Origin of the sequence: Peribacillus sp. NPDC046944 (assembly GCF_050272735.1) — a bacterium.
Taxonomy (GTDB): domain Bacteria; phylum Bacillota; class Bacilli; order Bacillales; family DSM-1321; genus Peribacillus.
In genome coordinates, this window is sequence record NZ_JBNNML010000002.1 from 57,672 (window position 1) to 115,342 (window position 57,671).

Annotated in this window: 60 protein-coding genes and 1 riboswitch (2 of these 61 cut by a window edge); of the genes, 12 read left to right on the forward strand and 48 right to left on the reverse strand. The window is 43.7% G+C overall.

What is annotated here, in order from left to right; genetic code table 11:
* The 7 genes from icmF to ACQKIC_RS03310 all read right to left on the reverse strand — a co-directional run.
* A protein-coding gene (gene icmF / locus ACQKIC_RS03280) for a fused isobutyryl-CoA mutase/GTPase IcmF (protein ID WP_427591706.1) crosses the window boundary here: on the reverse strand, window positions 1-2,501 show its 5' portion. The gene continues 766 nt to the left of window position 1, outside the view; 2,501 of the gene's 3,267 nt are visible here — the first part of the coding sequence; the start codon lies at window positions 2,499-2,501; the stop codon falls past the left edge of the window.
* A gap of 11 nt (window positions 2,502-2,512) precedes the next feature.
* Window positions 2,513-3,163, reverse strand: a complete 651-nt coding sequence (locus ACQKIC_RS03285) for a TetR/AcrR family transcriptional regulator (protein ID WP_402990503.1) — start codon at window positions 3,161-3,163, stop codon at window positions 2,513-2,515.
* Between the two features lie 112 nt (window positions 3,164-3,275).
* Entirely contained in the window at window positions 3,276-4,415 is a 1,140-nt protein-coding gene (locus tag ACQKIC_RS03290) for an acyl-CoA dehydrogenase (protein ID WP_402954918.1), read from the reverse strand.
* 25 nt (window positions 4,416-4,440) lie between these two features.
* Window positions 4,441-5,571, reverse strand: a complete 1,131-nt coding sequence (locus ACQKIC_RS03295) for an acyl-CoA dehydrogenase (RefSeq protein ID WP_427591723.1) — start codon at window positions 5,569-5,571, stop codon at window positions 4,441-4,443.
* A gap of 40 nt (window positions 5,572-5,611) precedes the next feature.
* Entirely contained in the window at window positions 5,612-6,463 is an 852-nt protein-coding gene (locus tag ACQKIC_RS03300) for a 3-hydroxybutyryl-CoA dehydrogenase (protein ID WP_402870256.1), read from the reverse strand.
* Window positions 6,464-6,492: 29 nt separating this feature from the next.
* Window positions 6,493-7,686 (reverse strand): acetyl-CoA C-acetyltransferase, encoded by a 1,194-nt coding sequence (locus tag ACQKIC_RS03305; RefSeq protein ID WP_427591705.1) that lies wholly within the window; start codon window positions 7,684-7,686, stop codon window positions 6,493-6,495.
* Between the two features lie 186 nt (window positions 7,687-7,872).
* Entirely contained in the window at window positions 7,873-10,002 is a 2,130-nt protein-coding gene (locus ACQKIC_RS03310) for a heterodisulfide reductase-related iron-sulfur binding cluster (RefSeq protein ID WP_402871306.1), read from the reverse strand.
* 307 nt (window positions 10,003-10,309) lie between these two features.
* On the opposite strand from ACQKIC_RS03310, the gene cls reads away from it, so the two are divergent.
* Together cls and uvsE are read left to right on the forward strand one after the other, a co-directional pair.
* Window positions 10,310-11,515, forward strand: a complete 1,206-nt coding sequence (gene cls / locus ACQKIC_RS03315) for a cardiolipin synthase (RefSeq protein WP_402954921.1) — start codon at window positions 10,310-10,312, stop codon at window positions 11,513-11,515.
* 25 nt (window positions 11,516-11,540) lie between these two features.
* A complete protein-coding gene (gene uvsE / locus ACQKIC_RS03320; RefSeq protein WP_427591704.1) occupies window positions 11,541-12,497 on the forward strand; it encodes a UV DNA damage repair endonuclease UvsE in 957 nt (318 codons plus the stop codon).
* 39 nt (window positions 12,498-12,536) lie between these two features.
* Here the strand turns inward: uvsE and argS are convergent, their stop codons facing one another.
* The 4 genes from argS to speE all read right to left on the reverse strand — a co-directional run bounded on the left by argS (window position 12,537) and on the right by speE (window position 16,602).
* Window positions 12,537-14,207, reverse strand: a complete 1,671-nt coding sequence (gene argS / locus ACQKIC_RS03325) for an arginine--tRNA ligase (protein ID WP_427591703.1) — start codon at window positions 14,205-14,207, stop codon at window positions 12,537-12,539.
* A 3-nt stretch (window positions 14,208-14,210) separates the two neighbouring features.
* Window positions 14,211-14,651 (reverse strand): DUF1934 domain-containing protein, encoded by a 441-nt coding sequence (locus ACQKIC_RS03330; protein ID WP_402954930.1) that lies wholly within the window; start codon window positions 14,649-14,651, stop codon window positions 14,211-14,213.
* A 232-nt stretch (window positions 14,652-14,883) separates the two neighbouring features.
* Window positions 14,884-15,762 (reverse strand): agmatinase, encoded by an 879-nt coding sequence (gene speB, locus ACQKIC_RS03335; protein ID WP_402870244.1) that lies wholly within the window; start codon window positions 15,760-15,762, stop codon window positions 14,884-14,886.
* A 12-nt stretch (window positions 15,763-15,774) separates the two neighbouring features.
* Window positions 15,775-16,602 (reverse strand): spermidine synthase, encoded by an 828-nt coding sequence (gene speE, locus ACQKIC_RS03340; RefSeq protein WP_402870241.1) that lies wholly within the window; start codon window positions 16,600-16,602, stop codon window positions 15,775-15,777.
* Window positions 16,603-16,803: 201 nt separating this feature from the next.
* Between speE and ACQKIC_RS03345 the strand changes: the two genes are divergently transcribed.
* A complete protein-coding gene (locus ACQKIC_RS03345) occupies window positions 16,804-18,870 on the forward strand; it encodes a transglycosylase domain-containing protein (RefSeq protein WP_427591702.1) in 2,067 nt (688 codons plus the stop codon).
* 148 nt (window positions 18,871-19,018) lie between these two features.
* Here the strand turns inward: ACQKIC_RS03345 and ACQKIC_RS03350 are convergent, their stop codons facing one another.
* Both ACQKIC_RS03350 and ACQKIC_RS03355 read right to left on the reverse strand, forming a co-directional pair.
* Window positions 19,019-19,528 (reverse strand): YwhD family protein, encoded by a 510-nt coding sequence (locus ACQKIC_RS03350; protein ID WP_407408100.1) that lies wholly within the window; start codon window positions 19,526-19,528, stop codon window positions 19,019-19,021.
* A gap of 35 nt (window positions 19,529-19,563) precedes the next feature.
* Entirely contained in the window at window positions 19,564-20,232 is a 669-nt protein-coding gene (locus ACQKIC_RS03355; RefSeq protein ID WP_427591701.1) for a site-2 protease family protein, read from the reverse strand.
* A gap of 138 nt (window positions 20,233-20,370) precedes the next feature.
* Here ACQKIC_RS03355 and ACQKIC_RS03360 point away from each other — a divergent pair, with 138 nt between their 5' ends.
* Entirely contained in the window at window positions 20,371-20,556 is a 186-nt protein-coding gene (locus ACQKIC_RS03360; RefSeq protein ID WP_402870233.1) for a 2-hydroxymuconate tautomerase, read from the forward strand.
* Between the two features lie 28 nt (window positions 20,557-20,584).
* On the opposite strand, the gene ACQKIC_RS03365 is transcribed toward ACQKIC_RS03360, so the two are convergent.
* From ACQKIC_RS03365 to ACQKIC_RS03375, 3 genes are all read right to left on the reverse strand, one after another.
* On the reverse strand, window positions 20,585-21,094 hold the full coding sequence (locus ACQKIC_RS03365; protein WP_402870231.1) for a YwgA family protein: 510 nt from the start codon (window positions 21,092-21,094) through the stop codon (window positions 20,585-20,587).
* A 32-nt stretch (window positions 21,095-21,126) separates the two neighbouring features.
* Window positions 21,127-22,434 carry an HD domain-containing protein gene (locus ACQKIC_RS03370; protein ID WP_402990521.1) on the reverse strand — a complete coding sequence of 436 codons (1,308 nt, stop codon included), beginning with the start codon at window positions 22,432-22,434 and terminating at the stop codon, window positions 21,127-21,129.
* 228 nt (window positions 22,435-22,662) lie between these two features.
* Window positions 22,663-22,884 (reverse strand): DUF1450 domain-containing protein, encoded by a 222-nt coding sequence (locus ACQKIC_RS03375; protein ID WP_402870227.1) that lies wholly within the window; start codon window positions 22,882-22,884, stop codon window positions 22,663-22,665.
* Window positions 22,885-23,212: 328 nt separating this feature from the next.
* Between ACQKIC_RS03375 and ACQKIC_RS03380 the strand changes: the two genes are divergently transcribed.
* The gene (locus tag ACQKIC_RS03380; RefSeq protein ID WP_402870225.1) at window positions 23,213-23,971 is read left to right on the forward strand and encodes an RsfA family transcriptional regulator; all 759 of its coding nucleotides are present in this window, start codon (window positions 23,213-23,215) and stop codon (window positions 23,969-23,971) included.
* Between the two features lie 211 nt (window positions 23,972-24,182).
* Here ACQKIC_RS03380 and ACQKIC_RS03385 read toward each other — a convergent pair whose 3' ends face one another.
* Window positions 24,183-25,034: a lipoate--protein ligase family protein gene (locus tag ACQKIC_RS03385; protein WP_402990527.1), complete on the reverse strand. Its 852-nt coding sequence runs from the start codon at window positions 25,032-25,034 to the stop codon at window positions 24,183-24,185.
* Window positions 25,035-25,067: 33 nt separating this feature from the next.
* Window positions 25,068-26,054, reverse strand: a complete 987-nt coding sequence (gene pta, locus ACQKIC_RS03390) for a phosphate acetyltransferase (protein ID WP_402870221.1) — start codon at window positions 26,052-26,054, stop codon at window positions 25,068-25,070.
* Between the two features lie 255 nt (window positions 26,055-26,309).
* On the opposite strand from pta, the gene hemQ reads away from it, so the two are divergent.
* A complete protein-coding gene (gene hemQ, locus ACQKIC_RS03395; RefSeq protein ID WP_402990530.1) occupies window positions 26,310-27,059 on the forward strand; it encodes a hydrogen peroxide-dependent heme synthase in 750 nt (249 codons plus the stop codon).
* A gap of 337 nt (window positions 27,060-27,396) precedes the next feature.
* Window positions 27,397-27,903, forward strand: coding sequence for a spore coat protein GerQ (gerQ, locus tag ACQKIC_RS03400; RefSeq protein WP_402870216.1), 507 nt, complete (start codon window positions 27,397-27,399; stop codon window positions 27,901-27,903).
* Window positions 27,904-28,006: 103 nt separating this feature from the next.
* Here the strand turns inward: gerQ and ACQKIC_RS03405 are convergent, their stop codons facing one another.
* From ACQKIC_RS03405 to ACQKIC_RS03415, 3 genes are all read right to left on the reverse strand, one after another.
* Window positions 28,007-28,375, reverse strand: coding sequence for a DUF423 domain-containing protein (locus ACQKIC_RS03405; protein ID WP_427591700.1), 369 nt, complete (start codon window positions 28,373-28,375; stop codon window positions 28,007-28,009).
* Between the two features lie 27 nt (window positions 28,376-28,402).
* Entirely contained in the window at window positions 28,403-28,684 is a 282-nt protein-coding gene (locus tag ACQKIC_RS03410; RefSeq protein WP_427591699.1) for a YwdI family protein, read from the reverse strand.
* A 219-nt stretch (window positions 28,685-28,903) separates the two neighbouring features.
* Window positions 28,904-29,602, reverse strand: a complete 699-nt coding sequence (locus ACQKIC_RS03415) for a uracil-DNA glycosylase (RefSeq protein ID WP_402870208.1) — start codon at window positions 29,600-29,602, stop codon at window positions 28,904-28,906.
* A gap of 129 nt (window positions 29,603-29,731) precedes the next feature.
* Between ACQKIC_RS03415 and ACQKIC_RS03420 the strand changes: the two genes are divergently transcribed.
* Window positions 29,732-31,165 carry a phospholipase D family protein gene (locus ACQKIC_RS03420; protein ID WP_427591698.1) on the forward strand — a complete coding sequence of 478 codons (1,434 nt, stop codon included), beginning with the start codon at window positions 29,732-29,734 and terminating at the stop codon, window positions 31,163-31,165.
* Window positions 31,166-31,300: 135 nt separating this feature from the next.
* Window positions 31,301-31,648, forward strand: a complete 348-nt coding sequence (locus tag ACQKIC_RS03425; RefSeq protein WP_402870203.1) for a general stress protein — start codon at window positions 31,301-31,303, stop codon at window positions 31,646-31,648.
* Window positions 31,649-31,729: 81 nt separating this feature from the next.
* Here ACQKIC_RS03425 and ACQKIC_RS03430 read toward each other — a convergent pair whose 3' ends face one another.
* Genes ACQKIC_RS03430 through mobA form a run of 4 tightly spaced genes read right to left on the reverse strand, consistent with a single transcriptional unit; the run spans window position 31,730 to window position 34,086 of the window.
* Complete coding sequence (locus ACQKIC_RS03430) at window positions 31,730-32,749, reverse strand: MoeB/ThiF family adenylyltransferase (protein WP_427591697.1); 1,020 nt, start codon at window positions 32,747-32,749, stop codon at window positions 31,730-31,732.
* Window positions 32,750-32,769: 20 nt separating this feature from the next.
* Complete coding sequence (gene moaD / locus ACQKIC_RS03435; protein WP_402870199.1) at window positions 32,770-33,003, reverse strand: molybdopterin converting factor subunit 1; 234 nt, start codon at window positions 33,001-33,003, stop codon at window positions 32,770-32,772.
* Window positions 32,996-33,460, reverse strand: a complete 465-nt coding sequence (locus tag ACQKIC_RS03440; RefSeq protein ID WP_402870194.1) for a molybdenum cofactor biosynthesis protein MoaE — start codon at window positions 33,458-33,460, stop codon at window positions 32,996-32,998. The genes moaD and ACQKIC_RS03440 overlap by 8 nt, the downstream gene beginning before the upstream one ends.
* A complete protein-coding gene (gene mobA, locus ACQKIC_RS03445) occupies window positions 33,457-34,086 on the reverse strand; it encodes a molybdenum cofactor guanylyltransferase (RefSeq protein ID WP_402870191.1) in 630 nt (209 codons plus the stop codon). Before mobA ends, ACQKIC_RS03440 begins: the two co-directional genes overlap by 4 nt.
* Before the next feature lie 436 nt (window positions 34,087-34,522).
* On the opposite strand from mobA, the gene pdxK reads away from it, so the two are divergent.
* The 3 genes from pdxK (at window position 34,523) to bshB2 (ending at window position 36,583) form a co-directional block, all read left to right on the forward strand.
* Window positions 34,523-35,341 carry a pyridoxine/pyridoxal/pyridoxamine kinase gene (gene pdxK, locus ACQKIC_RS03450; protein WP_402870188.1) on the forward strand — a complete coding sequence of 273 codons (819 nt, stop codon included), beginning with the start codon at window positions 34,523-34,525 and terminating at the stop codon, window positions 35,339-35,341.
* Between the two features lie 126 nt (window positions 35,342-35,467).
* The gene (locus ACQKIC_RS03455) at window positions 35,468-35,815 is read left to right on the forward strand and encodes a YojF family protein (RefSeq protein ID WP_402870186.1); all 348 of its coding nucleotides are present in this window, start codon (window positions 35,468-35,470) and stop codon (window positions 35,813-35,815) included.
* 102 nt (window positions 35,816-35,917) lie between these two features.
* Window positions 35,918-36,583, forward strand: coding sequence for a bacillithiol biosynthesis deacetylase BshB2 (gene bshB2 / locus ACQKIC_RS03460; protein ID WP_427591696.1), 666 nt, complete (start codon window positions 35,918-35,920; stop codon window positions 36,581-36,583).
* Window positions 36,584-36,727: 144 nt separating this feature from the next.
* Here bshB2 and ACQKIC_RS03465 read toward each other — a convergent pair whose 3' ends face one another.
* From ACQKIC_RS03465 to ACQKIC_RS03575, 23 genes are all read right to left on the reverse strand, one after another.
* The gene (locus tag ACQKIC_RS03465; protein WP_402870180.1) at window positions 36,728-37,936 is read right to left on the reverse strand and encodes an MFS transporter; all 1,209 of its coding nucleotides are present in this window, start codon (window positions 37,934-37,936) and stop codon (window positions 36,728-36,730) included.
* 15 nt (window positions 37,937-37,951) lie between these two features.
* Window positions 37,952-38,377 (reverse strand): MarR family winged helix-turn-helix transcriptional regulator, encoded by a 426-nt coding sequence (locus ACQKIC_RS03470; RefSeq protein WP_402870177.1) that lies wholly within the window; start codon window positions 38,375-38,377, stop codon window positions 37,952-37,954.
* A gap of 160 nt (window positions 38,378-38,537) precedes the next feature.
* On the reverse strand, window positions 38,538-39,614 hold the full coding sequence (locus tag ACQKIC_RS03475) for a PQQ-dependent sugar dehydrogenase (protein WP_427591695.1): 1,077 nt from the start codon (window positions 39,612-39,614) through the stop codon (window positions 38,538-38,540).
* A gap of 27 nt (window positions 39,615-39,641) precedes the next feature.
* Entirely contained in the window at window positions 39,642-40,511 is an 870-nt protein-coding gene (locus ACQKIC_RS03480; protein ID WP_427591694.1) for a Cof-type HAD-IIB family hydrolase, read from the reverse strand.
* A 138-nt stretch (window positions 40,512-40,649) separates the two neighbouring features.
* Window positions 40,650-41,768: a PRK06851 family protein gene (locus ACQKIC_RS03485; RefSeq protein ID WP_427591693.1), complete on the reverse strand. Its 1,119-nt coding sequence runs from the start codon at window positions 41,766-41,768 to the stop codon at window positions 40,650-40,652.
* Between the two features lie 120 nt (window positions 41,769-41,888).
* On the reverse strand, window positions 41,889-42,365 hold the full coding sequence (gene ybaK / locus ACQKIC_RS03490) for a Cys-tRNA(Pro) deacylase (RefSeq protein ID WP_427591692.1): 477 nt from the start codon (window positions 42,363-42,365) through the stop codon (window positions 41,889-41,891).
* Window positions 42,366-42,460: 95 nt separating this feature from the next.
* Window positions 42,461-44,005 (reverse strand): gluconokinase, encoded by a 1,545-nt coding sequence (gene gntK / locus ACQKIC_RS03495; protein WP_427591691.1) that lies wholly within the window; start codon window positions 44,003-44,005, stop codon window positions 42,461-42,463.
* Window positions 44,006-44,488: 483 nt separating this feature from the next.
* Window positions 44,489-45,181: an AIR synthase related protein gene (locus ACQKIC_RS03500; RefSeq protein WP_427591690.1), complete on the reverse strand. Its 693-nt coding sequence runs from the start codon at window positions 45,179-45,181 to the stop codon at window positions 44,489-44,491.
* Entirely contained in the window at window positions 45,178-45,672 is a 495-nt protein-coding gene (locus tag ACQKIC_RS03505) for an ECF transporter S component (protein ID WP_427591689.1), read from the reverse strand. The genes ACQKIC_RS03500 and ACQKIC_RS03505 overlap by 4 nt, the downstream gene beginning before the upstream one ends.
* A gap of 2 nt (window positions 45,673-45,674) precedes the next feature.
* Entirely contained in the window at window positions 45,675-46,259 is a 585-nt protein-coding gene (locus ACQKIC_RS03510) for a cob(I)yrinic acid a,c-diamide adenosyltransferase (protein WP_402954972.1), read from the reverse strand.
* Between the two features lie 13 nt (window positions 46,260-46,272).
* On the reverse strand, window positions 46,273-46,701 hold the full coding sequence (locus ACQKIC_RS03515; protein WP_402954975.1) for a bifunctional adenosylcobinamide kinase/adenosylcobinamide-phosphate guanylyltransferase: 429 nt from the start codon (window positions 46,699-46,701) through the stop codon (window positions 46,273-46,275).
* The gene (locus tag ACQKIC_RS03520; protein WP_402954978.1) at window positions 46,635-47,273 is read right to left on the reverse strand and encodes a histidine phosphatase family protein; all 639 of its coding nucleotides are present in this window, start codon (window positions 47,271-47,273) and stop codon (window positions 46,635-46,637) included. The genes ACQKIC_RS03515 and ACQKIC_RS03520 overlap by 67 nt, the downstream gene beginning before the upstream one ends.
* On the reverse strand, window positions 47,231-48,022 hold the full coding sequence (gene cobS / locus ACQKIC_RS03525) for an adenosylcobinamide-GDP ribazoletransferase (protein ID WP_427591688.1): 792 nt from the start codon (window positions 48,020-48,022) through the stop codon (window positions 47,231-47,233). The genes ACQKIC_RS03520 and cobS overlap by 43 nt, the downstream gene beginning before the upstream one ends.
* Complete coding sequence (locus ACQKIC_RS03530) at window positions 48,019-48,594, reverse strand: bifunctional adenosylcobinamide kinase/adenosylcobinamide-phosphate guanylyltransferase (RefSeq protein ID WP_402954981.1); 576 nt, start codon at window positions 48,592-48,594, stop codon at window positions 48,019-48,021. The genes cobS and ACQKIC_RS03530 overlap by 4 nt, the downstream gene beginning before the upstream one ends.
* Complete coding sequence (cobD, locus tag ACQKIC_RS03535; protein ID WP_427591687.1) at window positions 48,567-49,640, reverse strand: threonine-phosphate decarboxylase CobD; 1,074 nt, start codon at window positions 49,638-49,640, stop codon at window positions 48,567-48,569. Before cobD ends, ACQKIC_RS03530 begins: the two co-directional genes overlap by 28 nt.
* A complete protein-coding gene (gene cbiB / locus ACQKIC_RS03540) occupies window positions 49,615-50,580 on the reverse strand; it encodes an adenosylcobinamide-phosphate synthase CbiB (protein ID WP_427591686.1) in 966 nt (321 codons plus the stop codon). The genes cobD and cbiB overlap by 26 nt, the downstream gene beginning before the upstream one ends.
* The gene (locus ACQKIC_RS03545; protein ID WP_427591685.1) at window positions 50,577-52,049 is read right to left on the reverse strand and encodes a heme ABC transporter ATP-binding protein; all 1,473 of its coding nucleotides are present in this window, start codon (window positions 52,047-52,049) and stop codon (window positions 50,577-50,579) included. The genes cbiB and ACQKIC_RS03545 overlap by 4 nt, the downstream gene beginning before the upstream one ends.
* 6 nt (window positions 52,050-52,055) lie before the next feature.
* A complete protein-coding gene (locus ACQKIC_RS03550) occupies window positions 52,056-53,111 on the reverse strand; it encodes a FecCD family ABC transporter permease (RefSeq protein ID WP_427591684.1) in 1,056 nt (351 codons plus the stop codon).
* A complete protein-coding gene (locus ACQKIC_RS03555) occupies window positions 53,074-54,039 on the reverse strand; it encodes a helical backbone metal receptor (RefSeq protein WP_427591683.1) in 966 nt (321 codons plus the stop codon). The genes ACQKIC_RS03550 and ACQKIC_RS03555 overlap by 38 nt, the downstream gene beginning before the upstream one ends.
* Before the next feature lie 166 nt (window positions 54,040-54,205).
* Window positions 54,206-54,383, reverse strand: a riboswitch (cobalamin riboswitch).
* A gap of 121 nt (window positions 54,384-54,504) precedes the next feature.
* Entirely contained in the window at window positions 54,505-55,353 is an 849-nt protein-coding gene (locus ACQKIC_RS03560) for an ABC transporter ATP-binding protein (protein ID WP_402955000.1), read from the reverse strand.
* Window positions 55,350-56,348 (reverse strand): FecCD family ABC transporter permease, encoded by a 999-nt coding sequence (locus tag ACQKIC_RS03565; protein WP_402990572.1) that lies wholly within the window; start codon window positions 56,346-56,348, stop codon window positions 55,350-55,352. The genes ACQKIC_RS03560 and ACQKIC_RS03565 overlap by 4 nt, the downstream gene beginning before the upstream one ends.
* Before the next feature lie 14 nt (window positions 56,349-56,362).
* Window positions 56,363-57,493 (reverse strand): ABC transporter substrate-binding protein, encoded by a 1,131-nt coding sequence (locus ACQKIC_RS03570; protein ID WP_427591682.1) that lies wholly within the window; start codon window positions 57,491-57,493, stop codon window positions 56,363-56,365.
* A 12-nt stretch (window positions 57,494-57,505) separates the two neighbouring features.
* Window positions 57,506-57,671, reverse strand: the 3' end of a protein-coding gene (locus tag ACQKIC_RS03575) for a hypothetical protein (protein ID WP_402870120.1). 431 nt of this gene lie beyond the right edge of the window; the window shows 166 of its 597 coding nt (coding positions 432-597); its start codon lies off the right edge, out of view — the gene reads right to left on this strand; the stop codon is at window positions 57,506-57,508.

The window sequence follows — 57,671 nt, forward strand, 5'->3', positions numbered from 1 at the left end:
CGTCTCGCGACCCTTCCGATAACGGTGTATTCCGGGTCAAGACCGTTGGAAAAGAAAAACGACAGATTTGGAGCAAAGTCATTGATATCCATGCCGCGGCTTAAGTAATATTCGACATACGTAAAGCCATTCGCCAACGTGAAGGCCAATTGGGAAATAGGATTGGCTCCCGCTTCTGCGATATGATAGCCGGAAATCGAAACCGAGTAATAATTCCGGACCTTTTTATCTATGAAATATGCTTGGATGTCCCCCATCAGCCTTAAGGCAAATTCAGTAGAGAAGATGCAGGTATTTTGCCCTTGATCTTCTTTGAGAATATCAGCCTGAACTGTCCCACGGACCGTTTGAAGCGTATAATCCTGAACTTGTTCATATTCTTCCTTTGTGAGCGAACGGCCTAATTCCCCTTCTTTCAGGCGAACTTGCTGTTCGATTGCCGTATTCATGTACATGGCCAAGATAATGGGCGCAGGGCCATTGATCGTCATGGACACCGAGGTGGATGGGGCGCATAAATCAAAGCCGGCATACAATTTCCTCATATCATCCAACGTGCAGATGTTGACGCCACTCTCTCCTACCTTCCCGTAAATATCCGGCCGGTAATCAGGGTCTTCCCCATATAACGTAACCGAATCAAAGGCGGTACTAAGGCGTTTTGCATCATCATCTTTAGATAAGTAATGAAAACGGCGGTTCGTTCTATCCGGTGACCCTTCGCCGGCAAACTGGCGCTTGGGATCCTCCCCCTCGCGTTTGAATGGGAAAACTCCGGCCGTATACGGGAAATGGCCAGGTACATTTTCTCGATAGACCCACCCTAGTATCTCCCCATAGTCTTCGTATTTAGGAAGGGAAACCCTTGGGATCATTAACCCGGACAAACTTTTTGTCTTTAGGTTTGTGACGATTTCCTTATCCCTGATTTTCGTGACAAGCTGTGTAGCCGAATATTTCTCTTTTAACTCGTTCCAGCCAGTCAGGATGGCTTTCGATTCGGCCGATAACTTGGAAACGGTTTCTTTTTTCGATGCCTCAAGTGACTCCATGACAGCTTCCTCACACCCATTTTCCTTGACCGCCACTATCGCCCCTTCCAGCTGGAACAATCTTCTTGCCAGTTTGACTTGTTCACGGGCCTTCTTATGATAATTCCGGACCGTCTCACTGATTTCACGTAAGTAGTACCGCCGGTCAGTTGGAATGATGACATTCTGCTTGTAGACATCCGCTTCTTTTGAAAAAGTCGTGCTCCAATTCGTCCCGGCCTTTTCATTTAACTTTTCGATAAGAACGGCGAATAAAGCATTCGTGCCTGGGTCATTGAATTGCGAGGCGATGGTGCCATATACAGGCATTTCGGAAGTGTCTCGATCAAATAAAGTGTGGCTTCGCTGATACTGTTTCTGAACCTGATTTTTAGCATCTTCAGACCCTTTACGCTCATATTTATTGATGACGATCAAATCGGCATAATCGATCATGTCAATTTTCTCAAGCTGTGAAGGGGCTCCGAATTCACTTGTCATGACATACATGGACACATCGCAAATCTCGGTTATGCCCGCATCTCCCTGGCCGATTCCACTCGTTTCTACGACGATTAAATCAAAGCCTGCCGCCTTGACCACAGAAATGGCATCTTGAATGGCGAGTGAGAGCTCACTTTTTGAATGGCGAGTCGCCAAGCTTCGCATATAGACTCGATTGGAAAAAATGGCGTTCATTCGGATCCGGTCGCCAAGCAACGCCCCACCAGTTTTTTGTTTTGTCGGATCGACAGAAAGGATCGCCACATTCTTCTCCGGAATTTCATTGAGGAAACGTCGGATCAACTCATCAGTCAGTGAGCTTTTCCCAGCTCCTCCCGTTCCTGTAATGCCGAGCACCGGCACCTGTTTTTCCGATGTCTTGACCTGTTCAAGGAGACTTTCAACTGTTGCGGCTGTTTCCTGGGCGGCGTCGAGCCTATTTTCTGCACAGGTGATATATTGGGCAACCGCACTCGTTTCTCCTGCAATCAGTTCATCAAAACGGTCCTGCAAGGATGGCTTTACTGTCGAGAAGTCACACTCTGCCATCAAAACGTTGATCATTCCCTGTAGCCCGTACTCGCGGCCCTCATCAGGAGAGAAGATACGGGCAATCCCATATTCATGTAGTTCCTGAATCTCCCTTGGTAAGATGACACCGCCGCCACCAGCGAATATTCGAATGTGTTCGGCTCCCTTTTCTTTCAATAAGTCATACATATATTTAAAGTATTCCACGTGCCCACCTTGGTAGGATGACATCGCGATACCCTGGACATCCTCTTGAATCGCTGCATTCACGATTTCCTCGACCGAGCGGTTATGGCCAAGATGAATGACTTCCGCCCCGCTTGCCTGAAGAATCCTTCTCATAATGTTAATGGATGCATCATGGCCATCGAATAAACTCGAAGCCGTCACGAACCGAATATGGTTTTTAGGTTGATACACTTCAATTGTACTCATTTGACTCCTCCTTATTGAAATGAATTGATATCAGCATGTTTCTGAATCGATACACTATGGGTCAATAATTCTGTTTGGATTTCAACATACTCTTGAAGCGTAAATCTTTTGTGTAAAGCCCATCTTCTAAAACTCCACATCTGTCCCTGAACGAAAATGTTATGGGAGACGAGGCTGATCTGTTGCTTCGTCAAGTGAAGCTCCCCGTTCTTGACACAATTGGTGATGACCTTTTCGAACATGCCCACCATTTCGATTTCCTTGTTTAAAACGTATGGTAAGGCATCCTTGGTCAAGGCTTTCACCTCTTGATACATGACCAATACTTCATCCTGCATCTCATCCATTACCTGATAAAAATAGGCGATCGTCAGTTTCAGGCTATCTAGCGTCCCATCACTCTGTTCGATTTCCCTCTGAAGTTTCTCCCGGACCTCATCATAAATAAAGTCACAGACGAGATATAAAATGTCTTCCTTCGTCCGGATATACTCGTATAACGTACCGATACTAAAACCGGATGCTTTAGCAATCTCCCTTGTTGTCGTCCGGTGAAACCCCTTCTCTTTAAATAGGTTAACGGCACCTTTAATCATCTGCTTACGCCTTTTCTCGATCAGCCTCTCATCCTTGACAGATGCTTGAACTTCTCTTTTTTCCATTTCTTAAACCCCTTTTAGAAAGCTCACCCTTCACCTTCAGGGAGCCTTTCAGAAAAATGAAAAGGGTATTCCGGGAGGCGGAAGGGCCTCTCCGGAAAACCTGGTTTCGACTCTATTTAGTTATCATCCTTGAGATGACCAGTTTTTGAATTTCCTGTGTTCCCTCATAAATTTGGGTGATCTTTGCATCACGCATAAAGCGTTCAACCGGGTAATCTTTTGTATATCCATACCCGCCAAACACTTGAACAGCCTCCGTTGTTACTTTCATGGCTGTGTCCCCGGCAAAAAGTTTCGACATGGCGGATTCCTTTCCATAAGGGAGGCCCACTGACTCCAGCCAAGCCGCTTGATACGTTAAGAGTCGCGAAGCCTCGACACCTGTCGCCATATCCGCCAATTTAAAACCGATTCCCTGCTGTGCGGAAATAGGTTTTCCAAACTGGACGCGTTCTTTTGCATAACCAACCGCCGCATCCAAGGCTCCTTGGGCAATACCGACTGCCTGAGCGGCAATTCCGTTACGTCCGCCATCAAGAGTCATCATCGCGATTTTGAACCCTTCGCCTTCTTTTCCCAAAAGATTTTCTTTTGGTACACGGCATTCATCAAAAATGATTTCAGTTGTCGGTGAAGAACGAATTCCGAGTTTTTTCTCTTTTTTACCTACACTGAAGCCTGGAAAATCCTTCTCGACAATAAAGGCACTTGTTCCTTTTTGTTTAGACTCCGGATCTGTCAATGCAAATACTACATACGTATCGGCGATACCACCGTTCGTGATGAAAATCTTCGAACCATTGATGATGTATTCATCTCCTACAAGCTTTGCAGTCGTTCTCATGCCACCGGCATCAGACCCTGAGCTTGGTTCCGTCAAACCATATGCACCGATTTTTTCACCTTGAGCCATCGGGCGAAGGTATTTTTGTTTCTGTTCTTCCGAACCAAATTTATAGATTGGCCAACCGGCAAGGGATGTATGGGCCGAAAGCGTAACACCCGTAGAGGCACATACACGGGATAGTTCTTCGATTGCGATACAATACGCGAGATAATCGCTTCCGATGCCCCCGTATTCTTCTGGCCATGGAATTCCGGTCAGTCCAAGTTCAGCCATTTTATCAAAAATCTCACGGTCAAACCGTTCTTCTTCATCTCTTTCGGCTGCTGTTGGAGCCACTTCATTTTCAGCGAAATCACGCACCATTTTCCTGATCATTTCATGTTCTTCCGTTAATTTAAATTGCATATCCATGTCCCCCATCTTCTTGGTTTTAGAGATGTTTATTAATGACGATCCTTTGTATCTCACTGGTTCCTTCATAAATTTCCGTCACCTTGGCATCCCGGAAGTAACGTTCGACCGGGTATTCCGTTGTATACCCGTACCCTCCGTATACCTGAATGGCCTCAGTTGTCACTTCTACAGCCGTCTTCGATGAAAACAACTTTGCCATCGATGCCTCCTTGCCACAAGGTAACCCAAGCGACTGAAGATAGGTCGCTTGATAGACTAATAGCCTGGAAGCCTCGATGTTCGTGGCCATTTCGGCCAATTTGAACCCGATGCCTTGCTGCATGGCAATCGGTCTGCCGAATTGCACCCTGCTCTTTGCATACTCGACAGCATGTTTCATGGCGCCTTCGGCAATACCGAGGGCTTGAGAAGCAATGCCTATTCTTCCAACGTTCAGGTTGGCCATCGCAATTTTGAACCCTTCGCCCTCGCTACCAAGGAGATTCTCAGCTGGTATTTTCATATCTTCAAAGGTTACCTGTACCGTACTGGAACCATGAAGCCCCATTTTCCGCTCATTTTTCCCGAAAATAAGGCCAGGTGTTCCTCTTTCTACGATAAAAGCAGAAATGCCCTTGCTTTTCTTACTCGGATCACTGGAAGCGAATACAATGTAAACATCTGCCTCCGCTCCATTTGTGATGAATACCTTTGAACCGTTCAGCCGGTAGGTGTCGCCTTCCTTTACGGCTTTTGTTTTCAAACTCGCAGCATCGGATCCTGAACTTTGTTCTGTCAAACAGAAGGCACCTAAGTATTCACCTGCAGCAAGCTTCGGGACAAACCTCTCTTTCTGTTCTTCCGTTCCGAAGTAAACGATTGGATTCGTGCCAACGGAAGTATGGACCGAAAGTATGACACCCAGAGTCGGGCTCACTTTAGAAATTTCATTGATGGCAATGATATAAGACATGAAACCCATCCCTGCTCCACCATATTGCTCTGGGATCGGGATACCCATCAGTCCAAGTTCACCCATTTTACGGAGGATCTTTTTGGGAAACTCCCCTCTTTCCATCGATTCTATATGGGGCTCTATCTCCTTTTCGGCAAAATCACGGACCATCTTGCGCATCATTTCCTGCTCTTCTGTGAATTGGAAATCCATCCCTACATTCCTCCCCTGATGCCCTTGCTCTACCTGAAGACTAACTGTATTCATAAAAACCACGTCCTGACTTTTTACCAAGCCAACCTGCTTTTACATATTTCCTCAATAACGGACATGGACGGTATTTGTCGTCCCCTAACCCATCATGGAGGGTTTCCATTATGTATAAACATGTATCCAGGCCAATGAAGTCCGCGAGTGTAAGTGGTCCCATGGGATGATTCATGCCTAACTTCATGACGTCATCGATCGCCTCTTTGGTTGCTACACCCTCGTATAGGGTATAAACCGCCTCATTGATCATTGGCATCAGTATCCGGTTCGCAACGAATCCAGGAAAATCATTCACTTCGACCGGGACCTTACTTAAGGACTTTGCCATTTCCTCAATTTCTTCATATACGTCGTCTGCTGTAGCAAGACCACGGATGATCTCGACCAGCTTCATGACCGGAACCGGATTCATGAAATGCATGCCGATCACCTTCTCCGGCCTTTTTGTCGCAGCAGCTATTTCCGTAATGGGAAGCGATGACGTATTGGTCGCCAGTATGACATGCTTCGGGGCGATTTCATCCAATTGGGCAAAAAGCTTCGTTTTGATTTCCATATTTTCAATGGCTGCTTCAATGACCAAATCCACATCTTTCGCTTGATTCAAATCCGTTGATGCTGTCAACCGGGATAACGTTGCCTCTTTATCTTCAGCAGGCAGTTTTCCTTTTTCTACTTGTCGGGAAAGGTTCTTGGTAATCGTACCTAATCCCTTTTCTACATATTCTTCTTTCAAGTCATGCAATAGAACATCATAGCCGCTCATTGCGCATACCTGGGCAATACCAGAACCCATTTGCCCTGCACCAATGACCATAACCTTTTGAATGCCCATCCAAAATCCCTCCTTAGTTATCTAGCAATCTATTTTCCCTGCGTTGGCACTTCTATTAAAATGGCATCTCCCTGACCGCCGCCACTGCAAATGGCTGCAATGCCCAATCCGCCGCCGCGACGTTTCAATTCATGCATAAGCGTGATGATGATGCGGGCTCCACTAGCCCCAATCGGATGTCCTAATGCTACGGCACCACCGTTTACATTTACTTTTTCAGGATTGACATTCGCAATCTTCCCACTGGCTAGGGCGACAGCGGCAAAGGCTTCATTGATTTCAAATAAATCTATGTCCTCGATGGATTTACCGGACTTTTTCAAGAGTTCATTGATGACCAAACCAGGTGTTTTGGGAAAGTCTTTGGCTTCCACAGCCACTTCTGCATGGCTCAAAATATAGGCAAAAGGCGTTACCCCTTCTTTTTCTGCACGTTCTTCACTCATTAAGACAAGGGCGCCCGCTCCGTCATTGACCCCTGGGGCATTTCCAGCCGTGATGGTCCCTTCGTTATTAAAGGCCGGACCTAATTTGGCCAGCTTCTCGGCTGATGTATCTTTTCTTGGGCCTTCATCATGCTCAATCGTCATAGGCGTTCCTTTTCTTACCGGAACCTCTACGGCAATGATCTCTTCAGCCAAAATACCGGCATCGATTGCCTTAATGGCCTTTTGGTGACTTTCATAAGCCCAGCTATCCTGCTGCTCACGCGTAAGCTCCAGTTCTGCAGCTGTACTGTTTCCATACGTCCCCATATGTACGCCTGTAAAGCTACAGCTAAGGCCATCCGAGATCATCGTATCCTTCAGCTGACCATCGCCCATCCGTAGTCCCCATCTCGCTTTCGGGAGAATGTATGGTGCGTTGCTCATCGATTCCATTCCACCGGCAACGATGATTTCTTCCTCCCCTAAGCGAATAATCTGATCTGCCAATGTCACGCTTCGAAGACCTGAGGCGCAAACTTTGTTTATCGTTTCCGTTTTCACTTCCCAAGGTAACCCTGCATTACGTGCTGCTTGGCGAGAAGGGATCTGCCCTTGCCCCGCTTGGAGCACATTCCCCATAATGACCTCGCCTACCTTGCTTCCATCAATCCCTGCCCGTTCAACCGCTTCTTTGATTGCTATTCCACCAAGCTGTGAGGCTGTCAAACTGCTGAGGCCCCCGCCGAACTTACCAAAAGGTGTTCTCACACCGCTAATGATCACTGTTTTCGCCATTATTCATTTCCTCCTCAGGTAAATTGATTGAACGCTCGCTCGATGTCCGTATAAAAAATTTTGAAAGCGCTTAATTCCATTTTACATATTTTTTACAAAAATTAAAATATTTAGTTTATATAAAAGAGAAATTGCCTGCTTCTAGTGAATGTATTCATTTAAAAGAAGCAGGCAATTCTATTTAACTTAAGACGCTACGGGCTTACTATCTCCCAGGATTGCCTTTTCGAGTAATTCGGCAACATCATACGTTTTCACATTCTCTTCAACTTCTTTTGCCTTCGTCCCGTCCGACAACATCGTCAAACAGTATGGGCAACCTGAGCTAATAACGGTTGGGTTTACTGCAAGAGCTTGTTCGGTACGGGAAACGTTAATTCGGTTACCCGTTTCCTCTTCCATCCACATCAAGCCGCCCCCAGCTCCACAGCACATTCCTTTTTCACGGTTACGTTCCATCTCGACAAGTTTGACGCCTTCAATGGATTGCAGGATTTCACGTGGTGGGCTGTATACATCGTTATATCTTCCCAAGTAACAGGAGTCATGGAAGGTGATCGTTTCATTGACCGGGAATTGTGGTACCAGTCTTCCTTCCTTAACAAGCTGAGCAAGTAATTCAGTGTGATGGTACACTTCCGCTTCTAGTCCAAAGTCCGGATATTCATTCTTGAAGATATTATATGCATGCGGATCGATGGTCACGATTTTTTGGATATCGTTTTTCTGGAATTCTTCGATATTTTTCATGGCCAGTTCTTGGAAAACAAACTCATTTCCTAGACGGCGAGGAGTATCGCCCGAATTTTTCTCCTTATTTCCTAAGATGGCAAATTTGACGCCAGCTTCATTCATTAATTTAGCAAAAGAAAGGGCGATTTTTTGGCTTCGGTTATCATACGACCCCATCGAGCCTACCCAGAATAAATATTCAAATTCCTCATCCGCTTTTTTCATTTCCTTGACGGTTGGGATGACAACGTCGTCACGTAAACCTATCCAGTCTTCTCTTTCTTTACGGTTCAATCCCCAAGGATTCCCTTGGCGTTCGATGTTTGTCATCGCACGTTGGGCATCGGGATCCAAACGACCTTCCGTCAGCACCAAGTAACGGCGCATATCAATGATTTTATCAACATGTTCATTCATGACCGGACATTGATCTTCACAGTTCCGGCACGTTGTACATGCCCATAGTTCCTCTTCCGTGATGACTTCCCCAATAAGGCTAGCGCTATAGGCCTCGGTTGCTGCTGCAGACTCCTGCGCCCCCTGCCCCGCACTCGCTAAAGCGATTTGGTTGCCCTTTGTATTTCCAAATACGAAAGACGGAACCCAAGGTTGCTTAGTCGTAACGGCTGCCCCTGTATTCGTTAAGTGATCACGCATTTTGATAATGATATCCATCGGCGATAGCATTTTCCCCGTACCTGTGGCCGGACACATATTCGTACAGCGACCACACTCTACGCAGGCATATAGGTCAATCATTTGATATTGCGTTAAGTCTTCGATATATTTGGCACCATAATATTGATTTCCTTCTTTATCCAAAATCTCTTCCTCTAAATCCACCGGCTTCAGCTTACCCGGGTTATCCAAACGATTCAGGAATACATTAACGGGTCCAGCAATTAAATGAGCGTGCTTGGACTGCGGGATATAGACAAGGAACGATAATATGATGATCAAATGCAACCACCAAGCTACGTAAAACACGACAGTCGCTGCGGTCGGTCCCATCCAGTTGAATAAAAACGCAATGCTGGATGCTACGGGTTCTGACCACGTTGCATCATGACCGTGCCAGATCATTCCCATTCCATTACCTGTTAATACGGTAACCATGATTCCGGTAATGAAAATGACGACCAACCCTGCTTTAAAATCTCTTTTCAATCGAACAAGCTTCTCTACATAACGGCGGTATGCTGCCCATAAGATTGCAACAAGAACCGTGAGCGTCACGACTTCCTGAAAGAAAGTGAACGCCGGGTATACCGGACCAAATGGTAAATGCCATCCTGGCTTTAATCCTTTGATAAAAAAGTCAATGGCTCCAAATTGTACTAAGATGAAACCATAAAATAACATGGAGTGTATGATTCCACTCTTCTTGTCTTTAAAGAGCTTCTTTTGTCCGAATACATAAACCCCAATTTTAACCAGCCGTTCTTTGACGCGATTATCGAATTCCACTTTTTTGCCAAGCTTTATATAGGCCATTCGAGTCCTGATTAAATAGACAAATAATCCAGCAGCGTAAGCGGTTACAAGTAAAAATGCAATTAAGTTAATCCACAGCAGGCCATTCATTTCCATTGCATGCGTTCCCCCTTTTATATATTCGTGAATCGTGTAAAAATGCCAGATCACCACTTTAAAATTATAGAAAAAATGGCATTTTCCTGAAATTTGATTATCTCCATTATATAATGAATGAGCATTCAGTCAACTTTTTTCTTTGTAAATATTGTTATTTTTCTACACCCACTAGTAAAGTTCGACAATTCCGTCAATTACCCTTCTTATTTTTAAAAAAAATCCACTTTCTCTTGTACTTAATTAATGGTTACAAATAGGTTGTTTGAGTCAAACTAACTTAAACCATTAAGGGGGGATCGTGTTGAAGGTGTTCGTTACGTTTTTTTCTATATTAATGTTGATCCTCACTTGGTGCTGGGTTGATTTCAAGTTAGGCTATAAGCAGCAGGTAAAGCGGGCAACGAACATCACTTTCCCGCCCCGTAAAAGTGAAATGACCGTCTTTACATCAGGGAAAATCCTATTCGAAGATTTCCTGAAAGAAATTGAACGGGCCCAGGAGTCCATACATATTCTTTTTTATATCGTGAAAGAGGATCAATTTAGCAATGACTTTTTGAAGTTGCTTCAAAAAAAGGCAGAATCAGGTGTGGAGGTAAGGCTGTTGGTAGATAGGGTCGGAGGTAAAAAAATGTCCCGGCAGTCCATTCAAGAATTAAAGAAAAGCAATGTTCACTTTTCATATAGCTTTAAACCGAAGCCCCCTTTCCTTTTCTATTCCACGCAAAGAAGAAATCACCGGAAAATCACCGTAATTGACGGAAGGATTGGGTATCTGGGCGGTTTTAATATTGGGAAGGAATATATTAATCAAGGAGAAAAGCTAAACCCTTGGCGTGATTACCACCTGAAAATCACGGGGGAAGGAGTGAAGGATTTACAGGAAGTTTTCCTTTCTGATTGGTTTTATGATACAAAAGAAGATTTCAGGGGGACTCCCGCCTATTTTCCTGAATTAGTTCCTGGCTCACAAGCTCAACAGTTCATCGTGACTAATGGAAGCGACCTTGAACAAACTCTGATAAACCTGATTCAAAAAGCTGATACGGAAATTATTATTGGGACACCCTACTTCATCCCAAGCCATAAATTGTTTGAAGCATTAAGGGAAGCCCTTTCCAGAAAGGTAGCGGTCACCGTCATCGTTCCAGACGTTTCGGACCATGCCCTAGTTAAAGAGGCATCATTCCGCTACTTTAGAATTTTATTAAGAGAAGGCGCCTCCATCATGCAATTTCAGAGAGGGTTCTACCATTCTAAAGTGATCTTGATCGATGATATTATGTGTGATATCGGTACGGCAAACTTTGATAAACGGAGTTTATTCCTGAATAGCGAAATCAATTGTTTAATATATGACCGCCGCTGCATAGAAGATGTGAAGGATGAATTGGCGATCGACATTGCTGAATCTAACCCAATAGCGGAAAAGACACTCTCCTCCCCTAATATCTTACGTTCAGCAAAAGAATCACTAGCTGCCATCCTTTCCCCTTTTCTTTAAAAATCGGATAATGGGAGAGAAGAAAATGAAAATACGATTCGGATTTGTTTCCAATGCAACCTGTCTTTGGGAGGCCTCCCCTGCAAAGACCCTGACCTTCAAACGATATAACGAGCTTGGTCAGGAAGAAGGAAGGCAAAAGCTATTGGAGGTGACCAAACAAAATATCGAGAACACATTGCGGGTCCTTCAGTATAATACGGCCCATCAGGTCGAGCTTTACCGACTTTCCAGTTCCATCGTGCCCTTGGCGACCCACCCGGACGTAAAATGGGATTTTGTCACCCCTTTTGCAAAAGAATGGGAAAAACTTGGGGATTGGGTATTGACGAACAACATGCGGGTCAGCTTTCATCCGAACCAATTTACGCTTTTCACTAGCCCGAAACCAAGCATTACTGAAAATGCCGTGAAGGATATGGAATTTCACTATAAAATGCTTCAAGCGATGGGCATTGCAGACCAATCCTTCATCAATATCCATATTGGCGGCGCCTACGGTGATAAAGATTCAGCAATCATTCGCTTTCATGACAACCTCAGGTCGCTCCCTGAACATGTAAAAGCAAGGATGACCCTGGAGAATGATGATAAAACCTATACAGCTTCCGAAACGTTACGTGTATGTAAGCGGGAAGGCATTCCTTTCGTCTTTGATTATCATCACCATCTTGCCAATCTATCCGTGGAGCCGCTTAACGAGCTACTCACCGATGTCTACACTACATGGGAAGACAGCAATTCGGTCCCTACAATCCATATTTCTTCCCCAAAGTCAGCCAGTGCGTTTCGTTCACATGCCGATTATATTGATATAGCCTTCATTATGCCCCTCCTAAAAGCACTCACGGAGTTGGGGAAGGATGTTGATTTCATGATTGAAGCAAAAATGAAGGATCAGGCGATGCTGAAATTGATTGAAGAGATGTCAAGAATCCGTGGAGTGAAAAGAGTAAGCGGGGGATCTGTTTTCATTAAATAAAAAAGCGGCCGTTTCACGGGAAACGACCGCTTTTTCTTATTACATTTTTTCCGGTGCAGAAACGCCGATTAGTGCCAGTGCGTTTCTCAACGTAATTTGAACCGATTTCACTAGAGCAAGACGAGCTTTACTTCTATCCATTTTCTCACTATCCAATACTTTATCCGCATTGTAGAAGCTGTGGAATGTAGAAGCCAGGTCGAAAATATAATTCGTCATGCGGTGCGGCATCCGTTTTTCGGCTGCTTCCGCGATTGCCTGTGGGAATTCCCCTAATTTCTTCAATAGCTCGAATTCCTTCTCCGTAGAAAGAGCAGTAAAATCAGTGATGCCTTCATAGCTAATCCCTTGTTCCACACCTTGACGCAAGATGCTTGAAATACGGGCATGAGCATATTGTGAATAATAGACCGGGTTATCATTGGATTGTGATACAGCTAGATCAAGGTCAAAGTCCATATGTGTGTCCGCACTTCTCATGGCAAAGAAATACCGTGTGGCATCCAGGCCGACCATTTCAATCAAGTCGCGCATCGTTACCGCTTTACCGGTACGCTTGCTCATTTTCATTTTCTCGCCATCTTTGAATAGATGAACAAGCTGAATGATTTCCACTTCAAGCTGCTCACGATTATAGCCTAACGCTTCGATTGCCGCTTTCATACGTGGAATATAACCATGGTGATCCGCTCCCCAAATATTGATGAGGGTGTCGAATCCACGCTCCAATTTATTGCGGTGGTACGCAATATCCGGTGTCAGGTATGTGTAGGAGCCATCCTTTTTGATAAGAACGCGGTCCTTATCATCGCCAAGTTCTGTTGAACGGAACCAAGTTGCCCCGTCTTCTTCATAAACATGACCTCTCTCCTTCAGAACGCTTAGTGCTTCGTCGATTTTCCCATTTTGATAAAGGGACGTTTCCGAGAACCACACATCAAAACCGACACGGAAATTTTCCAAGTCTGTTTTCAGCTTAGCCATTTCACATTTCAATCCGTACTCACGGAAAAAGTCATAACGTTCTTTTTCATCGACGTTAACATACTTATCTCCATATTCCTTCGCAAGCGTTTTACCAATCCCGATAATATCTTCGCCGCGGTAACCGTCTTCAGGCATTTCTTTATCAAGGCCAAGTGCTTGGAAGTACCGTGCTTCGATTGAAATTGCCAAGTTATTGATTTGGTTACCTGCATCATTGATATAGTATTCGCGCGAAACGTCATATCCCGCTTTTGATAGAACATTACATAACGTGTCACCAACAGCAGCACCACGCGCATGACCAAGGTGAAGGTCACCAGTCGGGTTTGCGGATACGAACTCCACCTGGATTTTTTCGCCTTTACCATAATCGCTTTCCCCATAGGCTTCATCTGCTTTCAGAATCACTGGAACCAACTCTGTCAGATAAGCATTATCCATGTAAAAGTTTATGAATCCCGGGCCTGCGATTTCAATTTTTTCAATGGATGCCTTGGACTGGTCAAAGTTTTCGATGATCGCTTCAGCAATCATTTTCGGTGCTTTTTTTGCGATTTTCGTTAATTGCATCGCCATATTCGTGGAGTAGTCTCCGTGTGTCTTATCTTTTGGAAGTTCTAACACTACTTTGGGAACCTGTTCTTCCGTTGCCAAACCAGCTTTAATAACCGCATCTTTAATTTCCTGTTTCAGTTTTTCCTGTACCTCATTTACTATATTCATGTTCTAAGCTTCCTCCTTGTAGGAAATCGTCATTTCATATTGCCCGGGTTCGCTTCCCTGCATATGTAGTGCATAGCGAAGGATCAGTTTCCCTTCCTTTTTCTTTTCATCCCATTGATGCTGAATTTTCTTTGTGGTCGTCGATAGCCCCAACCTGCCATATATACTTTCATAATGTCCATTTGTCGCTTCCTGCAAGCGGAAAAGCTGTCTCATTTTAACGGCACCGTTCCTAAGCAGAATCGTTTCGTTCGTTTTATGCTTAATGGTTGTCTGCGTTTTGCCGGCTTCATTTTCCTCTGCATATTGCAAATACAAATCGGACCCTTTATACATCCTTGTACCAAAAGTGACGAGCTCATACGTTTCCGTTTCAGAGCCATGCCTGATTTTTGTCTGCAATGTCACTTTAACATTCTGCTTATCTATATCATGAAGAGTCAAAGCTACACTTCCTTCATCATCTCGTTCTTAACTTTATAAGTATAAATATTCTTCAATGAAGTTTCAACTTGGAGCGGAAAATAAAGTTTCATATCTTGTCTTAGTATGCAATTCATTTGAATGTAACGCAAGACAAGCTCTTAATTACGAAGGGAAAGCGATGATATTTCCCGAATACATACAAAAAAAGGCCATTCCCGCTAAAATGCAGGAACAGCCTCCCCTATCATATTTAACCCTTTTGAACCCAACCAAGAATCATTTCACGAATCAGCTTGCTTGCCGTATTCGCCGTTTGTTCAGATGGATCATAAATCGGGGCCACTTCTACTAAATCACAGCCAACCACATTCACTTCTGAACGGGCTATCTCGTGGATCGAAGCTAAAAGCTCTTTGGACGTAATACCACCGCAGTCGACGGTCCCTGTACCCGGCGCATGCGCAGGGTCAAGCACGTCGATGTCTATCGTCACATAAACCGGACGACCCGCTAATTGCGGCAATACTTCCTTCAGGGGCTCAAGCACTTCAAACTTAGAGATGTGCATGCCATTTTCCCTTGCCCATTGAAATTCTTCCTTTAGCCCGGAACGGATTCCAAATGAATAAACATTACTCGGCCCGATAAGCTCTGCTGATTTTCGGATGATGGAAGCATGGGAAAGTGGCTCTCCTTCATAATCCTCCCGCAAATCTGTATGGGCGTCCATATGGATGATGGCCATATCGGGGTACTTTTTAAACATGGCTTTTATGACAGGCCATGTAACAAGGTGTTCTCCCCCCATGCCCAATGGGAATTTACCGGCATCAAGCACACCGTCTACAAATTCTTCAATCATATCGATACTGCGTTGCGGATTACCGAAAGGCAATGGGATATCCCCAGCATCATAGAATTTCACTTCTTCCAATTCACGGTCTAAATATGGGCTGTATTCTTCCAAGCCGATTGAAACTTCACGAATCCTTGTTGGTCCAAAACGGGAACCCGGACGGAAGCTGACTGTCCAGTCCATCGGCATACCATAAAGCACCGCTTCGGATTCCTCGAAGTCCGGATGGCTTTTAATGAATACATTGCCTGAGTACGCTTCATCGAATCGCAAGTTCATGCCCCCTTATTTCACTAAATCTTGAACGAATTTAGGCAGGACGAAAGCTGCTTTATGAAGTTCTTTTGTATAGTATTTTGTTTCTATATCGTGGAAACGCTCGTCTGGAACGTCAAGCGGATTATATTTTTTAGAACCGATCGTGAATGCCCACAGCCCACTTGGATACGTCGGGATATTGGCTAAATAAAGGCTTGTGATTGGGAATATTTCTTTCACGTCGCGCTGTACATCACGGATTAAGTCTGATTTAAACCAAGGGTTGTCCGATTGGGCAACGAAGATTCCGTCTTCTTTCAAAGCCTTGGAGATGCCGGCATAAAAGCCTTTGGTAAATAGATTTACGGCAGGACCCACTGGTTCGGTGGAGTCCACAAGAATCACATCGAATTCATTTTCACTCTTCGCGATGTGCATAAAGCCATCCCCTACTTGCACATCGACACGTGGATCTTCTAGCATGCCTGCAATTTCAGGTAAATACTTCTTGGAGTATTCGATGACCTTTCCATCAATATCAACCAGTGTAGCTTTTTTTACGCTTGGATGCTTAAGGACTTCACGGATAACTCCGCCGTCTCCTCCTCCTACGACCAAAACATTTTCTGGATTAGGATGTGTAAATAAAGGAACATGGGCTACCATCTCGTGATAAACGAACTCATCGCGTTGGGATGTCATCACCATGTCATCCAACAAAAGCATATTCCCCCATTCTTCAGTTTCAATCATATCCAACTTTTGAAACTCCGTTTGTTCCGTATGTAAAGTACGATTCACTTTCATCGTAATACCAAAATTCTCTGTTTGTTTCTCAGTAAACCAAATGCTCATTTATTAACGCTTCCTTTCCAAAATCTTATAGTCTTTCAACTAATTGGCCGATATTCGGTATACCCATTAGCTAGAAAAAGTATAGACGAATCTACCAGAAATGCAAGATAAATATTACAATTCCACTTCTTATGTTTAAAAATATCTTTTTTTTCCATAATAGTAATAGATTCTTTTTTAAAAATAAGAGAGGTGAAAGCAATGGAGCTCATTCCAAGCGAACGTTTTAAAAGGACAACTAAATATGTGCGGGCTTTCATCATTTTTGCCACAATAGGTCTCATCATTCTCTTTGTCTTGCTTCTCTCTTTACTGATGTATGCAAAAATACTAGGTCCGCCGCCTTTGGCTGTACCTCAATCTACCCTATATTATAGCCATGATGGAAATGTGATCGGAGAATCCGATAATGGTCAAAAGCGCTACTGGGTCGGGCTGGAATCGATTTCACCCGAACTAGTCAAGGCAACAGTCGCAGTAGAAGATCGCCAATTTTACACCCATAAGGGCTTTGATATAAAACGGATTGGTGGTGCCATTCTTGCTGATGTCCGTGCCATGTCCAAGGTTCAAGGGGCAAGTACGATCACCCAGCAATATGCCCGGAATCTCTTTCTTGACCATGATAAGACGTGGTCGCGTAAGCTCAATGAAGCGTTCTATACAATACGCCTGGAAATGAATTACTCAAAAAAAGACATTCTAGAAGGCTATTTAAATACGATTTACTATGGCCATGGCGCCTATGGAGCACAAGCTGCAAGCCAATATTACTTCGGTAAGGATGCCAAGGATTTGACGCTTTCGGAGGCAAGCATGCTAGCCGGAATCCCAAAGGGGCCATCCAACTATTCGCCTTTGGACAACCTGGAAAAAGCCAAATCAAGGCAAAAGGTCGTCCTGCATGCCATGCAAACCAAAGACTATATTTCAAAAGCTGATACGGATGAAGCCCTCCAGGCAACCCTTTCTTTAAATGGCGAACATGGTACTGTAACCAAGAAAATGGCTCCTTACTTCCAGGATGCCGTCAAACAGGCCCTAAAAACGCAACTTCATTTAGATGACCGGACAATCGAGCTCGGGGGCTTAAAGGTTTATACCACATTGGATGAAAATCAACAGCGCATCGCAGAGGAGTCCCTCTCCACTGTCATACCCGAACAGGCTAGCATCCAAGCATCACTGGTGGCCATGGATCCCAGGACCGGGGAAGTCCGTGCACTCGTCGGGGGCACGGACTACACAGCTTCACCATTCAACCGTGTCACACAGGCCCTACGCCAGCCAGGATCGACAATAAAGCCGCTTCTATACTATTCAGCACTAGAAAACGGGTTTACACCGTCAACCACTTTAAAAAGTGAGGTCACAACCTTTACCTTTGATGATGGCCATACTTCATATAAGCCGCATAACTATAATTATCAGTATGCGAATGATGAAATAACGATGGCACAGGCCATTGCCTTATCCGACAACATTTATGCCGTGAAGACCCATCTATTTCTCGGCGAACAGGCATTGGTTGATACGGCACGTCGTTTTGGCATCACTTCCAAAATGGATGCGGTTCCTTCTCTTGCACTTGGCACATCCAATGTGAGACCCATTGAGATGGTCAATGCATACGGAATCCTGGCTAACGGTGGTAAAAAGGTAGATCCTATATTCATCACCAAGGTGGAAGACCGAAGAGGTGAAGTCATCTTCGAACGGTCCCAGAAAGGTGAACAGATTCTGGATAAGGATAAGGCATTTGTCATGACCGAAATGCTTACCGGGGTTTTTGACGAAACGCTAAACGGCTACACGAAGGTGACAGGGAGCACGATCAGTTCCCAACTGACGCACCGCGTCGCAGGGAAGTCGGGTTCCACTTCCACCGACAGCTGGATGGTCGGTTATACGCCTCAACTGGTTGCAGGTGTATGGACTGGCTACGATCAAGGGAAAAAGATAGAAATCCCCGCCGAAAAAAGTTATGCGAAAAAAATATGGGCATCCTATATGGAGAAGGGTTTGAAAGGGCAACCTTCCAAACCCTTTAAGGAAACGGGTAATGTAATCGGTGTACATGTCAATCCAGCAAGCGGCAAACTTGCAACAGATGCCTGCCCCGTCTCCAGATTAACTTACTATGTAAAAGGAACCGAACCCGTGGAATACTGTGAAGAGCACTTCAAGCAAAAGAACACCAAAAGTGCTCCGAAGGACGGGAAACATAAAAACCCCTGGTATAAAAAAATCTTAAAACCTTGGGGATAACGAAAAACCCCGAAGCCGGTAGCGGCTTCGGGGTTTTTCTGTCCTAGTTCCACAGTGTCTAAACTGCTGTCTCTAAGTTTACTGATTTTATTCGCTTCGTACAAGTGATTTTTTTACTAAACTTCACATTTCATACAATAATACACATTTAAACCATCAAAGACTGTTTAAGCTCATCGGATGAACGCTCCCACATTCCTGCATCATGGTTTTTCAGGAACTCGGCAAGGATGCTTTTTGATTTATCGTCCATATCCTCGACGATGATATGGCGTTTCAAGGATTTATCCATCCGGTTAACATGTTCCGGCAAGGATTTGTAACCACGTCTGATTGAGCGGTCCACCGTCATCTCACAAGCGGTCACCCCGGCATAGTACGGACCATTTTGCAGGGCTTCAATCGTTACCCAAACAAGCCAGTAGGGTTTCCCATTTGGCACTTCCTCTTTTGTCTTTAGAAACTTGATTCCTTTTTCCACAGCACTTCTTGCATGCATCGCGCCGATGTCGACTTCCGCTTCACCCGCATCCACATCAATGATGACCGGTGAAATGTTATCGAGCGTTAAAACACCAGCGCCATACCCGCCATGGCCTTTCATCGGGTCATTTTTTATAATATTGAAGCCTATCTTTTTCTTTGGTTGTTCTTCCATGTTAATAACCCCCTTCAGTTTCGTCATTTACTATATTAAAAAAACAAAAGACTTACAGTGTGTCCGAGGTTGTCACGGACGAATGGTACAAGTTCATTCATAATCGGACTGATTGTATATTTACCCAACGGTGTGATGACTAAAATCAAGAAAATCAAGGATCCGTATTGCTCATACTGAGTCATTTTCGCACGCATTTCCACCGAAACCAGATCTTCTACGATCCGATACCCATCAAGAGGTGGTAGTGGTATCAAGTTGAATACGAATAATACGATATTTAAGTGAATCAACATCGTAAAGAAAGGTTCCACGAAGAATGGAATGTCGTAAGGAACCAACCCTGACGCGAGTAACCCGTACCAGACTAAATAGCCTATCGTCGCCACAAGAAGATTGCTGAGCGGTCCTGCAAAGGAAACCAGTATGCCGGCCAGTCTTGGGTTCTTAAAATGAAACCGGTTGACAGGGACAGGCCTTGCCCATCCAAATCCTACAATCAGGATCAGGAGCGTACCGATCGGATCCAAGTGCTGTATGGGATTCAAGGTGACCCTCCCTTGATTCTTAGCTGTCGGATCCCCAAATTTATAGGCCACATAGGCATGGGAAAATTCATGAACCGTAAACGCGATCAAAAGAACGACAATCACGTAAGGAAGCCTATCCAAACTATAAGCCAAAAACTGTCCTAATTGATCCAATAGCTTCTCCCCCAATGTTTATTACCGTTAGTATACATGAAAATTTCAAGATGTGAAAAAACTCTGATTTCAGTATCTTGCAAATATTTCCCCAATGTGAAACACTACATCTATTAAAAAGAATGGGGGAATATGAAAATGCCATATGTAACAGTCAAGATGCTTGAAGGCCGTACCGAGGAGCAAAAAAAAGCATTGGTTGAAAAAGTAACAGCAGCCGTTTCGGAAACAACTGGTGCACCAGCCGAAGCTGTAACGATTTTCATCGAAGAAATGGCTAAAAACCACTTAGCCGTTGCCGGCGTTCGTAAAAGCGACCAATAAGAGGTTCATAATCGTAAAAGCTAAGCCATCAATTCGGCTTAGCTTTTCCTTGTAGCTTCTCTATATATTCATATGCATCATCTATTTCTTCAAGCGTATATTTTTGCTTGCTTTTCAGCGTGAAGATTTTTTCAATGACCTCTTCCTTTTCCAACGTATCAAAGTAAAGGACCGTTGAAACAAGTTCCAAAAACCGGGCATTTTGTTCATTCATATCCAATAAGCATGTATCAAGAGAAGGCATATCAACTTCCTGTATCGACAAGAAGTCTTTTCCCGCCTCCGTAATGGAATAGCAGTATTGATAATAGCCCGCCTTTTTCTCCTTCACTTCATTCAGGTACCCCATTGCGCAAAGTTCCTCTATTCGTAAAGTCAATTCCTCCGAGTACGGTCCGTAAAAGTGAAATTGAAATTTTTCATGAAAAGGAAAGGATAACTTCTTCGCTATATAAACAATTTTTTGCAGCTTTTTTCGACCTGAAATTTCACCTGCAGTTGAAATGGCATTGATAATGTTTGCATGATCCTTAAACAAGGCTCGTCACTCCTCACCCAAAATGTACCGCTTTAAATCGACAGCTCCAATAGCTGACGGATTTGTTTTTTTATATCTTTATTCGTTGATTCATCGCGTAGTAAATCTGCCGGGAAGTACAACTTATGGTCCGTTCGTCTTTTTCCTGAAATGGCGTCCACTATTTCGGATTCACGCGACAATTCCCGAAGTTCGCCATTCGTTTGCAGCAAATGGATTGGCAACCGCTCTTCTTCTTCGCCTGGACGATAAAAATCATAGGGCAGGTCCGAGGAGGAATCGACGACTAAATAATAATCAGGATCGATTCCCGCCTCAATGAATAGCGCCCTTAATTCCATTAGTTTATTCATTTGACTATTCGAAGGATGAAACTCAACATATTTAAAGAGTTTTCGATTCACGAAACGGATACATAAATCCCTTAAGATTGGATCCTCTTCTTCTTCCCAAGCCTCGAAATAGTAGAGCATCACGGATTCATCCATTTTCAAGTAATCTTCTAACGTGACATTGCCCTTGAACATTGAATAAAAGTGACGGGGTTCTTGGGCAAATTGGTAGTTGGTTTCGAATAAATACTTTGCCCTATGCAAAATTTTCGTTAGGATGACCTCGGCACTCCGTGTAACCGGGTGGAAGTAGACCTGCCAATACATTTGGTATCGACTCATAATATAGTCTTCCACCGCGTGCATCCCGCTTTGCTTAATGACAGCATGTTCCTCACGCGGCCGCATCACCCTTAAAAGCCGCTCCATATCAAAATGGCCATAGCTTACCCCAGTGAAATAAGCGTCCCGTTGCAGATAATCCATTCGATCGGCATCAATTTGACTAGAAATCAAGCTGACTACTAATTTGCCTTTATACGTTTTGGCAATGACCTCCGCTACTTTTTTGGGAAAATCGGGTCCAACTTTGAGAAGGATCTCATTCACTTCCGTATGACCGATAATGATCTGTTGAGTGAACTGTTCATGGTCCAAATCAAAAACCTTTTCAAAAGAGTGAGAGAATGGGCCATGTCCTAAATCATGTAGCAAGGCCGCACACAACGAAAGCAACCTTTCCTCCGGTTTCCATTCCGGTCTCCCTTCGAAGACATCATCGACAATTCTTCGGACAATCTCATATACCCCAAGCGAATGGCTAAACCTACTATGTTCTGCACCATGAAAGGTAAGATAGGTCGTTCCTAGTTGCTTGATTCTGCGAAGACGCTGGAATTCTTTCGTGCCGATCAAATCCCAAATAACCCGGTCCCGAACGTGTATATACCGGTGTACTGGGTCTTTAAATACTTTTTCTTCTTGTAATTTTTCGCCAGAATATTCCATGGACTACCCTCATTTTCATAATCTCATTGCTTTTATTATAGCTTGTCTTTATAGAATATCCTAACTCGACCCATGATAGAAAGCCTGTTGATTTTATATGAAATCAGGAGTTTTTATAGATTTTGATAGAGAAAATAACGGAATTAAAAAATCACCACAGTTTATTGAATCTGGGTGACGAGTCGCATGTTTCACGTTTCAAAACTGCTGAATTATTTATACATAAAGCTACTTTAGCTTCTTATCTATTTTCTCTAGTAACTCGTCTTCTGTCGGGGCCGCAACTGGGCGGTTATTGACAAAAGCGAAGGATTTTTTCCTGCCCGGACCGCAATAGGATTGGCAGCCAATTTCAATTTTCGCGTCAGGATCAAGCTTTTCCAGCCGTGGAATTAATGTTTTGACGTTTACTGCCAGGCAATCATCACACACTCTGAATTCATTGGACATCCTCGGTAAGCATCCTTTCTAAAACAAATGATTTTCGTTCTATTTACGTGACTAAAAGGTATTTTACCGTTTCTATCTATGAATATCAAGAGACGGAATGGAAGGAGAAAAGATGCTTTGCCATAAGTGGATGCCCCAAATAAGGGAAGTACCAAGTCAATTCAGCTTATTTTCCCTTTCCTCACAAAAAACTAGTATCCTTTTAACCTTTTTGTATAAAAAATCCATATCTTGTCCAAAATACTAGTAGAACACCTAATCAATCATTGTTACAAGATATTCATATAATGATCATTTTAAAAAGTTACCAGAAAGGGAGTATGTAGAAATGAAGGTTCGTCAAGATGCCTGGACAGAAGAGGATGATTTACTGTTAGCAGAAACGGTATTACGGCATGTACGTGAAGGCAGCACGCAACTGAACGCATTCGAAGAGGTCGGTGACAAATTGAACCGCACATCCGCAGCTTGTGGATTTCGCTGGAATGCAGTTGTCCGCCATAATTATGATAAGGCGCTGTCTCTAGCAAAAAAACAAAGAAAACAGAGACAACGGATTCTCGGAAAAGATCAGGGAGGAAAAAAACGTCTGCTCTATACACCGCCATCCCCAATGATTTCTGATATCATGGCTCCTCTCCTGCAAGAAGAGGACGTGGAATCAGAGACTGATACGGCAGTAATAGAATCTACTAATTATGAAACCGCAGAGGAATTTTCTGATGAAGCGTTCGTTCCGACACAACAAAGGAACACAAGCATGCCTACCAGCACGCCGGCAATGGGCCTGGATATGGTTATCGCTTATTTGGAGTCCATGAATGGGCGATTGCTACAAGCCGAAACATTACAAACTGAAAATGAACGCTTGAAGTTAGAAATAAAAGAGTTAAAAGGACGGAATGAAGAACTTCAAAATAAAGTATCCCACCTTGAACAAAATAGCGGCTTGATGCAGGAAGATTACGAAACATTGATGAATATCATGAATCGTGCCAGGAAGCTAGTCCTATTAGAGGAAGAAGAGCGCCCGGCCACAAAATTCAAGATGGACCGAAATGGAAATCTGGAGAAAATGGCTGAATAAAGATAATGCGGGGGCCTTTCATCAGGCCAACCACATGACAAATAGCCATTCCCTATACATTTTCCGAAAAATGAGTCTGGAAAGGGCTCTTTTTTCATGTATTAGCCTAGTATCTTCTTACTAAAAGTTTCTTTTTCAGTTTCAGTGAATACTATACTCGGAAGCAACACCGAAAAAGCTGTCCCTTCCTTCAGGAACAGCTTTTTACCATTTATTTATCTTCCAATGCATCGAAGACTTTGTTATTACGTTCTACCACTCTTGTTAAGTATCCTTCATATAAAGGCCACTCTTGTGCCGAAAGGGAATCGGAAAATATCTTCCCACTATGCTCCTTCAATACGTTCAGGAATCTGAGCATAACATCTTGGACAGTTAACTTAACCCCCAATAACTCAGTAAGCGAGGCCATTACGGAAGGAGTGATATCCGGATAAGTGAATTTCGTTTCGACCTGCTTTTTGGCGGTCTGATAGAAACCTTTCACAAGTTCGGCCCTTTGTGCACCACTTCCATTGACGCATATGTATATTTGTACAGCCACACCATTGCGGATCCGGCGTTGCGATATACCGGCAAATTTCCTGCCATCGATACTTAAGTCATAGCTCCCTGGACAATAGGAGCCCACGATTTCTTTTGCTTCGATGCTAACCGGGAAATCGCTGAACATACGTCTAATCAGTTCCCACATGGCATCATATCCACGGTTTATTTCGATTTTCCGTTCGCTTTCAGGGAAAACGAGTGATACATTCAGGACTCCTTCATCTAACACGACGGCCAACCCTCCTGAGTTCCGTACAATCGCCTTGAAATCGTGCTTATCCAAATAATTAATTCCCTCTTTAAGAAAAGGAAGTTTCGTATCCTGAATACCAAGTACGATGGTTTGATGATGCACCCAAGCCCTGGCTACGGCCGTCGAGCGGCCGGAACCTACGGAGGCACATAATGTATCATCCATCGCGAAGGATTCTAGGGCTGGAAACTGGGGACCAACCGATGACTGGTCAATTATCCGCCATTCTTGCTGCCTTAATAATGAATCTGTTTCACTCATAGAAATCTCCCTCTATCAATATCATTCACGTCATTACTGGTATTGCGCAACGAATCCTTGTGCGGCTGTGATGAGTGCCAATTTATATACATCCTCTTCGCTGCAGCCACGGGAAAGATCATTCACTGGACGGTTAAGTCCTTGTAGGATTGGACCCACCGCTTCGAAACCACCCAGACGCTGAACCATCTTATAACTAATATTACCGGCTTCAAGACTCGGAAATATAAAGACATTGGCATCTCCTTGAATGAGAGAATCCGGTGCCTTTTGCCTAGCAACCGAAGGAACGAACGCCGCATCGAATTGAAATTCTCCATCCAGGAGAAGGTGTGGATCCATTTCTTTTGCCAAGGCGACGGCTTGAACGACCTTTTCCGTTTCTGGTGAATGGGCCGATCCCTTCGTAGAAAAACTCAGCATCGCGACTCTTGGTTCGATATCGAATGTCAGGGCCGTCTTGGCACTTTCCAATGCGATTTCAGCCAAATCACGGGAATCCGGGTTAATATTGATGGCACAATCCGCGAATACGTACTTTTCCTCTTCACGGACCATGATAAAGACTCCCGAGGTTTTTTGAACACCTGGCTTTGTTTTAATGATTTGTAATGCCGGTCGGACTGTATCAGCCGTTGAATGGGCTGCCCCACTCACCATTCCATGCGCCTGTTTCATATGAACGAGCATCGTTCCAAAGTAATTCTCATCCAAGAGGATTTCACGGGCTTGCTCAACGGAGGCTTTTCCGTTCCTAACCTCAACAAAAGCTTCAACCATCTCATCCATCATGATGTAGTTTTTCGGATCGTAAATTTCAATGGCATCCAGAGAAATTTTGAGGTCTTTGGCTTTCTCTTGAATTTTGCCGATATCGCCAATTAATACAGGTGTTAATAATTTCGCTTTAGCAAGCCTTCCCGCTGCTCCCAAAACGCGTCCATCCAGCCCTTCTGGAAAAACGATTTTTAGATTATTCCCTGTTATCTTCGATTCTAAAATTTCAAATAAATCGCTCACAAGCTCATCCTCCTTGAATGTATGTACCTTCTATTCATTCCTATATTACCCACTTCGTAAACTTCATGCTCTTCTTCTAAGAATACTCTAGCCGCTATTTAAATTCCAGAATCATTGGTCTTCTTCGTAAAATCGTACATATGAACATTCCTTGAACAAAGAAGAATGACTGCAGACATTTGCGGCTTGATATAAATTTCCTTATACTGAAACTATGTTATATTAAAGTTATATTAAGACATAGGAGTGATCGTAATGAGTGAAGCAGCACAAACACTTGATGGATGGTATTGTCTACATGATTTCCGCCTGATTGATTGGGCCTCTTGGAAAACGTTGTCAAGTGACGAACGTCAATTAGCCATCTCGGAATTCCAAGGTTTATTGGATAAATGGAATACGACCCAAAGCAACAATGAAGGCAGTCATGCCCTTTATTCCATCGTAGGACAAAAAGCCGACTTCATGCTTATGTTTGCCCGTCCGACAATGGAAGAATTGAATGCCATTGAAAATGAATTCAATAAAACGAAACTTGCCGAATATACGATTCCAGCTTATTCTTACGTTTCTGTAGTGGAATTAAGCAATTATCTAGCAGGTGGAGACGGTGAGGACCCATATCAAAATCCTCATGTACGTTCAAGACTTTATCCAATCCTTCCTCAAGCGAAGCATGTATGTTTCTATCCGATGGACAAGCGCCGTGAAGGAGAAGACAACTGGTATATGCTTTCCATGGAAGAACGTAAAAACTTGATGCGTTCTCATGGCTTGATCGGACGCAGCTATGCCGGTAAAGTGAAACAAATCATTTCCGGTTCTGTCGGTTTTGACGATTACGAATGGGGCGTTACCCTATTTGCGGATGACGTTCTTCAATTCAAAAAGTTGATTTATGAAATGCGTTTCGATGAAGTCAGCGCCCGTTATGCTGCGTTTGGTTCATTCTTCGTCGGCAACATACTTCCAGAAGATAACATACCCACTTTCTTATATGTATAAGACAAAGGCTTCCGGCATCCCGGGAGCTTTTCTTTTTCTTCCGCTTTTTATTTCCACTACCATGACATAAAATCCAGAATCGTCCCATACATTTTCTTTAGTGATGCTAATTTTTTTCACAGTCTCATTCAGCTTCAGACTGCCATACATGTAGTAGTTTACTGGCACGTAATAACACTATTGTGGTTTTTTGGGCCGTGTCCGGGTCTGCCCTAGATTATCCATGTAAACCTTCCCACTCCGGCTGCTATAAATCGCACTGTTTCTTCCAGCCAAGACACTCGGATGTTCAGTTGTTCAAGAACCGAAATAACCTAGAATTTCAGGAGGGAATGCAATGTCACAAAATAATCCTTATGGCAATTATCCTTATGGAGGAAACTCTTATAACCCATATGAAAGTGACCCATCCCAAAGACAGCAGCAGGGTCAATACCAGCAGCAACAAGGTTACCAGCAGCAGCCTGCTTATCAACCACAGATGCCCACTACAGGCGGTACCCAGCAGCAAATCCCTACGCCGATGAACGCTCCCACCACCGGTCCACAAGTACCGGGCATGCTTCCAGTCGAACAATCTTATATAGAGAACATATTACGCTTGAATAAAGGGAAACTGGCCACCGTTTATACCACATTTGAAAACAATAAAGAATGGAACGCAAAAATCTTCAAGGGAATCATCGAAGCGGCCGGACGCGATCATCTAATCATCAGTGACCCACAGACCGGAAAGCGTTATTTGATACCAATGGTATTCTTAGATTACATTACCTTTGATGAAGAAATTGAGTATGACTATCCATTCGGGGGAGCTGGACTTACCACATACTCTCCTAGATAGAAAGTGACTATGTTAAAACGAACAGCCTCAGAAGTCTTGAGGCTGTTCGTTTTAACCATGCAAAAAAACAAAAGCTGACCCTGAATGCGGCCAGCTGAATTTTTCATAAATACTTATAGGCAGCAATGATCATCAGAATCCAAGCTGCTAAAAACGAAACGCCACCGATTGGTGTGATGGCACCTAGCACTTTGATTTGAGTGATACTCAGAACGAAAAGGCTACCGGAAAATATGATAATGCCGATGAACATCATCCAACCCGACCAATTGATGAGTGGGCTCGTTATTTTCCCCGCCAACAAACCGATAACCAACAAGCCTGCCGCATGGAACATTTGATAATCTACAGCCGTATTCCAGGTTGCTAAATACTTATCAGGTATTTTCCCTTCTAGTCCATGTGCGCCAAATGCTCCTAGTGCCACGGCTATGAATGCATTCAACGCTCCTAAGATGATAAATAATTTCATGATTGCTCCGCCTCTCTTACTTTTTATTTAAAAATCAAATAAGGAATCCCCATTGGCTTCATCCATTTTAACCGGTTCTGCATTCGGTATGTTCGACATAACAGGTTGTGTGAATGTAATGGGCTTCATTATTTTGTTATTTTCCGATTTTTCATCCACCATCACTTCACAAAGTGCCTGAATGGCAACTACATACCCTTGCAACTTAGTCTCTGAATTCGCCAGTTTAGCTTTTGTCACAAGCTCTTCCATTTTATCCAGAATCTGTTTGGATGAGATATCCACATTTACCACCTCGTCTGCATACATTTCCTAACTTCCCTACCTAGCATAGCAAACATTAAGGGGGAAGAAAACTTACTTTTCAATTGGCTTTGGATTCAAACTTCAAACAAGGCTCACCCGAGGAGCGATACACATCAAGGGATGGCAGATTGGATGTTTTAAATTGAAAGGCGCGGCAACCTTTGGGGAATTTAGGATCCCACGTCACATAAAAATGCTTGCAGGCCATGCAATTTACTCGTTTCAATTTATCATGCCCCCTTTGCGGTTCGATATTTGCCAGTTGATAGGAGCCAATCCCATTTCCATAAGAAGTTCATTGGTTTTGGAGAATGGCTTACTGCCAAAGAAACCACGGCTAGCAGACAGCGGACTCGGGTGGACGGAAGTAATGATTGGGTGGCGCTTTTCATCTATCCAACGCAGTTTTGTTTGAGCTGGCTTTCCCCAAAGGATGAAAATCACCGGTGTCTCCCTCTCATTCAACAGCTGGATGATCTGATTCGTGAAGGTCTCCCACCCTTTGCCCCTGTGGGAATGTGCCTCCCCTTCACGTACAGTTAGAACGGTATTGAGGAGAAGCACACCTTGTTCCGCCCATTCGCCTAGGTAACCATTGTCAGGAACCTCACAGCCCAGATCACTTTTCAGTTCTTTAAAGATATTTCGTAAAGAAGGCGGGATGCGGACGTCAGGCTTTACCGAGAAGCTAAGACCATGGGCCTGACCCTGTCCATGATAAGGGTCCTGGCCAAGAATGACGACCTTTACCTTTTCATACGGTGTACAGTGAAGCGCATTAAAAATATCTTCCGGACTCGGATGTATGGCATGCTGATTGTATTCTCGTGTGATGAATTCTTTTAAATCCTGATAATATGGCTTTTTAAATTCCTCTTTCAATAGAGGCCACCAGTCATTCGTTAAAATCGGCTTTGTCATCTTTACTAGCCCCTTTCTCGCTTTTCCAATTATTATATCAAACTCATTTTCTGATTCATGTTTCTATATACCCCTAAAAAGGGGAAATAGATAGTTAGCAAGCAATTTAAGTAAGATGGAGGATTTTCTATGAAAAAATGGTATAAACGCAAACGATTTTATTTGCTTGTTAGTATGCTCCTTGTTGTCATCGCGGTCATTGTCTATAACAGCTATAAACCCCTGCCCAAAGGAATATCCTACGAGGGGGAGATACATCATGTCGAGGATATCGATTTCATTTATGATCTCTCTTATCATGATGAACAAGGAAAGGTACAGCATGAACAGCGAATCTTCCAGACCATCTATCATGCAATTGAAGAGGCCGATTCTTTTATCGTAATTGATATGTTCTTGTTTAATAGTTTCTATGATGAGAAAGTAGACTTCCCTAAATTAAGCAAGACTTTAACAGATAAACTGATAGCCCAAAAGAAGAAGAAACCTGAACTTGAGGTTATGTTCATTACCGATGAAGTGAACACCTCCTATAATGCATACGAATTAGACGAGTTAGAAAAGCTGAAACAAAATGACATCGAAGTGGTCGTAACCAACTTGGACCGACTCCGGGATCCCAATCCACTCTATTCCGGACTATATCGAACATTTTTCCAATGGTTTGGGGAAAGCGGGAAAGGCTGGATTGTCAATCCCATGGCTAATAATGCCCCAAAGGTCACGGCACGGTCTTATCTTCGATTAATGAATATCAAAGCCAATCACAGAAAAGTGGTAGCTACTGAAAAGACAGCCATCATCTCATCCGCAAATCCTCACGATGCAAGTGGGTTCCATTCCAATATTGCTTTCCAGATGGATGGCAACATCATCAGTGATTTCGTCAAAGCGGAAGAAGCCGCATCGAGGTTCTCTGACGGTCCGAAGGCATTTCCTGAAGTTAAAGGAACAGCGGAAGAAAATGGCCCCATTTCCGTTCAATTATTGACGGAAGGAAAAATCAACAAACATGTCCTAAAAGCCATTAGGGAAACAAAGAAAGGCAATCGAATCCAGCTCGCCATGTTCTATATCGCTGACCGACACGTCGTCGAGGCATTGACCGATGCGGCCAGGAGAGGTGTCCGGATCCACATGATATTGGACCCGAATCAAAATGCATTTGGCAGTCAAAAAATGGGGCTTCCCAATCTGCCGGTTGCAGCCGAATTCGAAAAGCTAGATGAAGGGAATATCAACATACGTTGGTACAAAACCGATAAAGAACAGTTCCATACGAAACTGATGACGATTCAAAAAGAAGAGGAAACCGTCATAATTGGAGGATCAGCCAATTACACAGCCCGAAACCTAGACGATTATAATCTAGAAGCCAATGTTGAAATCCATGCCCCTAAAGACACCGAAGTCGCACAGGAAGTGGATGCCTATTTCCAGCGGCTTTGGAAAAATGAAAAGGGCGAATATACTTCAGACTATAGCGAATACCAGGATAAATTACCGTTCTTAAAATATGTTACCTATCGATTGCAAAAGCTGTTCCGTTTCACCACCTATTAATAATTAATAAGGTAAATGTTTAGCAATGGCTAAATAAGGTTATATACTACTATAGCTAATAACAAGCTGAGATATGCAAGATTCCATTTACCCAATTTAAGAAAGTCTTACACTAAAATTGAAGGAGGAGTTTATATGTATCAAGTACATGTTGTAGAAAACGGTTTACAAGCTAAGGAAAAAATCGATGAGTTAGTTACAACCGGCTATACGAAGGATGATGTATATTTATTTGCTCACGATAAGGATCGCTCTAAGCACCTTACCGAAAATACAAATACTGAAGATGTCGGTATGAAGGAACAAGGTTTCCTCGATACAGTTGGAAACCTCTTCAAATCACGTGGGGACGAACTACGTAACCGAATGAGCAATCTTGGACTTACCAAAACAGAAGCGGAACGTTATGAAGAAGTGTTAGATGAAGGAAAAGTCGTCATCATTGCATCCAAACAAGACAACAAAGACGGAGTTACTCATTAATTCCCGTTAACCCATTACCCATTTACCCTATATCACATCCTATATAAAATGAGGCCCCATTCGGGAGCCTCATTTTTTGTGTTATCCAAGAATTCTTTGATACAACGCCTTTGCATGGACCATATCCTTCGTGCCATGAATTAACGCTCGGCCATCCTGGAAAATGACCATACGCTCCCCGTCTTTTTCACAAGAAAGAAGGAAAGGATTAACCTTGACTAAATAGTCACTTCCCTTTAAATCTTTGGCCAGCTTCTCTAGTTGGAGTTTCAATGGCTTTGATGGCCTGACCTGTACCGTATCCCTTCCACAAAGGACAGCGGTTTTGGTCATATTATCCGCATTTAAAAACGGATACGTCCGTTGCTCCCCACATGAAAGACAGTCCATTCTCTTTGCTTTCGTTAATTTAATCGTTTGATATTGGTTTCGCCATAAATCGAATGTGACAAGCGTTGGTCGAACTGCTTCCCAATCTTCGACTAAAATCTTCAAGGCTTCAGCCGTTTGATGAGCCACTACCATGGTTACGGCTGGAGAGATGATTCCACCGGTATCACAGGTCATCCCTTGTACCGGAATGGTTTTCATCAGGCAGTTCATACACGGCGTTTTATCTGGAAGAATCGTCATGGTCATGCCAACACTGCCTACGCATGCCCCATATATCCAAGGTATTTGAAGCTTTTGTGATAAATCATTGATTATCATCCGAGTCTCAAAGTTATCTGTAGCATCTATTATCAAATCCACATGATCCAATAATGGTTCAAGTGAGCGTGCCGTGGCATCCATGATGACCGCCGCTACATCTACTTCGTGATTAATAGCATGCAAGTGCCGCTTTGCCGCTTCGGCCTTTGGCAGTTTATCCTCGACATCCTGTTCCGTATATAACTGTTGACGTTGTAAATTACTGGACTCGACGTAATCCCGGTCCACAATGGTCAACTTTCCCACACCTGCACGAGTCAAGGCTTCTGCATTAGCGGAACCAAGCGCTCCAGCTCCCAGAAGCAAGACATGCTTTTGACGAATGTGGGCCTGTCCTCCTTCACCGATTGGAGAAAACAAGGTTTGTCTTGAATATCGCTCATTCACTATGATTCCCCCCTATCTAATTAGCCTCCGCTGACAGGTGGTATGAAGGCTATGGTATCTCCATCAGCCACTATCACTTCGTCTCCGGCAAACTCTTCATTGACCGCTGTCATTACCGTATCCAGACCTTCCAAATGGAACTCGGCCCTAATCTTTTCCTTTAGCTGAGCCACGCTCAACCCATTTCCTTCTATAGAAATAGTCTCTTTTCCCATTTCATCTTTTAGTTGAGCAAACAAAAGTACTTTAATCATCGAGATCCCCCTCTTCTGGCTTTCCATTAGGATAAGGTACGGTTTCTAGTTGATTGCCAACCCATGTCTCCCCATCTTCCCAATGTTCCTTTTTCCAAATCGGAACGATTTCCTTTATTCTTTCTATGGCATATCGATTAGCTTCATACGCGTCGTTACGATGTGGTGTACTTACAGCGATGACCACCGCAATATCCGTAATTTCCAATTGACCGACCCGGTGAGTGATCGCCGTTTCTGCGTCAGGCCAGCGCTCCTTAATCTCCATCCCGATTTGTTCTAACTTCTTGACCGCCATCGGTTCATAAGCCTCATATATTAAGAATAGAGTCTTCTTCCCCTTCGTCATTTCCCTAACTGTACCAATGAAGGTCGTGACTGCACCTGCATCCCGCTTAACTACTTTATCTACCACTTCTTGAATGACGATCGGTTCCTTCGAAATTTCAAAATTCATGGGGTACCTTCCTTTCTGACAATTTCAGTTTGGTATATATGTTTTGCTTCTTCATAATCTTCCATTGTATTCATATTAAAAAAGAGAAGACGGAAACGCTCAGGGTCTTCATGATATAACGAAAAGTCGGTTTCCTTGATGACTTTCACCCTGATCTTTTCTAGAAAAAGCTTCATTTTCAATTCCTTCTTCTCCAGACATTCCGTTAACAAGGGTAGGCACCTTTTGTGATAGACCGCAAAGAGCGGCTGAAGTCTTCCATTGATTTCCGGAATGATGGCATCAAAATCCGATTCATAACATGAAAGCATTTCATTGACCGCCTGATCATTTACAAAAGGCATATCACAGGCACTAAGGACCTGCAGCTCTGTTTCGGAAGAGGACATTCCAGCATGGAGTCCTCCAAGCGGACCTTGACCTATATATATATCAGGAATGAAAGGTAATTCAAGAAAGTGATATTCTTCAGGTGAATTCGTAACAACCAGGATGTTTTCCGTAACCTTTTTAAAGACGTTCGCCACTCTTTGGATGTTCACCGCCTCGCCTATTTTCAGCAAGGCTTTATTCATACCCATTCGGCTTGATTGGCCACCGGCTAAAAGCAAGATCGTACAATTCAACTGAAACACCTCCTATTATTTGATTGAACCCTTTACCATTTGGAAACGTTATAATGAATAAGTCCTTTTTAAACGAATTCGGTCGTACCTCAATAGTTTAAATCAACTTTTAAAATATTAACACTTTCACACCCTTATCAAAAGATTGAATATAGCATATTTCTCCGGTGTTTTACATTTTCAAATGGATTTTACGCATTATATCCCTTTTTCATTGAATAATTCACCATTTCAATACAAAATTTGGCTGTACTCCCATAAAAATTACCAGATGAGATTTGTTCATTCTATGTCATGTCCCGCCCCATTTTAAAGCCTGTATTTCCAGATATCTTCTTAGTTTTACATAATATAAATTTTGGTATATTCTAAAAATAAGATATTACGGTACACTGATAATATCCATATCATTCAATACTCCTGAGGAGGTCACATAATGACCATGAATAGAGCTATGACTGTTGCTGGTTCAGATTCCAGCGGCGGTGCAGGTCTTCAAGCTGATTTAAAGACATTTCAAGAATTCGGGATTTACGGAATGTCCGCTTTAACGACAATTGTCACCATGGATCCTAAAAACGGTTGGTCTCACAATGTTTTCCCTACACCGGTCGAAATTTTAGAAGCCCAATTAGAAACGATTCTTTCTATCGGGATAGATGCCATGAAAACAGGCATGCTTGGTTCTGTTGAAATCATTGAGCTTGTTGCTCGTAAAATAGACGAATTGAAACTGGATAAGGTCGTAATCGACCCGGTTATGGTATGTAAAGGGGAAGATGAAGTTTTACATCCGGAAACTGCTGTCGCACTTCGTGAGTTGCTTGTTCCACGTGCAACAGTCGTTACTCCAAACCTTTTCGAGGCTGCACAATTGGCTGGGACTGCCCCGATCAAAACGATTGATGATATGAAAAAGGCTGCCGAGAAAATCCATGCCCTTGGTGCCAAATATGTTCTGATCAAAGGTGGTAATAAGCTGGATCATGACAAAGCCATCGACCTTTTATACGATGGAAAAGAGTTTGAAATCCTGGAATCCGAAAAAATCGAAACGACCAATACACACGGGGCCGGCTGCTCATCTTCAGCTGCAATTACGGCACAGTTAGCTGAAGGAAAGAGCCCTCGTGAAGCCATTTATGTCGCAAAAGACTTCATTACCGAAGCCGTCCGTCATTCTTGGAAAATGAATGATTATGTAGGTCCGGTCAATCATGGTGCATACCATAAATATGGGACGCCTAAAAAATAAAAAATACTATTAATTAAGAGGGTTGCTCAAATACTCGAGCGGCCCTCTTCGCTTTTTCCGCTTAACTTTAGTAAAATAGAAAGATGGAAAATGCTTATAGTTACCCAGTAAAGGAGGAATTGTCGAATGAAACCTATAGACCGTTCAGAGGTGCAGAAAGCCATCGATTCATTTGCAGGAAAAGATGTATACCTTCACCTTGAAACGACTAACGGTGCCTATGCCACCCATGTGGATGAAGCTTTTTTTTCTGCAGGCGCTTATATTCGTAATGCACAAATTCAATATGAACACGGTAAGATTATTGGGGACGGACCTTTTCGCGTCGGCTTAAAACTCATGATTGGCTGGGTATATGCTGAAGGCGTAAACCACTTCGAGATCGATGATCAAGGAAGATTATTGTTGGCAGGACTTGATTTCACGGGAAAACTTGCCGTTTCCCTTCAGATCAGTTCTACTCCCTTTGAATAACCAAAAGATATTTACACCATTTCTATTCATCCCGCACGTACGTTTCTCTTCGGCGGAACTCTTTTATAATTATTGTAAGTAGAACGAAAGGAGACGAGTATTATGGAAAAAGAACAGCATATTTTAGTGATTTTCCCGCACCCCGATGATGAAGCCTTTTCTGTTTCAGGGATGCTTGCCTTACATAGTGAAGCCGGCACACCGATTACCTACCTCTGCTTGACTCTAGGGGAAATGGGTAGAAATTTAGGAAATCCTCCTTTCGCAACTAGAGAGTCCCTTCCTAAAATTCGCAAAAGAGAATTAATCGATGCAGCGAATGCCATTGGTATCCAAGACTTGCGCATGCTTGGTTTACGAGATAAAACGATTGAGTTTGAAGATGATGAAAAATTGACCTCCCTGTTCACAGAGGCCATCAATGAACTTAATCCTTCATTGGTCATAACGTTTTATCCAGGATACAGTGTCCACCCCGACCATGAAGCGACAGCACGTGCCGTCGTTCGCGCTGTAGAAAGAATCGAAGAAAAAGACCGTCCAAAGCTCCATTGTGTCGCCTTTTCCAATAATTGCATCGATGAATTGGGACAACCCGATATCATCCATGACATCACCGCAGCTGAAGATAAAAAGGTAGCGGCCATAACCGCGCACCGATCGCAAACACAAGCAATGGTGGTTGATTGGAAGGAAAAATTCGAAAACCATGATGCTGATTTCCTCGACTGGATTCGAAAAGAGCGATTATGGACCTACAAATTTTAAAAACCGCCATTTGGCGGTTTTTTTATTTATTTCCATAAAAAAACGCCTGTTTGTAACAGACGTAGAAAAAGGGGGATTACTTAGAAAAGTAAATCATACAATAAGTATCCCCTTTTTCCATATTTTTAAACAAATAAGGGATAATCAAGAAATCATTTGATCGCCCGTATTCTGCCTGGATGCCCTTGCTGATGCCTTTTTACCATGAACAAAATAGTAAATGACTATCAACAAGACTGACAGAACAGCCATGCAGATAAACAACCCTTTAAAACCAGTATAAGGAACGAGGAACCCTAGCATAAACGGTCCTAAACCAATTCCAAAGTCATAAAAGGTAAAGAATGTGGAGGTTGCCAATCCCATACGATTTGATGGAGATTCCTTGATGGATATAGCCTGTGCGCTTGACTGAAACGTACCATATCCTACACCGATGAAAGCACCTGCAATCAAGAGCGTCAAGGCATGTTGCGATTGACTTAGTACGACCATCCCAATTACAAATAAGACAAGGGAAGGGTAAATTACAGCATTTTCACCTTTCACATCGAACATACGCCCTGTAAATGGACGGGTAACTAAAAGGAATATAGCGAACACGACAAAGAAAAAGCTCGCGGCATCCAGTAGGTTTATTTCCTTTGCAAAAGAAGTTAAATAGGACAAGATGCTCGAATAGGCTAAACCTGCAAACATCACAAGTATGGATATCGGCAAAGCACGTTTTTCAAAGTAGTCTTTGATGTTGAACCCCCGTGGTCGAGGCGCTTGATCTTTTGTTGCCTCAGGTACAAATAAAAATAAAGAAGCCGCTAAAGAGAATGCAGCGAATAGTGACGCGGCATAGAAAATAAAGGAGTAGCTAAAATGCTGGGTTATGAACAATCCGATAAATGGACCAAATGCCATGGCCAGGTTTGTACTCATGGCAAAGTATCCCGTACCTTCACCACGTCTTTCATTCGGTATGATATCAGCAACAATTGTTCCAGTGGCCGTTGTAGCGAGACCAAATGAGATACCATGAACCAACCGATCAATAAATAAAAGCGGCAAACTATCCACTTGCAGATAGAAAACGGAGGCTATAAAAAATAATACCAACGAACCAATAAGCATTTTCTTCCGACCTAATTGATCAATCTTTTTTCCGGCGATTGGTCGTACAAGTACTGCTCCCAAGACAAAAATACTCGACGCCAGTCCGGCTTGAGCTTGAGAAGAATGGAAATTATCCATCGTATAAAGGGTCAAAGTGACCATCAAGACATAAAACGTTAAAAAGAGAAAAAAGTTTGCGGACGAAACAATAATAAAGTCTTTCGTCCACAATTTTGTTTTTTGATTCATTTCAATCCTTCTTCCTTACGATTGTTGTAACTTTTCCTTTAAGAATTTTAAGGTCCGCAATGTTGCTTCCCAGTCCTCTTCAGACAAACCATCTATTAATTGAAGTTCGAATTCATCTACTGCCTTTCTAGCTTTTAGGTATGTTTTTTCACCTAAATCAGTTAACTGAATTCTCCGTTCCCGTTTATCTTTTCCCGGTATTTGTTCGATTAATTTTCGTTCTTCCAATCGATTCACCGTCCGGGTTACTGTCGGTTTCTCGACATCTAAGTAATTGCTGATTTCAACCAACGTGGTACTACCATATTCCTTCAGATAATAGATAATCATCCATTGAGAATGAAAAAGATCGACCTTTGCCAGCTGCTCATTTAACTTCTTGGTGAACGTTCTTGAGAATTGCAGGTTATGGTGAAAAAATAAACCATCACGTAAAAACAAAGGTATTCCCCCTGAAAATTAGTTACCTAGGTAACTATACTACGATTCATCTGAATTGTCCAGCCAATCCCTATTGATTTATCTAGATACTACTCACACATTATCAGTATTCCCACTCCTCCTTGGAAGCATAAAAAAAATGCCCTTTACAGGACATCTCTTAATGGGACTTAGCTAAGGGCAAACGATAAAGTTTATCATCATTACGATCGGCCTTTCCACGCCCATCTGTATTATTGCTAATAAAATATAGGAATCCCCCGTCTACTAACACATCTCGTATCCGGCCAGAATCGGTAACTAAATCCGTCATTTCCCCACTTTTTATATCATACCTCTTAAGTGCTTCTCCCCTTAAGGCAGCAACAAAAAGCTTGCCATCTGAATACGCAATCCCAGAAGGTGCCCATGTATCATTTCCGGAATGAATCATAGGAGCTTCCATATTTGATTGTGCCTCACTTCCCTCTATTTCCGGCCAGCCATAATTCTTTCCAGGGAGAATCGCGTTTAATTCATCATGTGCAGATTCACCATGTTCACTTTCGAACAGTTGTCCCGTTTCATCCCAAGCGAGGCCTTGCGGATTGCGATGTCCGTAAGAAAAAATATAGGAATTCTCGAAAGGATTATCGTCGGGGATGGTTCCGTCAAGATTCAAACGCAAAAGCTTGCCACCTAAAGAATCAAGATCCTGGGCAATCATTGGTTCCCTTGCATCTCCTGTTGTGGCAAATAGTTTTCCATCGGGGCCAATCTTTAAGCGTCCTCCATGATGATAGTCACCACTTGGAATCTTGTCGATTAGAATTTCCTTCTCTCTCCATGTATCATCCACCTGTTGGAGCGTGATGATCCGATTGGATGGTTTTCCGTTTTCCTCGTAGGTGTAATAGGCAAAAGCTTGATGGTTCTTCGAAAAGTCAGGGTCGAGCACAAATCCAAGCAATCCAGCTTCTGCCTTTGAGGACAACTTCTTTTCCAGCTGAACCTTCTGCCTCTCCATATGCTCATTCTTCCATTGCACGATGGTGCCTGACCGTTCTGAAACATAGAAAGTCTCTCCATCTTTCTGAATCGACCATGGAGAAGCCAGGTTCGTTACCAGTACCTCAGGGCCATCTATCGCCGTTTCTGTAGAGTCTTCCTCAGGCTGTGCTCCGTTATTTCCCTCTCCCCCTGAACAACCCGTCAAGGCCAACGTAATCATGAGGATCAATGAACACCATCTCTTCAAATAAATTCCCTCCCTCGGTTTGCCGAATTATTCGATTGTCTTCTTAAGAACCTTTAAAATAGCCTTCGCTACTCCATGTTCTTCATTTGTCCCTGTCACTTCATCACAAAGGTTTTGAATGTCGGTCGGGGCATTTCCCATTGCGACGGATAAACCCACTCTTTCAAACATGGATATATCATTATAATTATCTCCAATGGCCATCGTCTCCTGCATGGAGCCTTCTTTTTCGTTCACATACTTTTCAAGTACGATTCCTTTTTGGGCATGTTTGCTCGTGATTTCCACATTCTCACGACCCGAAGAAGTGACAGCAGTCCCTTCATCCATTTTGAACCGCGAGGCAGCTTGGTCCAATACCTGCAAATCCGTGGAGAAACCAAGGATTTTATATAGTTCCAACTCAGCTTGGTCGAAAAGCTCAGCATAATCCGCAATGGATGTAACATGTCCCAATTGTAGACGAGCCTCTGCATACTTTCTAATTTGGGACGGGTCAATATCCTGATTTGCCGTGACCATCACATCCACAAGGGCATCGATTGCGGTCTCGTAGTTTTTGGAGAAAATTCCTTTGCTCGTATAAATTTCGAAATAGATTCCCCGTTCTTCAAGCCACTCCGCTGCATTCTTTACGGAAGCTATCGGCATTGGATGGGAAGCCTCTACCTTCCCTTCTTGCGTGAAGAGGGCAGCGCCATTCACGCAGATGATCGGACATTCAAGGCCCACTTTATCTAAAGCATATCTGGCTTCCTCAAACGATCTTCCAGTAGCAATGATGACTTCGATCCCTTCTTCTTGAGCCTTATGAATCGCTGATTTATTTTCTTCACTCACCGTTTGCATTTTATTCAGTAATGTTCCGTCCATATCAATCGCAATCGTTTTAATCATTTAACCACTCCCTTTTCTTTTTACCCTTATTTTACCCTAATAAGAAATGATTAACATCCTTGTGCATATAAGATGATCTAAATGATTGTCCCTTCTATGTAAAACTGCACCTCATTTTAAAAAAGGTGCAGTCTCTTTTCAATGTAATATTGTTGGGTTATCCATTGCCTTTACCCGCTCACCAATCTGTTCCTGAATATCTTTCATCATGTCATCGACAGCCGTAAAATCCATGGCCTTCACATAGATTGCTTCAAGTTCGTCATGCTGCTCTTTAGCCTTCGCCAGAGACGCTGTCGCTTCATTCATTTTCTCCCGGTACCTCAAAGAGACAGCCTTGATTTGATCGGCATATATCTCATCGGTTCCCGGAAGGATGGCCGTCTTATAGATATCGATGATTTCATCCCCTTCAAGGCTTGGGAAGTATTCATGAGGGGCGGTGCTATCAAAAATGGCGATGCCCACTTCACGCACGATCACCATATCCAAGCTGTCAGGGTCAAATCCACAATGATACATTTCCACATCAAAGCCACGTTGCTCTGCAGATTTGGCAATTTTCTTCAGCATCGTCGATTTACCTGAACCCGGACGCCCTTTCAAAAAGTATCGTTTATGCACACCTTTTGTAATGTTCGGAACATAGTCAACAGCACCCTTTGGAGTGGCTGCACCTAAGAACCTGTGGCGAACATCCGCTTTTTTGTTCAAGAATATATCTCTATAAAAACTCTGAATCAATTTATTCGTCAATCCATTTAATTTGGCGAAATCGATGTTTGCTTTATAGATTTCTTCCCATTCGTCATGTATCTCCAACGCTTTGGCAAAGTGGCCATAAGCCGCCTCATAGCTCTTGCTTCTGGCATTCGTCAATCGAATGATGTTTGCCCTTTCAGCCGCCAGCTGCTGGGAATACCAGGCAGCTCCAAGATTAACGTATTCCTCTATAGCTCCTGGCGCTTTCGGTTCAATTACATGCGGTGCCGTCCCATCCACAAGACCTACTTTCAATGCAGGGACGATCACCCCATCAATGGAATCATTATCGGAGGAACAGTGCAAAAACTCTATGTCGTAGCCTTTATCCAGCCATTCCTGGCCAATCTTTTTCATAATCGTTGATTTCCCTGACCCAGGTCCTCCCTTTAGGATGAATAATTTCTCCAATCCCGTAAGGTTTGAATCATATAAGCTATAAAAACCTTTGGCCGTATTACCTCCGGCAAAATAATGCATCGCATTTCCTGACACTTCCACACTCTCCTTTACCATACAGATGTATCTTCAAGACAGCGTATGCCATGAAGCACAGGTAGGTGAATGCCTAAAAGTTCAAAGTGACTAAAAACCTTATATGGGAGCTTTTTAGATTCACTTTAAAAGGGCCGCAGTTTCAGCCTCTGCCCCCATCAAGAATCCCGATGGTTCCAGGACAATTTGTGTACCGATCTTCCCACCGCTCACGATGATTTCGGACAGGTCTAATGCGCTTTCATCAATAAAGGTCGGATACTGCTTTTTCATTCCTATAGGTGAACAGCCTCCGCGGATATACCCGGTGTACTTTTGCAGATCTTTAACGGCAAGCATTTCGATTTTTTTCACACCTGCTGCTTTGGCCGCTTTTTTCAAATCCAGCTCAGCAGCCACAGGGATTACAAACACATAAAGCTGTTGAGGACCATTATGGGTAACAAGCGTTTTAAAGACCGTTTCCGGTGCTTTACCGATTTTATTAGCCACTGTAATCCCGTCAATTTTCCCATCATTCGCATCGTAACTCATCATCTCATACTTTATTTTCATTTTATCGAGAATACGCATCGCATTTGTTTTACTAGCTCCCATCTCTTAAATCCCCTTACCTTTTTCCTCTATCTTACCATTTTTGAAAATAGGCCAAAAGAAAAGCACAAGCTTTTAACAGCTGTGCTTTTGTCGCATCACTCTAAATGTCGACGTTGAAAGTCGGCAATTCGCTTGTAATCTCCTTCTAATTTTCGGCAAACGGACAGGTAAATCGACATGAGTTCTTGGTATATTTCCACATTTGCCTCAATGGGCTCGAGCTCATGGGTGTTACCGACCATATCCTCCACCGCATCCAAACTTTCGATTTCCCCTAAAGCGTAGAGACCAAGAATGGCAGCCCCTAGACTCGAACTTTCAAAGCTTTCAGGAATCTTCACATGCTGGTTAAATATATCAGCCATAATTTGACGCCAAAGCTTGGAACGGACAAAGCCGCCACTCGCATGGATTTTTTTCGGGGCCCCGGTCAATTCCCCTACAGTGAGCAGCACACTATATAAGTTATACATCACGCCTTCAAGTACAGATCGGACCATATGATCACGGGTATGATGAAGAGCCAATCCAAAGAAGGAGCCTCTCGCATCAGCGCTCCATAACGGTGCCCTTTCCCCAGCCATATATGGATGGAAAATCAACCCGTCAGAACCAGGGGCGATATGCGTTGCCATTTCGGTCAGGATTTCGTAAGGGTCCTGGCCCAATACTTTCGCTCTCGCAATTTCCTCCCGACCAAGTTGGTCCTTGGCCCATCGGAAGGTAATCCCGCCATTATTGACCGGTCCGCCAATGACCCAATGCTTTTCAGTAAGGGCATAACAAAACGTTCTCCCTTTTGGATCCGTAAGCGGACGGTCACTGACCGTACGGACCGCTCCACTTGTTCCAATCGTTACCGCAAATATGCCCGGTTTGATGGCATTTTGCCCCAAGTTGGCTAGTGCCCCGTCACTGGCACCAATGACCATTGGTGTATCAGGGGAAATATTCATGTTCGCAGCCAATCCCTCACTCAAGTTGGAAAGGATATGGATCGTCGGCACAAGCCTTGGTAGTTTGTCCGAACCGATTCCGGCAATCACCAATGCTTCCTCATCCCACTCCATCGTTTTCAAGTTGAACAGGCCTGTTGCTGAAGCCATAGAATAGTCCATCACATATTCATTGAAAAATTTATAAATGATATATTCTTTAATTCCTAGAAATTTATCCGTTTTGTTAAAAATTACTGGGTGTTCATTTCTAAGCCACATGATTTTCGTGATGGGTGACATCGGATGAATCGGTGTCCCCGTCCTATGGTATAATGCCTCTCCCTGACTTGATGCCTTCAGTTCCTCGGCATAGGCAGCACTTCGATTATCAGCCCATGTAATGCTGTTGGTTAGTGGGTTTCCGTCTGTATCCATGGCAATCAAACTATGCATGGCCGAGCTAAACGAAATAAACCCCAATTCTTCTTTTTCAATCCCACTTGCAATCATGACCTCACCGACTGTCAGCAAGACCGCCTTATAGATTTCTTCAGGGTCCTGTTCTGCAACGGACGGTGTGGGACTGTTCAATGGATATCCCTTAGAACATGTTTGCACTACCTTACCGTCTTTCGTAAAAAGAACCACTTTTGTACTTGTTGTCCCAATATCGATTCCCATCATATAATTAGAATGCTTCATGCTATTACATCGTGCTCCTTTCTCTTAAACAATTGTATCCAATAGTAAGATTAGGATAAGCGAAACGACTGAATTGCCGTCCCCATTTTCGATTCATACATGTGTCATCAATTACTAGATACAGGTCGGGCCAAATAGAATACTGTTCTTCTTTATTAAAACCCTTTGCTTAGACCCATGTAAAGGAAGAAACAAAGCCTGTACCGGTAAAAAATAAGCAGGTTTCGTAAAATCAGGTCCCCAATAGAGTCATAGGGTGCAGGGATGTAAAATGGAACTAGAATTAGAATCACTCAACCATTCCAGTAGCTTAGCCATATGAACGGATCTTTAACAACAGTTCCGTAATATATTATGAGTGTTTCCCTAATTACTCCAACTCATAAGATGAATCAAAGAATTATCAAGGGCACTCACTAGACGAAAAGGGAGGGACCCTACTCGGCGCTTATCAGGTCTCTCCCTTTATATATATATGTACCATCACACGAGAATAAGCGGACCGCAACGTTGGAAAATGTCCGCTTCTAGGCTTTCAGGATAGGTGATCAAAAAACTGGTAGATGGACCCGATGACTTCTCGATATCTACACGACCCTTTATCCGTTCGGGTATTCCCCCACCTTGAGGATCCAGCTGCTCCCATTCATAGGCAATGCCTTTCGAACCTACAGGAAGAAGGCGGACCCCTTCAAGTTCGGAGCACCATTTAAAGAGGGATAAAGGTGCAACCCACTGCTGTTGTTCCATAACCTCGTCGCCAACCAACGGCCTGCCGACAATGGCCATTTTCCGATTGGAAGTTTGCTTCGAACCCCATTCTTTTTCCCGTTTTCCAATGACCATCAACCCTAATGCGGATTGTTGGAGGGGCATGTTACTCTCTGTACTGCCAGTAATGGACAGGTCTAACCCTATTTCATCCATTCCCTTCCTTACACCCTTCGTCAAACTTCCCCAGGCCTCATCGCCACAGAAGTTTTGAAGGACGACTGCGATTGGGCTCCCACCGGAGGCCAAACATTCCATGACCGCTACCCGAAAAGAGTAATAGCCGACCACCTCATATGGGACATGAACAAGATCTTTTTCCTTCAGCCCGATTCCACCACTATTATCTGTTGAGATAACCAAGGACTGGGAATCATTGAACGGTAAGATCAGTGAATCCATCATTCAAGTATTCCTTCTCGTATGAACACCTTTTTCAAGACTGGCACGAGACGAGGAATCAAAAGAATGCTCAAGAATACATTCAATGCCGTAGCCGCCGTTAAAGAAGGTACCAACATCATGTAAAACTCAGTGCTAACCAAGAATACGAAAGGTAATCCTACGATGAAGGCATTACCTAAAAAGAAAAAGGAAAAAGCGCTTATTTTCTTATCGTGGTCATATAGGACACCAAACATCCAAGCAAGGACTGCCATTTCCAACATGATTAAGAAATGAAACGGACCAAGTGGCGTGCCGCCAATCAAGGCAGATAAGATATGGCCTAAACCAGCCACGATTCCTCCCGTAATCGGGCCTAATGCAACAGCCGCCAATAGTGCCGGAAAGCTATCGAAAGCTATACTTCCAATTGGGGAAGGAATCTTGATCATCGCCCCGACCAACGATAAGGCGATGAACATGGAACTCATGGTGATTTTTCTTGCGTTCATGTTTATTCCTTTTCCTTTCTTTTTCCTCCGCGGAATACGTTAGCACTACGGGCATATTCGACATCCTTCACACCAAGGCGGAAGTTGATCACTCGTGCGACCGCAAAGAAATAATCCGATAACCGATTTAAATATTGCAGGGAAAGAGGAGACACCGCTGCACCCGATTTGATCAAGGAAACCACCAATCGTTCAGCCCTTCTTGTAACGGTACGTGCTATATGGATTGTTGCAGCCGCTTTTGTACCACCTGGCAATATGAACTTTTCCAATTCAGGGGCTTCGACGATGAAGGCATCGATTCGTTCTTCTAAGTATGTAATCGCCTCATCCGTCAACTTTTGAGGGGCTTTATCAGAAACGGTCGCCAAATCACCACCGCAGTCAAATAGCTCATGTTGGATCTTTTCCAAATCTACTAGTATATCTTCAAAAACCGCCGAATCCAATTCAGTTACGGCAAGCCCAATATAGCTATTCACTTCATCCACAGTCCCGTAAGATTCAACACGGATATCATCCTTATCCAAACGGCCCCCGATTACGCTTGTTTGCCCTTTATCACCTGTACGTGTATATATTTTCATCTCTATTCCTCCTCTATTTAATTCGTTGATTGATTCCATACCAAATGATATCCACGCGTGTAGAAATGGAGGCCACATCTTGAAAGATCCATCCGCATGCATCACGCCATTGACGGTTCTTTTTTTCGATTGGAACGATGCCTTTTGATAGATCCGAACCGATGACAACACATGTGCGACCACTTTCTTCTTTCTCCCATATTCGCCAGCCGTCCAGGATTTCCTTCCACTTCTTCCGGATTGACTCCACATCCATGATATTCACATCCTGCCCAATCCACGCATCGATTCCCTGTAGCACGACGATATCCTTTTGAAAATCTCTGAAATCCGGTTGGTCGTTTTGATAGCCTGATAGCCATAGACCCTCAGTATTCAACCCGTAAAATTGCTTGACCCATTTAGTTTTCCCATTATAGGCACCGCCTGTAACAAAGTGCAACGTTCACCCCTCCTCAACCTTTCCTTGTTTTCCCAAATCAGCTCATACCCCTTCGCATGGGGTATCGACCAATCCCAAAAGGGCTTTTCCACCGGTGCATAACGGGCAAGAAGCTCACGTATCACACCTCCATGAGTCATCACCGCATACGTGGAGCTATCCTCATCCGCGATCAACCGGGCCCAGCCATTATGAACCCGCCTGGAAAACTCAGGATAACTCTCCCCTTTAGGAACAGCTGCCACCATGGGATCCTCCAGCCATTTTTGATAATCAGCATTCGTCTTCAGTTCTTCATAAGTTCGGCCTTCCCACCTGCCGAAATTCATTTCACGGAAAGCAGGCCATCCCACTGGATCAACCTCCGGGAACAGATGCCTTGATGTTTCCATGCACCTAAGTAAGTCGCTTGAATGAATCCTTTCATATCTTGGATAGTATCGCTTCCATTCTTCGATATCCCTTTTTCCTTTTATGCTTAAGGGAGAATCCGTCCACCCTAAATAGGCTTTTCGCTCATTGGCTTCCGTCAACCCATGGCGAAGTAGTGTAATAGCCACAGAATCAGCCATAACCACACCTCCACTCCTTCAACTGACGCGCCCAGCACATCACCCGTTATTCCACCGAACCAACGAATGATTTTCCGTTTTATATAAAGGAGAAAGAGTAGTGCGGCGATCCCCATGATCGCGAATAAAGCCATGAGGTTGATATCGATTAAATAAGCTATCGCAAAACTTAAAAGCAGGTAAATCCAATATATGTGCAAGCTGTTTTTCCTGACTGCACTTTGGAAAAAGGCGCCCAGTCCCTCTTTTTTAGCCAACTGCATCCGGCTAAGTAAATAGCCCATCACGCATTTACTTAGAAAGGGAACCATGATAATCAAAAAATAAGTCCATTCATTGATCCGTTCGATGATTTCATACATCCATATAAAGCGGGCAGCTAACAGCACAATGACAGAAATGACACCAAATGCACCGGTCCTGGAGTCCTTCATGATCTCCAGTCGTCGTTCTTTATCTTGGTACGAAAAGAAGGCGTCACTTGCATCAATCCAACCATCAAGGTGCAACCCACCTGTTAGGGCAATCGTTAATACCCATATCACAAACGCAATGGCTAGGGGGGAAAATGGTGTCCATTCCACAAGCCCGTATAGCACTCCCCCTAATATCAGACCTAGAAACAATCCGACCAAAGGAAACGTTTGGATCGCCCGGTGAATATACTTCTTATCCATTGGAAGTTGTTTCTTTATGGGAAACACCGTAAAAAATTGCAAGTTAATTAAGAATCCAATCCAGCTATTCATTCAGGGATACCCGCTTTCATCCTTAGAGGGACACCTGATTCGACAAGATAGGCCTCATCTGCCCTTTCAACGATCGCTTGATGAAGCAATCCGAGCACTTTTCCGTATGTATGTAGAAATTCATCTTGAAAAATGGGCTCCTGTAACACTTCATTGCTTACGATAATCAGGCTTTGAGCTTCCTTCCTGATTTCACCGATGCCCTTGATTATTTTGGTGAATACTTTATGTAGAAAATCCTCTGTAAGGGGCACATTAGGCAGAAATAATTCATTATCGAGCAACGTCGTCAGGCAATCAAGCAAGACGATTGATTTTGCATCCAGGTCCTTCCCTATTCGGCTAACATCCGTCGGATATTCCGATGTCCTCCATGCAAGCGGACTTCTATGCCTGTCCTGACGGTGCCTATTAATCCGCTCTTCCATTTCGGCATCAGAACTCCGGCCACAAGCAAGATAATGTAGGTTGCCGCCCGATTGAATGGCAAGCTCCACCGCCTTTTTTTCTGCAAAGCTGCTTTTACCACTTCGAACGCCCCCCGTTATAAAATAGAGCCTAGAGTTTTCCACTGTTTTACCGCCTCCATCAATGCCTTATTATCCTGCTCACTTTTCACTGCAAACCGGAGCCACCTGCCATCCAAACCAGGAAAATTATAAGTATGGCGCGGCACGATGCCCCTTTTCAGTAAAAAGGGAAACAGGGAAAGAGACTCGTCCCTCACTAAGTAAAAATTCACCGTACTTTCAGAGACCTCGATATCCAGTTCCTTATAAAAACGGAATAAATCCCTTTTTTGCCTTTGAATATATGCTCTTGTTCTACTCATATATGCTTCTTCTGCCAAACAGAGTTTGCCTACCTCCAGGGCGATATGGTTGACGCTCCAATGTGGTTTGAAGGTCTTGGCCCGTGTAATAATGGTCGGGTCAGCCAATAGGTAACCCAGCCTTAATCCAGGTATCGCGAAAATTTTCGTCATTGATCGTAAAATGAGCAAATGAGGAAACTCTTTAATAAGAGGTGCATAGGAAAAGGCATTATCCGTAAAATCATAAAAGGCCTCATCCAGCACCATCATGCATTGGGCTTTTTGGCATGCTTCGATTAGTTCCCGTACTGTCTCCTCCTTATAAGAAATGCCAGTCGGATTATTGGGCGTACATAAAAAGATGGCAGCATACTTTGGCAAAAGCGGACGTAATCGATCCAAGTCCAGTTCCCACCTGGGCGCTTCCAGTTGAAAAAAGTCGACCTCGCAACCTGCTGCCAAACAAGATTCGGCATATTCGGCAAAGGCTGGTTGTATGATTAACACTCGTTTATTCGCCAGTTCTTTCGCCACAAGCGTTATGATTTCCGCTCCTCCGTTTCCAACAAGTACAGAATCTTCAGGAAGTGCTTCTTTTTTTGCTATCATATGTGTCAGCTCTACGGCATGTGGATCTGGGTAGTCGAGGATACCCTCAAAAAAACCCGACCATCTCTGTTTTATACTAGAGGGTGGACCCAATGGGTTGATATTGGCACTGAAGTCCGCATACGATTGTGGCATTTCGATTCCCAGTGCTTTGTAAAGATAATGCGGATTAGAGCCATGAGTTGGTAATTGCAAATAAAAGTCCTCCTAACCAAAGCATCAACAGGAATAAAAAAGAAGTCCGATGCATGATGGTAATCGTTTTTTTTATATGAATCGCTTCTAGCGGAACAATTGGAAGGCCCATTCTAGCTCGATTGGACACCACACCTTTGTACATATTCCTTCCGCCCAGTTGAACGCCCAGGATGGCTGCAACACCCGCTTCGCACCACCCACTGTTCGGACTTGGGTGCTTATGGGCATCCTTGAATAATATAGCCCACCGCCCCTTCCAGCCGTTATGGACTGACTTTGATCCAATCAGCATCAAAAAACCGGTTAAACGGCTCGGAATCCAGTTCACTAGATCGTCAAGCTTGGCAGAAGCCCATCCGAAGTCAGCATATTTATCATTTTGGTATCCAACTATGGAGTCGCATGTATTGATTGCCCTATACATCATGGCAAGTGGCGCTCCTCCGATGGCAGCCCAAAACAGGGGAGCCGTAATACCGTCACTCGTGTTTTCCGCTACCGTTTCAACGGTACCCCGAACAATTTCCGGTTCTTCTAGATCTGCCGTATCACGGCCCACAATATAAGAAAGCTTCCGCCTCGCCTTGGCCATATCCCGTGTATTCAATGGTCGATAAACATCCATTCCCGCCCGTCTTAAACTCTTTTGAGCGATCGTGGTGGAAATGAGTAGCGCTTCCCAGATGATACCGGCAGCAGGATGGATTCTATACGCTAAATAGACGGTGATGCCTGTGGCTGCCAACACGAGCAGCAAGACGAGCAGTAGCATGAACAGTCCATTCCGCTTCTTTCTTGCCCCTTTGTTGAGAGCTTCATCAAGTTTATTGATAAGCGATCCTATCCATTTAACCGGGTGTGGCCAATCAGGAGGGTCGCCAATGACCAAATCTAGGATAAATGCCAATGTGATTGCATAAAGATGGTAAAAAATCATAAGCTTTCAATCCGTTTCCTACTATTTTCAATCGCTTCCACCGTACAGTCATAAACGCCACGGCTAATTAACTTCCCGAGGGGCGTGATGGTACCCGCATATCGGAGGGTGGTTCCTCTTTGTGTGGCTGCAATCAAGATGCTATCCGTCGATGTTCCAGTCGCCCATGTGTTTGTCACCTGATCTAAGACATGTAGGTCATGAAGCGCTTTAACCTTCGCCTCGGTAGCTGTCACTATACAGTGAATGAACGCTTCTTCCGCCAAATGGCCATTCACGAAAACCCAGGTATTGATCGTACCCGGCGATGAAGTCCATGAATGCCTGTCTGCCAAAGAGGCATCGATGGCATTCCCTACCCCCGCTGTTACCATGATGAATATCGAAAAACCCTCATCTCTTAGAAGTCGATATGACACTGTATCCAAAAACACGGCCGTCATCATTCCGACGGTTTCCTGCGGTTCAAATCCGTATGTCTTCAAATAGTCAGCCATTTCAGCAATATGGTCATCACAATTGTAATCGTAGTGGACATGTCGATTAACAAAGTGCTGATGCCACCCCGTTCCCGAACCAGTTACGCCGGATGACATGGTTCTAAGCGGAATGGGTGAACTTAAATGAAGGAACTCCGGAGCCTGGTTCAGATAACTTTCATTGATCTCCAAAGGGTCCAGCTCTCCTGTATGCTTCTCGGGTACAATGAACATTTGCGGCTTAGGTAAGGCAGGATGAGGATGTTTTTCGATTTTTGTCCTATATACCTCCTGAATCCGCTCCTGCTGAAGCACTTCATTCGGCACGTCAATCACTTGGACTCGCCCTTTTTCAAGCAACATCAGGCGATCGCAATATAAGCCAGCCAAGTTCAAGTCGTGAAAAATTGAAATGACCGTCAATTGTTGTTCCTTAGCCATTTTCCTCATCAAATCAAGAAGTTCTTTTTGATAAGACAGATCCAGGTGGTTCGTCGGTTCGTCGAGAAAAAGGATTTCCGGTTCTTGTGCAAGAGCTTGTGCCAACAAAACACGTTGTCTTTCCCCGCCTGACAAACGTTCAAAATGCATTTCCTGAAAGACTGCCACTCCCGTTTGCATCATCACGCGTTGAACGATTTCTTCGTCTTCAGACGTCCAACTATGAAACCACCCTGTTTGATGGGCATATCGCCCAAGGGCAACGGTCTCTTTTACTGTATAGGAAAAAGCCAATGAGGAATGCTGCGGCAAAACGGCGATGACCTGTGCCAGTTGTTTGGACGAATATCCCTGTAGGTCTTTCCCCTTAATATCGATGGTTCCCGCCTGATACGGCAGGATACCGCTAAGCATCCCCAATAGCGTCGTTTTCCCACTTCCATTCGGACCAAGAATACCGAATAATTCTCCTTTTTTCACATCAAACGAGACGGAGTCCAAAACCGTTTTATTATCATATCCTCCTGTTAACCCTTTAACTTCAAGCATACACTTCTACCCTTCTCTCCGTCTCTTTAATAAAATAAATGCGAATGCCGGCGCACCGATAAGCGAAGTAATAACACCTATCGGCAATTCTGTCGGTGCGATGATCGTTCGTGCCACCAGATCAGCCAATATTAAAAATCCGCTTCCCACAATCAATGATAATGGCAACAGATGCGTATGGTCTGGCCCCCAAATCCTGCGGACCAAATGGGGGATGACCAGCCCTACAAAGCCAATCGTCCCTGATACGGCAACGGCAGCCCCTGTCAGTATCGAGCCGGCGATCAGAATCAGCATCTTCCTCCGCTGAACATTCACGCCTAGGTGCCTCGCACGGTCTTCCCCAAATGTCATGGCATTCAATTCGTGGGTGTTCATCATCAATACGAGAGAACCAACGAGGAAAAATGGCAAAATGATCGTGACATGACTCCAACCACGCATCGAGACACTTCCCATCAGCCAGCTGATGATTTGCCTTAACTCCTCACCCGTCAATGCAATCATCAATGAGATGAAAGCACTTAAAAACGAGCTGAAAATGATGCCGGTTAAAATAATCGTTTCTACCTTCATGGAACGATCCATTTTTCTTGCAAAGGTCAATACGCAAAAAATCGTCAACAATGAAAAAAGAACGCTTAATGTAGGCAGTGTATATAGGCCCAAAAACGGCAGTGACAAATTCAAAAACAACGTTAATACTGCACCAAGCGAAGCCCCTGAGGATATTCCCAGGGTATAGGGGTCAGCTAGGGGATTCCTGAGCAATCCCTGAAATGCTGCCCCTGCTATTGCAAGGGATGCCCCAACCAAACTTGCAAGCACGACCCTCGGCAGGCGGATGTTCATCACGATATTCGTCAGTGTCCCATCCGGTTCCATGGCCAGGGGCAAATGAAGGACTTCCTTGCCAATGATTTGCAAAAGCACTGGTATCGGAACGGAAACCGATCCTAAGGAAACACCGATCAATATCGAAATAACCAAAAATGATAGGGCAAATACATAGGCCAATGCCCGTTTAGTTTTTAAATACGTTCGGATAGACTGATTTGGCAAGTTCCTCTACTCCCTCTATAAGCCTAGGACCGGAACGAGTGACAATATCTGAATGGACATCGAAAACCTCACCATTCTTAACTGCCTGAATGTCGGCCCATCCATTTCTTCCCGTTACCTCTTTGACTGGATCTCCTGTGTAATAACCATAGGTTGTAATGATGACATCCGGGTTGGCCGCTATCATCGACTCTTCATCGAGTTTTACCCAGCCATCCAATTCACCTGCGACATTATCCGCTGAAATGATGTCCAGCATTTCATCCATGAAAGTATTTTTTCCCGTTGTATAGATTTCAGGTGACGGTGAAACCTCTACAAAAACACTTTTTCTATCCTCACTCTTGATTGCCTTAGCCTTTTCTTTGATCTTTTCCAGCTTGTTCTGCATCGTCTTGACGATTTCCTTTGCCTTATCCAGTTCCCCTATTGCCGTTCCAATCATCTCGATAGACGTATACACTTCTTTAAAGCTTTTAGCATCATTGACGATTATAACTGGAATACCCGCATCCTTAAGCTGTTGGATTCCTTCTTTGGAATTATGGGCACTCTCATGAGCAAGAACGATATCAGGCTGCAAGGCTAAAATCATCTCTGTATCTATTTCCATTCCACCTATCTTCTGAATATCTTTCGTTTCTTCCGGGTAATTGTCATTTTCAGACACTCCAATCACTTTCTCACCCGAACCTAGCGCAAAGACCGCTTCTGTATTACTTGGGATTAATGAAACAATTTTTTCTGGTTTCTGCTCGATGGTGACTTTGTTACCCACTGCATCTTGTAACGAAAGCGGGAAGCCCTGGTTAACAGCTTGTTTTGTCGACTGGTTTTCTCCTGTTCCATCCTGGGAGGCATCGCTACAGCCAACCAATATACCAACCATCAATCCCATCACAAGCATGAAACTATATATCTTCCTCATCTTAAAACCTCCATCATTTTTGAGTTCATTTCTGGACCTTCACACATGTGTTGCGAATATCAAAAGACATACAAAAAAGCATCCCCCATCAAAACGGAGGATGCTTGTATGGCAACGGAACAAAAAAGGGACATAGCTCTGCCACACACCTCCCCATCCGCGTGGTTACCGGTGTACAATTTTGGCAGGTCTCCTGGCTCATGGTCATTGCTAACGGCACCTTCCCATATTATTCATACAGTGGTATACATCCGTTAACTCCCATTTACAGTGGCGCGACCGCGTTGGCATTTCACCAACTTCCCTTTCAAGTCCTTACAGACACCAAATTGTTCATATGTATATAATTTCACTGCCTTTCATTATACACCATTTAGGAAATCGTATTATATGATATTTCAGATTACTTTAAATTAAGATTTGGAACACAAAAAGGCAACCATCACATGGCTGCCTTCTATAGCTTTAGATGTCACTATTAAAACGGCATGTACTTTGATCACGTAAAAGACCTAGATCTTTCGGCACCATCGTTTCAATCAAAAAGTCATCCTCTTCCTCATAAATGATTTTCTTCATTTCGATGCCGAAGTACTCTTTCATCCGGGCTTCCGTCATCACTTCGCGGACTTCGCCATACACCACACGCTTTTCCTTGGCAGTCATTAAAACATGGTCAGCCAAGTAGAATGCGTGGTTCGGATAATGCGTGTTTATGATACAAGAAATGTTCTTCTCTTTCGATAACCGCTTTAGTGTCTGTAAAATCACGATTTGCTTTTGAATATCAAGATGCGATTCTGGCTCATCAAGAATCAATACATCCGGGTCCGATACAAGCGTCCGGGCAATCAAGGCCAGCTGCAATTCCCCACCACTGACGGAATTACAGGACTTTTTGGCAAGGTGAGCAATGCCAACCATTTCAAGAGCAGCGATGGCAGCCTCCCGATCCTTTGCAGAAGGCTGGGACAGCGTACTGATATAAGGCGCCCTTCCCATAATGACAAGCTCTTCCAAAGTAAATCCGAAAACCATTTTATGTGCCTGAGGAACATAACCGATTCGTTTCCAGATCGTTTTGCGTGATAGCGCAGTAAGCGGCTTTCCGTCGATGAGCGTTTGACCCTTTTTCCAATCAAGAAGGCCGGTGATACACTTCAGCATCGTGGTTTTACCGGCACCGTTCGGGCCAAGGATCGCCATGATCTCTCCGTCATTCAACGAAAAGTCAATGTCGGTCTGGTAAAGAAAAGGAGCTTTCTCTCTTTTTTTAGCATAGAAAAAATTCCCTCCCTGCACCTCGATTTTCATGACCACCCACCTCCTGTCTTTCTAAGTAGAATCGCAAAGAATGGTGCGCCGATAATGGCTGTCAATATCGATAGCGGAATTTCCGTAGCCGTTACAGAACGAGCCAGGTTATCGATCAGGAGTAAATAGGCGCCACCAACCGATAGGGATACCGGCAGGACAAGTTGATTGTTGTTCCCAACAAGCATTCTTGCCACATGAGGGATAATCAATCCAACCCAGCCAATGATACCGGCTATCGCTACAGAAGAAGCCGTAATTAACGTCGCACCAAGAATGACCGTCCACTTCAATCTAGTGACCGGGATACCTAGCGATTTTGCTTCATCCTCAGGTAAGGTCAGTAAATTGATTCTCCAGCGTAGTGAATACAAAATCAAGATGCCGACAAGGATGATTGGTCCACCCACATATAAATCCTTGTATGTGGCCGTTCCAAGGCTTCCCATTAACCAGTATGTGATGGCTGGCAGCTTTTCCTCAGGGTCGGCGACAAACTTAATTAACGAGATCAACGCTTGGAAAAGGGCGGAGGTGACAACCCCAGCCAAAACAAGCATGAAGACCGGTGAATCTTTTTTGCCGCTGATTATGAACGTGAAAACGATGGCGGCTAAACCACAGCCAAGTGCCAAGACTTGAGATGCAAAACCATGTCCCAATAATAAAATCCCAAGGGAAGCACCGAACCCAGCACCTGCAGACACTCCTAGGATATCGGGACTGACCAAGGGGTTGCCGAACATCCCTTGGAAAGAGGCGCCTGCAATCGATAGGCCCGCACCGATTAACAAGGCCAGTAAAATTCGTGGCAGACGTATTTGAAGGACCACTGTTTCTTCCATCTGTGTCCATGTTGGCTCGATTGGAAACACGGTTGAAAGCAATATTTTAATTTGAGTCCCTAAGTCCATTCCAAAGCGTCCGATGCTCAATGATAGGAGAACCATCGCAATGGGCAATATCCAGAAGAGGACCGTTTTCCATTTTTTCATTTTCATTCCCTACTTTACTGTTTTGCGGCTTCGGAAGATGGGTGAAGAATGTTCTCTACTTGTTCTTCCGTTACATCATAATCATAGAACTCTGAGTAGTAATCCGTGATTTCATCCTTCATATCATAATCAAATAGCTCGGGATGATTTTTCTGAGCCATCCATTTTAACATAAGAGGTGCATCACCGCTTGGTGGGAACCATCTATAGATGCCCAGCGGAATTTTATATACATTTCCTTCTTGTACAGCACTGACCTGACTCCAATCTTGTCCCTTCACTGTATTGTTCGTTAGGTCTTCAGGCTGAGTTGTCGAAAAGTTTGTAATGTAGATGATATCCGGGTTCCATTTGTAGATTTGTTCCATATTGACTTCTTTTGTTCCTGTAACTTCTTCTGCTGCTATATCATAGGCCCCTGTAGCATTTAACCATTGGTTACTAAAGAAGTTCTTCCCACCGACCATGATGCTTTTATCACTGTGCTGATAGAGGATCAATGCTCTAGGCTTTTCTTTATCCTTAATGCCCTCTAATTTCTTATCCAATTCGGCTTGAACGGCTTGGCCTTTTTCCAAGAACTTGTCCGTTCTTTCGGTAGTGCCCGTAATTTCCCCAGTCAGTTCCAACCAACTGTTGAAGGTAGCCAATGGCTCCGCAGCTGCTGCATCCATAGGGTTGAGTGCCACAACCGAAACACCTGCATCTTCTAATTTGTTTATGGACTTTTGGTCCTGTGCTTTTTCAAAGTAAAGTTGCGGATTGACTTTCATCAATTCTTCCACGTTCACTTCGCCATTTTTAATGAATGATGTATCTGCCTTTAAAATATCGGGTGATATTTCAGAAAGAATCGAGTTTTCCGCGGCATTATACGCATTAGGATGCAAGCCGACAACTTCCTTCGTCGAATTCGTCGCTACATACCAAGTCGAGAAGTACGGAAGAATGCCACCGACCGCAATACGTTCCACTTTACCTGGTACCGTTACATCACGGCCAAGTTGATCTTGAATCACTTTTTCCTCTGCAGTCGTCTGTTTTTCTGAAGTATTGCCTTTCGAATCATCCCCAGAGTTTCCACAGCCCGTAATCAAAGCGGCCATCGCAGTGGTTGCCGCTAACATTGTCCATTTCTTCTTCATAAAACTTCCTCCTTATCCTTCTCTAAGCCACTTAGCCATCCCATGTAAGAATGGTTTAGATTGGTCGATGAATCCAAGTCCAATGTGGAATATTGGATCAAGTGTGGTAATGATCAATTCGCCTTTATAAGACACATCATCGGTGTAGATGATCGAGCGACCGTCGGGAGTATTCACA

What these genes read in the sequence shown, in the direction of transcription:
- ACQKIC_RS03510 (WP_402954972.1), bottom strand. Translation starts at nt 46,259, where the DNA reads ATGAAAATATATACACGTACAGGTGATAAAGGGCAAACAAGCGTAATC.
- ACQKIC_RS03300 (WP_402870256.1), bottom strand. Translation starts at nt 6,463, where the DNA reads ATGGGCATTCAAAAGGTTATGGTCATTGGTGCAGGGCAAATGGGTTCT.
- ACQKIC_RS03345 (WP_427591702.1), top strand. Translation starts at nt 16,804, where the DNA reads ATGGAGCTCATTCCAAGCGAACGTTTTAAAAGGACAACTAAATATGTG.
- ACQKIC_RS03560 (WP_402955000.1), bottom strand. Translation starts at nt 55,353, where the DNA reads ATGAAAATCGAGGTGCAGGGAGGGAATTTTTTCTATGCTAAAAAAAGA.
- ACQKIC_RS03370 (WP_402990521.1), bottom strand. Translation starts at nt 22,434, where the DNA reads ATGGAATATTCTGGCGAAAAATTACAAGAAGAAAAAGTATTTAAAGAC.
- ACQKIC_RS03425 (WP_402870203.1), top strand. Translation starts at nt 31,301, where the DNA reads ATGTATCAAGTACATGTTGTAGAAAACGGTTTACAAGCTAAGGAAAAA.
- ACQKIC_RS03520 (WP_402954978.1), bottom strand. Translation starts at nt 47,273, where the DNA reads ATGGCTGATTCTGTGGCTATTACACTACTTCGCCATGGGTTGACGGAA.
- bshB2 (WP_427591696.1), top strand. Translation starts at nt 35,918, where the DNA reads ATGGAAAAAGAACAGCATATTTTAGTGATTTTCCCGCACCCCGATGAT.
- gntK (WP_427591691.1), bottom strand. Translation starts at nt 44,005, where the DNA reads ATGAAGCATTCTAATTATATGATGGGAATCGATATTGGGACAACAAGT.
- uvsE (WP_427591704.1), top strand. Translation starts at nt 11,541, where the DNA reads ATGAAAATACGATTCGGATTTGTTTCCAATGCAACCTGTCTTTGGGAG.
- hemQ (WP_402990530.1), top strand. Translation starts at nt 26,310, where the DNA reads ATGAGTGAAGCAGCACAAACACTTGATGGATGGTATTGTCTACATGAT.
- ACQKIC_RS03405 (WP_427591700.1), bottom strand. Translation starts at nt 28,375, where the DNA reads ATGAAATTATTTATCATCTTAGGAGCGTTGAATGCATTCATAGCCGTG.
- ACQKIC_RS03480 (WP_427591694.1), bottom strand. Translation starts at nt 40,511, where the DNA reads ATGATTAAAACGATTGCGATTGATATGGACGGAACATTACTGAATAAA.
- ACQKIC_RS03555 (WP_427591683.1), bottom strand. Translation starts at nt 54,039, where the DNA reads ATGAGGAAGATATATAGTTTCATGCTTGTGATGGGATTGATGGTTGGT.
- ACQKIC_RS03375 (WP_402870227.1), bottom strand. Translation starts at nt 22,884, where the DNA reads ATGTCCAATGAATTCAGAGTGTGTGATGATTGCCTGGCAGTAAACGTC.
- ACQKIC_RS03415 (WP_402870208.1), bottom strand. Translation starts at nt 29,602, where the DNA reads ATGACAAAGCCGATTTTAACGAATGACTGGTGGCCTCTATTGAAAGAG.
- ACQKIC_RS03410 (WP_427591699.1), bottom strand. Translation starts at nt 28,684, where the DNA reads ATGTATGCAGACGAGGTGGTAAATGTGGATATCTCATCCAAACAGATT.
- ACQKIC_RS03440 (WP_402870194.1), bottom strand. Translation starts at nt 33,460, where the DNA reads ATGAATTTTGAAATTTCGAAGGAACCGATCGTCATTCAAGAAGTGGTA.
- ACQKIC_RS03465 (WP_402870180.1), bottom strand. Translation starts at nt 37,936, where the DNA reads ATGAATCAAAAAACAAAATTGTGGACGAAAGACTTTATTATTGTTTCG.
- ybaK (WP_427591692.1), bottom strand. Translation starts at nt 42,365, where the DNA reads ATGGGAGCTAGTAAAACAAATGCGATGCGTATTCTCGATAAAATGAAA.
- ACQKIC_RS03305 (WP_427591705.1), bottom strand. Translation starts at nt 7,686, where the DNA reads ATGGCGAAAACAGTGATCATTAGCGGTGTGAGAACACCTTTTGGTAAG.
- ACQKIC_RS03570 (WP_427591682.1), bottom strand. Translation starts at nt 57,493, where the DNA reads ATGAAGAAGAAATGGACAATGTTAGCGGCAACCACTGCGATGGCCGCT.
- ACQKIC_RS03290 (WP_402954918.1), bottom strand. Translation starts at nt 4,415, where the DNA reads ATGCAATTTAAATTAACGGAAGAACATGAAATGATCAGGAAAATGGTG.
- ACQKIC_RS03565 (WP_402990572.1), bottom strand. Translation starts at nt 56,348, where the DNA reads ATGAAAAAATGGAAAACGGTCCTCTTCTGGATATTGCCCATTGCGATG.
- ACQKIC_RS03350 (WP_407408100.1), bottom strand. Translation starts at nt 19,528, where the DNA reads ATGGAAGAACAACCAAAGAAAAAGATAGGCTTCAATATTATAAAAAAT.
- cbiB (WP_427591686.1), bottom strand. Translation starts at nt 50,580, where the DNA reads ATGATTTTTTACCATCTTTATGCAATCACATTGGCATTTATCCTAGAT.
- ACQKIC_RS03500 (WP_427591690.1), bottom strand. Translation starts at nt 45,181, where the DNA reads ATGATGGATTCACTGATCTTACCGTTCAATGATTCCCAGTCCTTGGTT.
- ACQKIC_RS03505 (WP_427591689.1), bottom strand. Translation starts at nt 45,672, where the DNA reads ATGAACGCAAGAAAAATCACCATGAGTTCCATGTTCATCGCCTTATCG.
- ACQKIC_RS03545 (WP_427591685.1), bottom strand. Translation starts at nt 52,049, where the DNA reads ATGCTTGAAGTTAAAGGGTTAACAGGAGGATATGATAATAAAACGGTT.
- ACQKIC_RS03360 (WP_402870233.1), top strand. Translation starts at nt 20,371, where the DNA reads ATGCCATATGTAACAGTCAAGATGCTTGAAGGCCGTACCGAGGAGCAA.
- ACQKIC_RS03380 (WP_402870225.1), top strand. Translation starts at nt 23,213, where the DNA reads ATGAAGGTTCGTCAAGATGCCTGGACAGAAGAGGATGATTTACTGTTA.
- cobS (WP_427591688.1), bottom strand. Translation starts at nt 48,022, where the DNA reads ATGAATAGCTGGATTGGATTCTTAATTAACTTGCAATTTTTTACGGTG.
- argS (WP_427591703.1), bottom strand. Translation starts at nt 14,207, where the DNA reads ATGAATATAGTAAATGAGGTACAGGAAAAACTGAAACAGGAAATTAAA.
- pdxK (WP_402870188.1), top strand. Translation starts at nt 34,523, where the DNA reads ATGACCATGAATAGAGCTATGACTGTTGCTGGTTCAGATTCCAGCGGC.
- ACQKIC_RS03385 (WP_402990527.1), bottom strand. Translation starts at nt 25,034, where the DNA reads ATGAGTGAAACAGATTCATTATTAAGGCAGCAAGAATGGCGGATAATT.
- ACQKIC_RS03420 (WP_427591698.1), top strand. Translation starts at nt 29,732, where the DNA reads ATGAAAAAATGGTATAAACGCAAACGATTTTATTTGCTTGTTAGTATG.
- ACQKIC_RS03310 (WP_402871306.1), bottom strand. Translation starts at nt 10,002, where the DNA reads ATGAATGGCCTGCTGTGGATTAACTTAATTGCATTTTTACTTGTAACC.
- ACQKIC_RS03455 (WP_402870186.1), top strand. Translation starts at nt 35,468, where the DNA reads ATGAAACCTATAGACCGTTCAGAGGTGCAGAAAGCCATCGATTCATTT.
- speE (WP_402870241.1), bottom strand. Translation starts at nt 16,602, where the DNA reads ATGAGCATTTGGTTTACTGAGAAACAAACAGAGAATTTTGGTATTACG.
- gerQ (WP_402870216.1), top strand. Translation starts at nt 27,397, where the DNA reads ATGTCACAAAATAATCCTTATGGCAATTATCCTTATGGAGGAAACTCT.
- ACQKIC_RS03285 (WP_402990503.1), bottom strand. Translation starts at nt 3,163, where the DNA reads ATGGAAAAAAGAGAAGTTCAAGCATCTGTCAAGGATGAGAGGCTGATC.
- moaD (WP_402870199.1), bottom strand. Translation starts at nt 33,003, where the DNA reads ATGATTAAAGTACTTTTGTTTGCTCAACTAAAAGATGAAATGGGAAAA.
- ACQKIC_RS03295 (WP_427591723.1), bottom strand. Translation starts at nt 5,571, where the DNA reads ATGGATTTCCAATTCACAGAAGAGCAGGAAATGATGCGCAAGATGGTC.